The 55,648-nt window shown below is 67.7% G+C and carries 57 protein-coding genes and 3 pseudogenes (1 of these 60 cut by a window edge); 40 read left to right on the top strand and 20 right to left on the bottom strand.

What is annotated here, in order from left to right:
- Both A5732_RS02520 and A5732_RS02515 read right to left on the bottom strand, forming a co-directional pair.
- Positions 1–625, bottom strand: partial view of an acetyl-CoA C-acetyltransferase gene (locus A5732_RS02520; protein WP_065054195.1) — the 5' portion only. It extends 593 nt beyond the left edge of the window; 625 of the gene's 1,218 nt are visible here — the first part of the coding sequence; it begins with the start codon at positions 623–625; its stop codon lies off the left edge, out of view.
- Between the two features lie 93 nt (positions 626–718).
- Complete coding sequence (locus tag A5732_RS02515) at positions 719–1,681, bottom strand: SGNH/GDSL hydrolase family protein (protein ID WP_139334527.1); 963 nt, start codon at positions 1,679–1,681, stop codon at positions 719–721.
- 243 nt (positions 1,682–1,924) lie between these two features.
- On the opposite strand from A5732_RS02515, the gene A5732_RS02510 reads away from it, so the two are divergent.
- The 4 genes from A5732_RS02510 to A5732_RS02495 all read left to right on the top strand — a co-directional run bounded on the left by A5732_RS02510 (position 1,925) and on the right by A5732_RS02495 (position 6,460).
- Entirely contained in the window at positions 1,925–2,992 is a 1,068-nt protein-coding gene (locus tag A5732_RS02510) for an alpha/beta hydrolase (protein ID WP_064953994.1), read from the top strand.
- Between the two features lie 61 nt (positions 2,993–3,053).
- Complete coding sequence (locus A5732_RS02505; RefSeq protein WP_076100439.1) at positions 3,054–4,460, top strand: cystathionine beta-synthase; 1,407 nt, start codon at positions 3,054–3,056, stop codon at positions 4,458–4,460.
- 87 nt (positions 4,461–4,547) lie between these two features.
- Positions 4,548–5,282, top strand: a complete 735-nt coding sequence (locus A5732_RS02500; RefSeq protein WP_065073718.1) for an RDD family protein — start codon at positions 4,548–4,550, stop codon at positions 5,280–5,282.
- 11 nt (positions 5,283–5,293) lie between these two features.
- The gene (locus A5732_RS02495) at positions 5,294–6,460 is read left to right on the top strand and encodes a cystathionine gamma-synthase (protein WP_076100436.1); all 1,167 of its coding nucleotides are present in this window, start codon (positions 5,294–5,296) and stop codon (positions 6,458–6,460) included.
- 5 nt (positions 6,461–6,465) lie between these two features.
- Here A5732_RS02495 and greA read toward each other — a convergent pair whose 3' ends face one another.
- A complete protein-coding gene (gene greA, locus A5732_RS02490; protein WP_064953998.1) occupies positions 6,466–6,960 on the bottom strand; it encodes a transcription elongation factor GreA in 495 nt (164 codons plus the stop codon).
- Positions 6,961–7,181: 221 nt separating this feature from the next.
- A complete protein-coding gene (locus A5732_RS02485) occupies positions 7,182–7,616 on the bottom strand; it encodes a DUF4307 domain-containing protein (protein WP_065054184.1) in 435 nt (144 codons plus the stop codon).
- Between the two features lie 122 nt (positions 7,617–7,738).
- Here A5732_RS02485 and mca point away from each other — a divergent pair, with 122 nt between their 5' ends.
- The 4 genes from mca to A5732_RS02465 all read left to right on the top strand — a co-directional run bounded on the left by mca (position 7,739) and on the right by A5732_RS02465 (position 11,382).
- On the top strand, positions 7,739–8,611 hold the full coding sequence (gene mca / locus A5732_RS02480; protein WP_065054182.1) for a mycothiol conjugate amidase Mca: 873 nt from the start codon (positions 7,739–7,741) through the stop codon (positions 8,609–8,611).
- Positions 8,608–8,919: a hypothetical protein gene (locus A5732_RS02475; protein WP_065054180.1), complete on the top strand. Its 312-nt coding sequence runs from the start codon at positions 8,608–8,610 to the stop codon at positions 8,917–8,919. Before mca ends, A5732_RS02475 begins: the two co-directional genes overlap by 4 nt.
- On the top strand, positions 8,906–10,921 hold the full coding sequence (locus A5732_RS02470) for a thioredoxin domain-containing protein (RefSeq protein WP_076100433.1): 2,016 nt from the start codon (positions 8,906–8,908) through the stop codon (positions 10,919–10,921). Before A5732_RS02475 ends, A5732_RS02470 begins: the two co-directional genes overlap by 14 nt.
- Positions 10,922–10,998: 77 nt before the next feature.
- Positions 10,999–11,382, top strand: coding sequence for a nuclear transport factor 2 family protein (locus tag A5732_RS02465; RefSeq protein WP_064952942.1), 384 nt, complete (start codon positions 10,999–11,001; stop codon positions 11,380–11,382).
- On the opposite strand, the gene trhA is transcribed toward A5732_RS02465, so the two are convergent.
- Positions 11,379–12,152 carry a PAQR family membrane homeostasis protein TrhA gene (gene trhA, locus A5732_RS02460; RefSeq protein WP_076050920.1) on the bottom strand — a complete coding sequence of 258 codons (774 nt, stop codon included), beginning with the start codon at positions 12,150–12,152 and terminating at the stop codon, positions 11,379–11,381. The two genes, A5732_RS02465 and trhA, sit on opposite strands and share 4 nt — an antisense overlap.
- 176 nt (positions 12,153–12,328) lie before the next feature.
- Here trhA and A5732_RS02455 point away from each other — a divergent pair, with 176 nt between their 5' ends.
- From A5732_RS02455 to A5732_RS02445, 3 genes are all read left to right on the top strand, one after another.
- On the top strand, positions 12,329–13,117 hold the full coding sequence (locus A5732_RS02455) for a (2Z,6E)-farnesyl diphosphate synthase (protein WP_064952985.1): 789 nt from the start codon (positions 12,329–12,331) through the stop codon (positions 13,115–13,117).
- 48 nt (positions 13,118–13,165) lie between these two features.
- Positions 13,166–14,536, top strand: coding sequence for a hypothetical protein (locus A5732_RS02450; protein WP_076050919.1), 1,371 nt, complete (start codon positions 13,166–13,168; stop codon positions 14,534–14,536).
- 249 nt (positions 14,537–14,785) lie between these two features.
- On the top strand, positions 14,786–15,208 hold the full coding sequence (locus A5732_RS02445) for a hypothetical protein (RefSeq protein ID WP_065054174.1): 423 nt from the start codon (positions 14,786–14,788) through the stop codon (positions 15,206–15,208).
- A 28-nt stretch (positions 15,209–15,236) separates the two neighbouring features.
- Here the strand turns inward: A5732_RS02445 and coaA are convergent, their stop codons facing one another.
- A complete protein-coding gene (gene coaA, locus A5732_RS02440) occupies positions 15,237–16,175 on the bottom strand; it encodes a type I pantothenate kinase (protein WP_044487112.1) in 939 nt (312 codons plus the stop codon).
- A gap of 114 nt (positions 16,176–16,289) precedes the next feature.
- Between coaA and A5732_RS02435 the strand changes: the two genes are divergently transcribed.
- From A5732_RS02435 to A5732_RS02415, 5 genes are all read left to right on the top strand, one after another.
- Entirely contained in the window at positions 16,290–17,759 is a 1,470-nt protein-coding gene (locus tag A5732_RS02435) for a glycine hydroxymethyltransferase (protein ID WP_076050918.1), read from the top strand.
- A gap of 141 nt (positions 17,760–17,900) precedes the next feature.
- Positions 17,901–18,728 (top strand): acyl-ACP desaturase, encoded by an 828-nt coding sequence (locus A5732_RS02430; RefSeq protein WP_065055752.1) that lies wholly within the window; start codon positions 17,901–17,903, stop codon positions 18,726–18,728.
- Between the two features lie 252 nt (positions 18,729–18,980).
- Positions 18,981–20,282, top strand: coding sequence for a PhoH family protein (locus tag A5732_RS02425; RefSeq protein ID WP_007776610.1), 1,302 nt, complete (start codon positions 18,981–18,983; stop codon positions 20,280–20,282).
- 57 nt (positions 20,283–20,339) lie between these two features.
- Positions 20,340–21,215, top strand: a complete 876-nt coding sequence (locus A5732_RS02420; RefSeq protein WP_075234343.1) for a polysaccharide deacetylase family protein — start codon at positions 20,340–20,342, stop codon at positions 21,213–21,215.
- Positions 21,216–21,368: 153 nt separating this feature from the next.
- Positions 21,369–22,811: an adenylate/guanylate cyclase domain-containing protein gene (locus tag A5732_RS02415; RefSeq protein ID WP_081388707.1), complete on the top strand. Its 1,443-nt coding sequence runs from the start codon at positions 21,369–21,371 to the stop codon at positions 22,809–22,811.
- Between the two features lie 16 nt (positions 22,812–22,827).
- Here A5732_RS02415 and A5732_RS02410 read toward each other — a convergent pair whose 3' ends face one another.
- Genes A5732_RS02410 through glpX form a run of 3 tightly spaced genes read right to left on the bottom strand, consistent with a single transcriptional unit; the run spans position 22,828 to position 26,426 of the window.
- Positions 22,828–23,847, bottom strand: a complete 1,020-nt coding sequence (locus tag A5732_RS02410) for a hypothetical protein (RefSeq protein ID WP_076100430.1) — start codon at positions 23,845–23,847, stop codon at positions 22,828–22,830.
- A 53-nt stretch (positions 23,848–23,900) separates the two neighbouring features.
- Complete coding sequence (locus tag A5732_RS02405) at positions 23,901–25,316, bottom strand: class II fumarate hydratase (RefSeq protein ID WP_076100427.1); 1,416 nt, start codon at positions 25,314–25,316, stop codon at positions 23,901–23,903.
- A gap of 30 nt (positions 25,317–25,346) precedes the next feature.
- A complete protein-coding gene (gene glpX, locus A5732_RS02400; protein WP_142248473.1) occupies positions 25,347–26,426 on the bottom strand; it encodes a class II fructose-bisphosphatase in 1,080 nt (359 codons plus the stop codon).
- Between the two features lie 54 nt (positions 26,427–26,480).
- On the opposite strand from glpX, the gene A5732_RS02395 reads away from it, so the two are divergent.
- The 3 genes from A5732_RS02395 to A5732_RS02385 are packed head-to-tail and all read left to right on the top strand — an operon-like array spanning position 26,481 to position 29,578.
- Positions 26,481–27,179, top strand: a complete 699-nt coding sequence (locus tag A5732_RS02395; RefSeq protein ID WP_076050915.1) for a DUF4245 domain-containing protein — start codon at positions 26,481–26,483, stop codon at positions 27,177–27,179.
- Between the two features lie 31 nt (positions 27,180–27,210).
- Positions 27,211–28,008 (top strand): dienelactone hydrolase family protein, encoded by a 798-nt coding sequence (locus A5732_RS02390; RefSeq protein ID WP_076100424.1) that lies wholly within the window; start codon positions 27,211–27,213, stop codon positions 28,006–28,008.
- A 25-nt stretch (positions 28,009–28,033) separates the two neighbouring features.
- The gene (locus A5732_RS02385; RefSeq protein WP_076100421.1) at positions 28,034–29,578 is read left to right on the top strand and encodes a carboxylesterase/lipase family protein; all 1,545 of its coding nucleotides are present in this window, start codon (positions 28,034–28,036) and stop codon (positions 29,576–29,578) included.
- On the opposite strand, the gene A5732_RS02380 is transcribed toward A5732_RS02385, so the two are convergent.
- The 4 genes from A5732_RS02380 to A5732_RS02365 all read right to left on the bottom strand — a co-directional run bounded on the left by A5732_RS02380 (position 29,575) and on the right by A5732_RS02365 (position 32,836).
- Positions 29,575–30,675, bottom strand: coding sequence for a 3-beta-hydroxysteroid dehydrogenase (locus A5732_RS02380; protein ID WP_076100419.1), 1,101 nt, complete (start codon positions 30,673–30,675; stop codon positions 29,575–29,577). The two genes, A5732_RS02385 and A5732_RS02380, sit on opposite strands and share 4 nt — an antisense overlap.
- A gap of 61 nt (positions 30,676–30,736) precedes the next feature.
- Positions 30,737–31,006, bottom strand: a complete 270-nt coding sequence (locus tag A5732_RS02375) for an exodeoxyribonuclease VII small subunit (protein ID WP_064952956.1) — start codon at positions 31,004–31,006, stop codon at positions 30,737–30,739.
- Positions 30,996–32,240, bottom strand: coding sequence for an exodeoxyribonuclease VII large subunit (xseA, locus tag A5732_RS02370; protein WP_076100416.1), 1,245 nt, complete (start codon positions 32,238–32,240; stop codon positions 30,996–30,998). Before xseA ends, A5732_RS02375 begins: the two co-directional genes overlap by 11 nt.
- Positions 32,237–32,836 (bottom strand): lipid droplet-associated protein, encoded by a 600-nt coding sequence (locus A5732_RS02365; RefSeq protein WP_064952958.1) that lies wholly within the window; start codon positions 32,834–32,836, stop codon positions 32,237–32,239. Before A5732_RS02365 ends, xseA begins: the two co-directional genes overlap by 4 nt.
- Positions 32,837–32,925: 89 nt before the next feature.
- On the opposite strand from A5732_RS02365, the gene A5732_RS02360 reads away from it, so the two are divergent.
- Complete coding sequence (locus tag A5732_RS02360; protein WP_076050909.1) at positions 32,926–33,936, top strand: 4-hydroxy-3-methylbut-2-enyl diphosphate reductase; 1,011 nt, start codon at positions 32,926–32,928, stop codon at positions 33,934–33,936.
- 67 nt (positions 33,937–34,003) lie between these two features.
- Here A5732_RS02360 and A5732_RS02355 read toward each other — a convergent pair whose 3' ends face one another.
- The gene (locus tag A5732_RS02355; RefSeq protein ID WP_216351561.1) at positions 34,004–35,227 is read right to left on the bottom strand and encodes a DUF6542 domain-containing protein; all 1,224 of its coding nucleotides are present in this window, start codon (positions 35,225–35,227) and stop codon (positions 34,004–34,006) included.
- A gap of 142 nt (positions 35,228–35,369) precedes the next feature.
- Here A5732_RS02355 and ychF point away from each other — a divergent pair, with 142 nt between their 5' ends.
- The 12 genes and pseudogenes from ychF to A5732_RS02300 all read left to right on the top strand — a co-directional run bounded on the left by ychF (position 35,370) and on the right by A5732_RS02300 (position 43,225).
- Positions 35,370–36,470, top strand: a complete 1,101-nt coding sequence (gene ychF, locus A5732_RS02350; protein ID WP_076100410.1) for a redox-regulated ATPase YchF — start codon at positions 35,370–35,372, stop codon at positions 36,468–36,470.
- Between the two features lie 312 nt (positions 36,471–36,782).
- A complete protein-coding gene (locus A5732_RS02345) occupies positions 36,783–37,148 on the top strand; it encodes a hypothetical protein (protein WP_076100471.1) in 366 nt (121 codons plus the stop codon).
- A gap of 32 nt (positions 37,149–37,180) precedes the next feature.
- Entirely contained in the window at positions 37,181–37,801 is a 621-nt protein-coding gene (locus tag A5732_RS02340) for a cation transporter (RefSeq protein ID WP_076050906.1), read from the top strand.
- A 221-nt stretch (positions 37,802–38,022) separates the two neighbouring features.
- A complete protein-coding gene (locus A5732_RS02335; protein WP_076100407.1) occupies positions 38,023–38,403 on the top strand; it encodes a WhiB family transcriptional regulator in 381 nt (126 codons plus the stop codon).
- A gap of 101 nt (positions 38,404–38,504) precedes the next feature.
- A pseudogene (locus A5732_RS27495) lies at positions 38,505–38,725 on the top strand (hypothetical protein); the annotation flags it as partial.
- A gap of 278 nt (positions 38,726–39,003) precedes the next feature.
- Positions 39,004–39,591, top strand: a complete 588-nt coding sequence (locus A5732_RS26820; RefSeq protein WP_142256533.1) for a hypothetical protein — start codon at positions 39,004–39,006, stop codon at positions 39,589–39,591.
- A gap of 144 nt (positions 39,592–39,735) precedes the next feature.
- Complete coding sequence (locus A5732_RS02325) at positions 39,736–40,134, top strand: VOC family protein (protein WP_076100405.1); 399 nt, start codon at positions 39,736–39,738, stop codon at positions 40,132–40,134.
- Positions 40,135–40,308: 174 nt separating this feature from the next.
- Positions 40,309–40,872, top strand: coding sequence for a cation transporter (locus tag A5732_RS02320; protein ID WP_253188983.1), 564 nt, complete (start codon positions 40,309–40,311; stop codon positions 40,870–40,872).
- Positions 40,873–40,965: 93 nt separating this feature from the next.
- Complete coding sequence (locus tag A5732_RS02315; protein WP_076050902.1) at positions 40,966–41,346, top strand: hypothetical protein; 381 nt, start codon at positions 40,966–40,968, stop codon at positions 41,344–41,346.
- An 88-nt stretch (positions 41,347–41,434) separates the two neighbouring features.
- Positions 41,435–41,790 (top strand): annotated as a pseudogene (locus A5732_RS02310) (hypothetical protein).
- Between the two features lie 193 nt (positions 41,791–41,983).
- Positions 41,984–42,529 carry a glycoside hydrolase gene (locus tag A5732_RS02305; protein ID WP_076100400.1) on the top strand — a complete coding sequence of 182 codons (546 nt, stop codon included), beginning with the start codon at positions 41,984–41,986 and terminating at the stop codon, positions 42,527–42,529.
- Positions 42,530–42,901: 372 nt separating this feature from the next.
- Positions 42,902–43,225, top strand: coding sequence for a putative quinol monooxygenase (locus tag A5732_RS02300; RefSeq protein WP_065075860.1), 324 nt, complete (start codon positions 42,902–42,904; stop codon positions 43,223–43,225).
- 7 nt (positions 43,226–43,232) lie between these two features.
- On the opposite strand, the gene A5732_RS02295 is transcribed toward A5732_RS02300, so the two are convergent.
- Positions 43,233–43,913, bottom strand: a complete 681-nt coding sequence (locus A5732_RS02295) for a guanylate cyclase (RefSeq protein ID WP_076050925.1) — start codon at positions 43,911–43,913, stop codon at positions 43,233–43,235.
- Positions 43,914–44,068: 155 nt separating this feature from the next.
- Here A5732_RS02295 and A5732_RS02290 point away from each other — a divergent pair, with 155 nt between their 5' ends.
- Positions 44,069–44,278, top strand: coding sequence for a hypothetical protein (locus tag A5732_RS02290; RefSeq protein WP_065055743.1), 210 nt, complete (start codon positions 44,069–44,071; stop codon positions 44,276–44,278).
- Here the strand turns inward: A5732_RS02290 and A5732_RS02285 are convergent.
- A complete protein-coding gene (locus tag A5732_RS02285; protein WP_076050900.1) occupies positions 44,230–45,063 on the bottom strand; it encodes an adenylate/guanylate cyclase domain-containing protein in 834 nt (277 codons plus the stop codon). The two genes, A5732_RS02290 and A5732_RS02285, sit on opposite strands and share 49 nt — an antisense overlap.
- 121 nt (positions 45,064–45,184) lie before the next feature.
- Between A5732_RS02285 and A5732_RS02280 the strand changes: the two genes are divergently transcribed.
- Together A5732_RS02280 and gnd are read left to right on the top strand one after the other, a co-directional pair.
- Positions 45,185–46,594, top strand: a complete 1,410-nt coding sequence (locus A5732_RS02280) for a glucose-6-phosphate dehydrogenase (RefSeq protein ID WP_076050899.1) — start codon at positions 45,185–45,187, stop codon at positions 46,592–46,594.
- 13 nt (positions 46,595–46,607) lie between these two features.
- Entirely contained in the window at positions 46,608–47,630 is a 1,023-nt protein-coding gene (gene gnd / locus A5732_RS02275) for a phosphogluconate dehydrogenase (NAD(+)-dependent, decarboxylating) (protein ID WP_253188980.1), read from the top strand.
- Between the two features lie 17 nt (positions 47,631–47,647).
- On the opposite strand, the gene A5732_RS02270 is transcribed toward gnd, so the two are convergent.
- The gene (locus A5732_RS02270; RefSeq protein ID WP_076050897.1) at positions 47,648–48,511 is read right to left on the bottom strand and encodes an alpha/beta fold hydrolase; all 864 of its coding nucleotides are present in this window, start codon (positions 48,509–48,511) and stop codon (positions 47,648–47,650) included.
- A 122-nt stretch (positions 48,512–48,633) separates the two neighbouring features.
- Here A5732_RS02270 and A5732_RS02265 point away from each other — a divergent pair, with 122 nt between their 5' ends.
- The 3 genes from A5732_RS02265 (at position 48,634) to A5732_RS02255 (ending at position 51,379) form a co-directional block, all read left to right on the top strand.
- On the top strand, positions 48,634–49,110 hold the full coding sequence (locus tag A5732_RS02265; protein ID WP_064952979.1) for a VOC family protein: 477 nt from the start codon (positions 48,634–48,636) through the stop codon (positions 49,108–49,110).
- Between the two features lie 108 nt (positions 49,111–49,218).
- Entirely contained in the window at positions 49,219–50,127 is a 909-nt protein-coding gene (locus A5732_RS02260) for an alpha/beta fold hydrolase (protein ID WP_076100469.1), read from the top strand.
- 25 nt (positions 50,128–50,152) lie between these two features.
- On the top strand, positions 50,153–51,379 hold the full coding sequence (locus tag A5732_RS02255) for a WS/DGAT domain-containing protein (RefSeq protein ID WP_076100394.1): 1,227 nt from the start codon (positions 50,153–50,155) through the stop codon (positions 51,377–51,379).
- On the opposite strand, the gene A5732_RS02250 is transcribed toward A5732_RS02255, so the two are convergent.
- Together A5732_RS02250 and A5732_RS02245 are read right to left on the bottom strand one after the other, a co-directional pair.
- Complete coding sequence (locus A5732_RS02250; protein WP_076100392.1) at positions 51,380–51,994, bottom strand: MarR family transcriptional regulator; 615 nt, start codon at positions 51,992–51,994, stop codon at positions 51,380–51,382.
- Entirely contained in the window at positions 51,991–53,571 is a 1,581-nt protein-coding gene (locus A5732_RS02245; RefSeq protein WP_076100391.1) for a pyruvate, phosphate dikinase, read from the bottom strand. The genes A5732_RS02250 and A5732_RS02245 overlap by 4 nt, the downstream gene beginning before the upstream one ends.
- Before the next feature lie 221 nt (positions 53,572–53,792).
- Here A5732_RS02245 and A5732_RS02240 point away from each other — a divergent pair, with 221 nt between their 5' ends.
- Together A5732_RS02240 and A5732_RS02235 are read left to right on the top strand one after the other, a co-directional pair.
- Positions 53,793–54,314 carry a DoxX family protein gene (locus A5732_RS02240; protein ID WP_076100389.1) on the top strand — a complete coding sequence of 174 codons (522 nt, stop codon included), beginning with the start codon at positions 53,793–53,795 and terminating at the stop codon, positions 54,312–54,314.
- 118 nt (positions 54,315–54,432) lie between these two features.
- Positions 54,433–54,993 (top strand): hypothetical protein, encoded by a 561-nt coding sequence (locus tag A5732_RS02235; RefSeq protein WP_142256532.1) that lies wholly within the window; start codon positions 54,433–54,435, stop codon positions 54,991–54,993.
- A 472-nt stretch (positions 54,994–55,465) separates the two neighbouring features.
- On the opposite strand, the pseudogene A5732_RS02230 reads toward A5732_RS02235, so the two are convergent.
- Positions 55,466–55,648: pseudogene (locus A5732_RS02230) on the bottom strand (HNH endonuclease signature motif containing protein); the annotation flags it as partial.

Genomic DNA, 55,648 nt, shown 5'->3' with positions numbered 1-55,648 from the left:
AGCCGCTCTTGATCGCTTCCTCGGCGCGGTTCTGGCTGCGCACCCCCCAGTGGTCCTGGTCCTCGCGGCTAATGCCGGTCAGCAGCGCCACGTTCTCGGCCGTCTGCCCCATCGCGATGTAGACGTCGGGGATGTTGTCGTCGGCGCGGGGGTCGTGCCACTCCTCGGCGCCCTCGGCCGCGGCGGCCGACCGCTCCTGAGCCTCACCGAACAGCGAGTTCTTGGTGTCCGGCCACGAGTCGGCGCTGCCCTTGGCGAAGCGGGACACCGTCTCCACACCCGCGGAGATGAAGGCGTCGCCCTCACCGGCCTTGATCGCGTGGAAGGCCATCCGCGAGGTCTGCAGCGACGACGAGCAGTACCGGTTGACCGTGGTGCCCGGCAGGAAGTCGAAGCCGAGCTCGACGGCGATGACGCGCGCCAGGTTGTAGCCGGATTCGCCGGCCGGCTGGCCGCAGCCCAGGATCAGGTCGTCGATCTGGTGCGGGTTCAGGGCGGGCACCTTGTCGAGGGCGGCGCGCACGATCTGGACGGTCAGGTCGTCGGGGCGCATGTTGACCAGCGACCCCTTCATCGCGCGGCCGATCGGCGAGCGAGCAGTTGAGACAATGACGGCTTCAGGCATGGTGGTTCCCTTCAGATCCCTGCAGATCCCACAGATGGGGCTGGCTCGCTTCACCTTCGGGCGGTAGGTCCACCTCGACGGGCGAGAACAAATCTAGTCGCTGCCGACCTCGGGGCACGAAGACGGGGCAGGTCCGGGCGCCGGACGCCGCCACAGCCGCGACATCACGCTGGTGCGGGTGTGCCGCTGGCCGAGCACCGGCGTCGCCGCCGGCACCGGCGAACTCACCGGCGGGCGCTCCACCTCCTCGCCCAGCGCGTCGCAGAGCGCGAGCAGCAGCGCGTCGGCCGCGAGCGCATAGGCCGGTGCCGAGGGGTGGAAGCCGTCGGCGGAGAACATGGCATCCGGGGTGGCGCGGAATTGCGGCGCCATCAGCTGCGCCAGCGGCACCGGCACGCCGCCGGCCGACCGGACCGCCGCGGTCTGGGCCCGTGCAAGCTGCAGGCAACGCTCGTGCGCCAGCGACCGCAGCGGCTGCGGAATGGCGCTGATGAACCCGAGATCGGGGCAGGTGCCGACGATCACCACGGCGCCGCGGGCACGCAACTTGCGGACGCTCAACCCCAGCCGCTGCGCCGACTGGCTGATGCCGTTCAGCGCGGTCACGTCGTTGGCGCCGACCATGATCACCGCGATGTCCGGTGGCGGGCCGGCCACGAACATCGCGTCGACCTGACCGCACACGCCCTTGGAGGTGGCGCCCACGATCGACTTGGTACTCAACCGGATTCGTTTGCCGGTCTGCTCGGCGAGGCCGCGGGCGATCCGTACCCCGGGCACTTCGTCGGCGCTCATGCAGCCGTATCCGGCGGCGGTCGAGTCACCGAAGATCATCAGATGCTGGTCGACCGCCATGCCGCGGTGCCACCGCTCCACCGGGCCGCCGCCGCGCACGTACACGCCGTCCGCGCGGGGCGGGATGTCCCAGGACTTGGGGATGATCGTGCGCGCGTGGGTGGCCTGGCCGACCAACAGACTGCGTGCCCCCAGGTAGGCGGTTCCTGTTGAGGCCAGCGCGCCCGCTGTGGCCAGGGCGATCGCCGAACGACGTGGCACCCGCATGGTCACGCCATCAAGTTTAGAGCCGCTGCGAGTTTCGCGCGGGTGGCTGGAAAACGAACTGATTACGGTGCGAAGCAAAACTGGTATCGAATCAGCTATTTCATACGTTGTACTAAGCAACGCCTGTCAAGCTGGCATCAAGGGGTTGGCTGAGCGCTTTGGCAAACGGCTGAACCAGACGCTCGGTCGCCTCGTCACATGCTGTATCGCACTACAACGGCGTAGGAAGTGTTGAGCATGACTGCACCTAGTAAGGAATCGGGGTCTTCGGCAACTACCGTTCGGCCCCATGACGTTCTGAGAGCGCGTCGAGCCCAGGCACGCAAATTCGCCATCAGCGACGGCGCACCCGTCGAGGTCCTGGAATCCGGGCCGAGCGTCGCCGCGCGACTGGCGAACCTCACCTCACGCCTGACCATCCGACCGATCCTGTCCGTCGGCAGTCATGTCCCCAACCTGCCCTGGCCCTGGGGTCTGATCGACCTCACCGCCCGGGTGCTGATCCCGGCGTCGGCCACGGTCCGCGAGACCGTGAAGCTGCCCCACGCGTCGGCACAGCTGGTCCGCGCGCCCGGGGTGCTGCCGGCCGACGGCAGCCGCCGCGTGATCGTCTACCTGCACGGCGGCGCCTTCCTCACCTGTGGGGCGAACTCGCACGGCCGGCTCGTCGAAGCCCTGTCCAAGTTCGCCGACTCGCCCATCCTGGTGGTCAATTACCGTCTGCTGCCCAAGAATTCGGTCGGGATGGCGCTCGACGACTGTCACGACGCGTACCGGTGGCTGCGGCAGCGCGGGTACGAACCCGACCAGATCGTGCTGGCCGGTGACTCCGCCGGCGGCTACCTGGCGCTCACGCTGGCCCAGCGCCTGCAGGAGGAGGGCGAGGATCCCGCTGCGCTGGTGGCGATCTCGCCGCTGCTGCAGCTGGCCAAGGAACCCAAGCAGGCCCACCCCAACATCGAGACGGATGCGATGTTCACGGCCGGGGCGTTCGATGCGCTCTCCGAGCTGGTGGCCGGCGCGGCCCGGAAGAACATCGTCGACGGGAAGCCCGAAGAGATCTACGAGCCGCTGGAGCACATCAAGCCGGGCCTGCCGCGCACGCTGATCCACGTGTCGGGCTCCGAGGTGCTGTTGCACGACGCGCGGCTGGCGGCGAGCAGGCTGGCCGCGGTGGGCGTGCCGGCCGAGGTGCGGGTGTGGCCCGGACAGATCCACGACTTCCAGCTGGCCGCGCCGATGGTGCCCGAGGCTGTGCGCTCGCTGCGGCAGATCGGCGACTACATCCGCGAGGCCACCGGCTAGCCGCGCATAGCGCGCGGAGAGTAGTTGTGCGCCGCGCGAAACCGCCTGAGACGATGAACGCATGCGGATCGCGCAGCACATCAGTGACCTCATCGGCGGCACGCCGCTGGTGCGTCTGAATTCGGTCGTCCCCGACGGTGCCGGCATCGTGGCGGCCAAGGTCGAATACCTCAATCCCGGTGGCAGCTCGAAGGACCGGATCGCGGTGAAGATGATCGACGCGGCCGAGGCCAGCGGACAGCTGCGGCCCGGCGGCACCATCGTCGAACCCACCTCGGGCAACACCGGCGTGGGGCTGGCCCTCGTCGCCCAGCACCGCGGCTACAAGTGCGTGTTCGTCTGCCCCGATAAGGTCAGCGAGGACAAGCGCAACGTGCTGATGGCCTACGGCGCCGAGGTCGTCGTGTGCCCGACCGCCGTGCCGCCCGAGCACCCGGACAGCTACTACAGCGTCTCCGACCGGCTGGTCACCGAGATCGACGGCGCGTGGAAGCCCGATCAGTACGCCAACCCGGAGGGCCCGGCCAGCCACTACGCCACCACCGGCCCGGAGATCTGGGCCGACACCGACGGCAAGGTCACCCACTTCGTCGCCGGCATCGGCACCGGCGGAACGATCACCGGCGCGGGCCGCTACCTCAAAGAGGTGTCCAACGGCGCGGTGCGCATCATCGGCGCCGACCCCGAGGGGTCGGTGTATTCCGGCGGCACCGGCCGGCCCTATCTGGTGGAGGGCGTCGGTGAGGACTTCTGGCCGCAGGCCTACGACCGGACGGTGCCCGACGAGATCATCGCCGTCTCCGACTCCGACTCGTTCGACATGACCCGGCGGCTGGCCCGCGAGGAAGCGATGCTGGTCGGCGGGTCGTGCGGGATGGCGGTAGTGGCCGCGCTCAAGGTCGCCGAGCAGGCCGGCGCCGACTCGATCGTGGTGGTGCTGCTGCCCGACGGCGGACGCGGCTACATGTCGAAGATCTTCAACGACGCCTGGATGTCGTCGTACGGGTTCCTGCGCAGCCGCCTCGACGGCTCCACCGAACAGTCCAGGGTCGGCGACGTGCTGCGCCGCAAGTCCGGGGAGCTACCCGACCTGGTGCACACTCACCCGTCCGAGACCGTGCGCGACGCGATCGGCATCCTGCGCGAGTACGGGGTGTCGCAGATGCCGGTGGTCGGCGCCGAGCCGCCGGTGATGGCGGGGGAGGTGGCGGGCAGCGTCTCGGAGCGCGAACTGCTGTCGGCCGTCTTCGAGGGCCGGGCGAAATTGGCCGACGCGGTCGCGCTGCACATGAGCCCGCCGCTGCCGATGATCGGCGCCGGCGAGTTGGTCAGCGCGGCCGGCAAGGCGCTGCGCGATTGGGACGCGCTGATGGTGGTCGAGGAAGGCAAACCGGTCGGGGTGATCACCCGCTATGACTTGCTGGGGTTCCTCTCCGACGGGCCTCGGGGACTGTCCGGCCGCCGGTAATTCGCGGCGCCGCGCGTCTCGCCGGGGCGCGATGGGCTCGGGTACTGTTTCGGCCTAGTTCGGCTGGACCCGAGTGGAAGGTTGCCCATGACCGATCAACCGCCGCCCGGCGGCGCTTACCCGCCACCTCCCTCGTCGCCCGGGCCGTCGGGTGGTCAGCAGCCGCCTTCGGGTGGCCAGCAGATGCCGCCGCCTCCGCAGTCGCCCGCCGGGTCGTATCCGCCGCCCCCGCCACCGCCGCCCGGCGGGTCGTACCCGCCGCCCCCGCCGTCGGCCGGCGGATACGCGCCGCCGCCACCCGGGCCGGCGATCCGCACGCTGCCGACGCAGGACTACACGCCGTGGCTCACCCGCGCGCTGGCGTTCGTCATCGACATCCTCCCGTACGTCGTGGTGCACGGGATCGGCACCGCGATCCTGGTCGCCACCCAGCAGACCGCCTGCATCACCGACGTCACGCAGTACGCCGTCAACCAGTACTGCGCCACCCAGAACTCGACCGTCGGCATGGTGGCGCAGTGGCTGGCGTCGATAATCGGGCTGTTCTATCTGATCTGGAATTACGGCTACCGGCAGGGCACCACCGGGTCGAGCGTCGGCAAGTCGGTGCTGAAGTGCAAGGTGGTCAGCGAGATCACCGGCCAACCCATCGGCTTCGGGATGTCGGTGGTGCGCTCGCTGGCGCACTTCGTCGACGCGATCATCTGCTTCATCGGTTTCCTTTTCCCGCTGTGGGATTCGAAGCGTCAGACGCTGGCGGACAAGATCATGACGACGGTGTGCTTGCCGATCGACGGCGCCGAGAGGCCGGCCGTCACCTAGGCTGATCGTCGATGAGCGACGACCGCAACGGACACCCCGAATTCACCGGACTGGCCACCAAAGCGATTCACGCCGGCTACCGGCCGGACCCGGCGACCGGCGCGGTGAACGCCCCGATCTACGCCAGCAGCACCTTCGCCCAGGACGGTGTGGGCGCCCTGCGCGGCGGGTTCGAATACGCGCGCACCGGCAACCCGACCCGCGCCGCGCTGGAAGCCGCGCTGGCCGCCGTCGAAGACGGCGCCTACGGCCGGGCCTTCGGTTCGGGCATGGCCGCCACCGACTGCGCCCTGCGCGCGCTGCTGCGTCCCGGCGACCATGTGGTCATCCCGAACGACGCCTACGGCGGCACCTTCCGGCTGATCGACAAGGTGTTCACCCAGTGGAACGTCGAGTACACACCGGTGGCGCTGCACGAGCTGGACGCCGTCGCCGCCGCGATCACGCCGCGGACCCGGCTGATCTGGGCCGAAACCCCGACCAATCCGCTGCTGTCCATCGCCGACATCGCCGCGCTGGCCGAACTGGGCCAGCGCAGCTCGGCAAAGGTGTTGGTGGACAACACTTTTGCCTCGCCCGCGCTGCAGCGGCCGTTGACGTTGGGCGCCGACATCGTGCTGCACTCGACCACCAAATACATCGGTGGGCACTCCGACGTGGTCGGCGGTGCGCTGGTCACCAACGATCAGGAGCTGGACGAGGCCTTCGCCTTCCTGCAGAACGGGGCCGGCGCGGTGCCCGGCCCGTTCGACGCCTACCTGACGATGCGCGGCCTGAAGACGCTGGTGCTGCGCATGCAGCGGCACAGCGAAAACGCTTCGGCCGTAGCGGAATTCCTCTCCGGGCACCCCGCGGTGAGCGCCGTGCTGTATCCCGGCCTGCCCTCACACCCCGGCCATGAGGTCGCCGCACGGCAGATGAGTGCCTTCGGCGGCATGGTCTCGGTCCGGATGCGCGGCGGCCGCGACGCCGCCCGCGATCTGTGCGCCAAGACCAAAGTGTTCATCCTGGCCGAATCGCTGGGTGGCGTCGAGTCGCTGATCGAGCATCCCAGCGCGATGACGCACGCGTCGACGGCCGGGTCGCAATTGGAGGTCCCCGACGATCTGGTGCGCCTGTCGGTCGGCATCGAAGACATCGCCGACCTGCTGGCCGATCTTGATCAGGCCTTGGGCTAGAAGCCTCAGGAGTGGTAGGGCTCCGCGCTGACCAGCGTGACCTCGACGGTGTTGCCGTTGGGCACCACGTAGGTGCGGGTCTCGCCTTCCTTGGCGTCGATCAGGGCGCCGCCCAGCGGTGAGTTGGGCGAGTACACCTCGAGCTTGCCGTCGTTGACGCCCTCCTGGCGGGTGGCGATCAGGAAGGTCTCCGTGTCGGACTTGTCGCCGTTGTAGTAGACCTTCACCACCGAGCCGGGCAGCGCGACGCCGGACTGCTTGGGAGCCTCGCCGACCTTGGCGTTGTTGAGCAGGTCCTGCAGCTGACGGATCCGGGCCTCCTGCTGGCCCTGCTCTTCGCGGGCGGCGTGGTAGCCGCCGTTCTCGCGCAGGTCGCCCTCCTCGCGGCGGTCGTTGATCTCCGCGGCGATGACCGGACGATTCGCGATCAAGTGATCGAGCTCGGCCTTGAGTCGATCGTGTGACTCCTGGGTCAGCCAGGTCACGGAAGTGTCCGTCATCTCGTCGTGCTCCTCGTATGTTGTTTCGCGAGTTCGCGTTAAGTCCTGTTAGCTCCGCCGCCCCGGAGCCTGCGGGTGCCTCCCCGTGTGCTGCCGCTCCGTTTTGCTCACGGTCGCTAATGCAGCAACACGGCCCCAACCGGAACCGTGCATTCATCCATGTTACCACTGCGCAAACAGTTGATGACCCCATATTCGCAGTTCGCCGTGGATCTCCGAGGTCACGCGGGGCGCAGGTAGGCGGGCACATCGGTGCCGCAGCCATAGATGTCGGCCACCACCGGCGGTTCGAAGGATTTCACCGTCGTGGTCACCTGCACAGTCGCCGCGTCCGACGGCGGGACCAGCAGCTCGCGCCGGCCCGTCTCGCTGCCGTCCTGCGCGCGGACCCGCACGATGCAGTCCACCGGCCGTGAGGGATCCGATCGCGTCACGCTGATCGTTACCGACGCCGTCTGGTTGTCGATCACCCGATAGCCGGCCAACGTTCCCTTGACGTCGCTGGTGCCGAAGCGGTGATAACCGATGACGGCGATGACGAGCCCGGCCACGATCACCAGCGCGCCCAGCGCGGCGATCACCCACCGCCGGGGGATACGCGACAGCCGGGAGCGTCCGTAGCGAGCCTCCGGACGAGAAATCGGGGTTTCGGTCATACCTGGTTACGCCTGTTTTGCCTGGTTGTCGGCGGCCGGGCCCAAGCCGACGGCACGCAACGAAGTCGGAACTGGAATTATAGGGTCAGACCGGGCGACCACCAGAGGTGACAAGGGAGCACGTGAGCGAATTGCGGTTGATGGCGGTGCACGCCCATCCCGATGACGAGTCCAGCAAGGGCGCGGCGACGCTGGCCCGCTACGCCGACGAGGGCCACCGAGTGCTGGTGGTGACGTTGACCGGCGGCGAGCGCGGCGACATTCTCAACCCGGCGATGGATCTGCCCGAGGTGCATGGACACATCGCCGAGATCCGCCGTGACGAGATGGCCAAGGCCGTCGAGATACTCGGCGTGGAGCACACCTGGCTGGGTTTCGTCGATTCCGGGCTGCCCCAGGGTGACCCGCCGCCGCCATTGCCCGAGGGCTGTTTCGCGCTGGTGCCGCTGGAGGAGTCGGTCGAGGCGCTGGTCCGCGTGGTCCGCGAGTTCCGCCCGCACGTGATGACCACGTACGACGAGAACGGCGGCTATCCCCACCCCGATCACATTCGCTGCCACCAGGTTTCGGTCGGCGCGTTCGAGGCGGCCGGTGATTACCGGCTCTTCCCGGACGCCGGTGAGCCGTGGACGGTGTCCAAGCTCTACTACAACCACGGGTTCCTGCGCGCCCGGATGCAGTTGCTGCACGACGAAGCCATCAAGCACGGTCAAGAACCCCCGTTCAAGAAGTGGCTCGAACACTGGGACGCCAAGCACGACCCGTTCGAGTCCCGGGTCACCACGCGGGTCGAGTGCTCGGCGTACTTCAGCCAGCGCGACGACGCGCTGCGCGCGCACACCACCCAGATCGACCCCGACCACGACTTCTTCGCCGCTCCCATCGCGTGGCAGCAACGGCTCTGGCCCACTGAGGAATTCGAGTTGGCGCGCTCGCGCGTCCCGGCCCGGCTGCCCGAGGACGACCTGTTCGCCGGAATCGAGAGCGACGAGTGAACCACCTCTATCTGGTCGTGACCGCCGCCGGCTGGCAGGCCGACGGCCCGCCCCGCCACACCGGCCCCGATTTCGGCAAGGCCAGCCCGGTCGGGCTGCTGATCGTCGTGTTGTTGTTGATCAGCACGCTGTTTCTGCTGCGGTCGATGAACCGCCAGCTGAAGAAGGTGCCGGAATCGTTTGATCCCAAGCACCCCGAACCGGACCAGGCCGCCGACGAAGGCACCGACGCGGTCGACGGGGGCGGCGCCCCCGACCAGGCGGACGGCTCGCCGCGAGCGCCGGGGCCCGGCGATGAGCCCGGCTGACCCCGCTTCGACGAATACCCTTGGGCTGGCGACCAGCCCGTATCTGCGCCAGCACGCCGACAATCCGGTGCATTGGCAGCAGTGGACCCCCGAGGCGCTGGCCGACGCCGCCGCCCGCGACGTGCCGATCCTGCTCTCGGTCGGCTACGCGGCCTGCCACTGGTGCCACGTCATGGCCCACGAATCGTTCGAGGACGACGAAGTGGCCGCCGCGATGAACGCGGGGTTCGTCTGCGTCAAGGTCGACCGCGAGGAACGCCCGGACATCGACGCGGTGTACATGAACGCCACGGTCGCGCTCACCGGGCACGGCGGCTGGCCGATGACGTGTTTCCTCACGCCGGACGGGCGCCCCTTCTTCTGCGGCACGTACTATCCGAAACAGGGCTTCCTGCAACTTCTTTCGGCCGTGTCCGCCACCTGGCGGGAGCGTCGCGGTGAGGTGGAGGAGGCCTCCGACAATATCGCCGATGAGCTACGCAAGATGGCTTCGGGGATCCCGGGTGCCGGTCCGGCCGTGGCGCCCGAGCTGTGCGACCACGCCGTCGCCACGCTGCTCAAGGAACGCGACGCGGTGCACGGCGGGTTCGGCGGTGCGCCCAAATTCCCGCCGTCGGCGCTGCTCGAGGCGCTGCTGCGGCACTTCGAGCGCACGGGCTCACCGGCGGCGCTCGCGGCGGTTGCGCACACCGGCAACGCGATGGCGCGCGGCGGCATCTACGACCAGCTCGGCGGCGGATTCGCCCGCTACAGCGTCGACAATGCTTGGGTGGTCCCGCATTTCGAGAAGATGCTGTACGACAACGCGCTGCTGGTGCGCGCCTACGCGCACTGGGCCAGGCGCACCGGTGATCCGCTGGCGCGCCGGGTCACCGCCCAGACCGCCCGGTTCCTGCTCGACGATCTGGCCGACGGCGCCATGTTCACCTCGTCGCTCGACGCCGACGCCGACGGCCGCGAGGGGTCGACCTACGTCTGGACACCGGCGCAACTGAACGAGGTGCTCGGGCCCGACGACGGCCCCTGGGCGGCAGGCGTTTTCGCGGTCACCCCGGCCGGCACGTTCGAACACGGCACCTCGGTGCTGCAGCTGCACGCCGATCCCGAGGATCCGCAACGGCTGGACCGCGTGCGCTCCGCGCTGCTGGCCGCCCGGCACACCCGAATCCAGCCCGGGCGCGACGACAAGGTCGTCACGTCGTGGAACGGGCTGGCGATCACCGCGCTGGCCGAGGCCGGAGTGGCGCTCGACGAGCCCGAATTGATCGACGCCGCAAGGCGTTGCGCGCGGACGCTGCTGGAATTGCATGTCGTCGACGGCCGGTTGCGACGCGCCAGCCTGGGCGGTGTGGTCGGCGACAGCGTTGCCATACTCGAGGACCACGCGATGCTGGCCACCGGGCTGCTTGCGCTCTATCAGCTCAGCGCCGATGCGGCCTGGCTGACCGCGGCCACCGACCTGCTCGACACCGCGCTGGCGCACTTCGCGGATCGGGCGCAACCCGGCCGCTGGTTCGACACCGCCGACGATGCCGAGCAGTTGGTGCTCCGGCCGGCCGACCCGCTGGACGGCGCGACCCCGTCGGGAGCGTCGTCGATCACCGAGGCGCTGCTGACCGCCGCGCACCTGGTCGACGGCGACCGCGCCGAGCGGTATCTGCGGGCGGCGGCCGAATCGCTCGGCGCGCACTCGGTGCTGCTGGACCGCGCGCCGCGGTCGGCCGGCCATTGGCTGGCCGTCGCCGAAGCGGCGGTGCGCGGACCGCTGCAGATCGCGGTCGCCTGCGACCCCTCGGGCTCGGCGCTGCTGGCCCGCGCCCGCGCGCTGGCGCCCGGCGGGGCGATCGTCGTGGGCGGAGAGGTGGATTCGTCGGCGCTGCTGGCCGGCCGGCCGCGGGTGGGCGGCGCCGACGCCGCCTACGTATGCCGCGGGCAGGTCTGCGACCTGCCGGTGACCAACACGGCCGAACTGGCCGCCGCCCTGGGTGTTTCCAGCGACTGAACCCGACGGTGGTGACCCGCTGCGCCCGGCCGCGCCGCGCTGGCGATCACCACTAGCCCGGGGTTACCCTGCCTCCCATGCCGAATGCCGCCAAGACCGAAGCGATCAGAAGCACGGTCAACCGCTACATCGAACTGGTCGCCAAGGGCAGCGCCGATGACTTGGTCGAGTTGTACGCCGACGACGCCACCGTCGAGGATCCGGTCGGCGGCGAGGTGCACATCGGCCGGCAGGCCATCCACGGCTTCTACTCCGCGGTCAACGAGCTGCAGCGCGAGTGCAAGCTGCTGACGCTGCGCGTCGGCGGCAACGAGGCGGCCTTCCAATTCCGGCTGACCGTGACCGCGGGCGAGCACCGGATGGTGATCGAGCCGATCGACGTCATGGTCTTCGACGCCGAAGGCAAGATCGCCTCGATGAAGGCCTACTGGTCGCCGGAGGACGACGTCGCCCCGGCCTAGCCGCCCAATAACCAGGCGTGGTCGCTGGTGTAGAAGACGGCGAACCACATGGCGATGTAGTGCAGGATCGCCGCGATCGCGGTGAAGGCGTGGAAGAACTCGTGGTAGCCGAACGTCTTCGGCCACGGGTCGGGCCAGCGCAGGCCGTAGAAGATGCCGCCCACGCTGTAGAACACGCCGCCCACCGCCAGCAGCACCATCGCGGCCACGCCCGCCTGGTGCAGGATCGTCGGGGCGAACCAGACGGCCACCCACCCCAACAGCAGATAAAGCGGCACGCCGACCCAGCGCGGCGCCGTCGGCCAGCACATCTTCAACGCGATGCCGGCCGCCGCGCCGCCCCAGACGATGCACTGCACCAGCACGCCCGTGTTCTGCGGCATGACCAGCCGTGCGAACGGCGTGTAGCTGCCGGCGATGAAGACGAAGATCATCGAGTGGTCGAGCCGCTTCATCCGGCTGCGCGCGACGTCCGACTTCCACTGCACCCGGTGATAGGTGGCGCTGACCGCGAACATCGCCACCGTCGCCGCGGCGTAGACCAGCGTGGAGTGGCCGGCGCGGGGGGACTCGACCGCCCAGGACACCGACACCAGCGTGGCGCCGGTGATGATGGCCAGCCACGCCGAGACGAAATGGATCCAGCCGCGCATCCGGGGCTTGCCCAAGACCTGGGCGGCACCCTCGACGAACTGCTCGACGGTGTTGCCCGGAACGATCGACTCGGGCTCGGGATCCGGGTTGGGGACGGTGCTGGTCTGGCTGCTCATGTCTCCTGTGTCTTGTTCTCGCAACGTGGGATACCGGTGGGAAGGTCGCCCGGGGTGCTCACGATCCACAGTAGCCAGGGATGGTTACGGCGCAGTCTCGACTTCTCAGGTTTCTCAGGCACCGGGCCGAAATGGGACCGGTGAATAAATCACCGCTGGCAGTAGGGTGGATGCTCGTGGAAATTATCCCGCCGCGCCTCAAAGAGCCGCTGTATCGCGTCTACGAGCTGCGGCTGCGGCAGGGCCTGGCCGCCTCGAAGTCCCAGCTACCGCGGCACATCGCCGTGTTGTGCGACGGGAACCGGCGATGGGCCCGCGACGCGGGATACGAGGACGTCAGCTACGGCTACCGGATGGGCGCGGCCAAGATCGCCGAGATGCTGCGCTGGTGTCAGGAAGCCGGGGTCGAAATGACCACGGTTTACCTGCTGTCCACCGAAAACCTGCAACGCGATCCCGACGAGTTGGCCGGGCTGATCGAAATCATCACCGATGTCGTGGAGGAGATCTGCGCACCGGCCAACCGCTGGAGCGTGCGCACGGTGGGGGACCTGGAACTGCTCGGCGACGAGCCGGCCCGCCGGTTGCGCGATGCTGTCGAGTCCACGCCCAGCGTCGCGCCGTTTCACGTCAACGTGGCGGTCGGCTACGGCGGCCGGCAGGAGATCGTCGGCGCGGTGCGTGCGTTGTTGAACAAAAAGCTCGCCAACGGCGCGACCGCGGAGGAGCTCGTCGACGCGGTGACCGTCGACGCCATCTCCGAGAACCTCTACACGTCCGGCCAACCCGACCCCGACCTGGTGATCCGCACCTCGGGCGAGCAGCGGCTGTCCGGATTCCTGCTGTGGCAGAGCGCGTATTCGGAGATGTGGTTCTGCGAAACGCACTGGCCGGCGTTCCGGCACGTCGACTTCTTGCGCGCGCTGCGTGACTACAGCCGGCGGGATCGCCGGCACGGCAAGTAGCCCCCAAAGGCCTTCAGCGCCCGCTCGCGCGCGTGCCACACTAAGGACATGGCTGCGCTGTCGGCGGTGGTATTCACGCTGAGCGCGTGGCTGGGCCTGTATCTGGCCGCCCGCGATCTGCGTAAACCCGTCCTCGCGCTTGCGGCGATCGGGCTGTGCGGATTCGCGCTCGTCGTGGGCCTGGATGCGGTTCGGACCGCCAGCCCAGGGCAAGCCCAGCTGCTGAGCCGGGTCGAGATCTACCTGACGGCCGTCCCCGGCGTGGCGTGGTTCGCGGTGCTCGTCGAGCTGTCCCGGCCCACTGACGGCTGGCGCTCGCGCACCCGCGAGGTGCTACTCGTGGCCGGGGTCGCCGCGCTGACCCTGTTCGGTGCGGCGCTGGCCGGCAGCGTCGACGGGCCGCTGCGGCCAGGCCACTGGCTGATGTTCGCGGCGATCTCGGTGTCGACGCTCGGCGCGATGGCCGTCGCCTTGCGCCGCCCGCGGCGACCGAGGCGCGCCGTCGGACTCGCCATCACCGCCACCCTGTTCTTCGCGCTGAGCAACGCGATCCTGATCATTCCGCTGGGCCTGGTGCCCAGCTGGGTCGCGCTGGCGTCGACGAGTTGCGACGTCCTCGGGCTCGGGGTCGCCGTCGCCCTGTGGGACGCGTTCGACGAGGGCCACGCGCTGCGCGCCGACATGCTGCGCTCGTTTGCCGGTTCGGTGGCGGTTGCGGTGCTGTTCGGCGGCCAGGCGCTGATCGGGTTGGCGGTCACCCGCGACGACCCCGGCGCGCAGACCGCGCTGACCGTGCTGCTGTTCACCAGCCTCGCGATCGCGATCACCGTGCAGGTGCTCGCCGATCCGCTGGCCGGGGTGCTCGACCGCCTTGCGTTCTCGAAATCCCCTGCGCTGCGGGCGGATCGGGCCACGCTGCGCCATACTGGGGCGGCGCTGCCGCTGCGCCAGGAGCATCCGCTGGCCGGCGTCGACGAGGTCACCTTCGCCAGGCTCACCCGTCGCGCACTGGGCCACTACGGCGACCTGACCAAGCTGGTCGCCAGCCCGCTGACCGCGCTTCCGGTGATCGACGAGCGGCTGGCCGCCCGAGGAGCCCCCGACCAACCGATCGAGCGGGCCAACGAACTCAAGGCCGTGCTGGCCGACGGCATAGCGCGGCTCAAGCCCCGCGACGGCGGCGACTTCGGAACCACCGAAGAGTGGCGGTACTACAACTCGCTGTATTTCCCTTATGTCGTCGGGGTGCGCGCATACGCGCAGAACGCCACCGCCTCGGGTCTGGATCCGACCGCGCGGCAGGCCTGGCAGTGGTTCGTCACCGAGGTTCCCCAGCGCTCGCTGCACAACTGGCAGAACGCCGCCGCCCGGCTGATCGCCGCCGATCTTCGCGGCCGGGTCCCGGTTCCCACCGACTAGAACGGGTACAGGACTCACCGCGGTCGCCGAGGCGCGGTGCTGTGCCCCTATACCTGTGACTCGTGGGGCCGCTGAGCTCCAGGGACTGGCGCGTGTCAAATATTTACCCGGCGACGGGAATAGATCGGGTGAACCACCTCGTCGTTGTATCCGTGGCAGTAGTTGGCAGCGCCACGAGTCGATATGGCAGTGCACTGGCGGCACGCTGAAAGCTGTTCGACCCAACCCGCCATCGCGAGGAGTAAGCACATGAGCTCGATCACCGGTGTTTCAAGCATCCCGACCCGGCCCCTGTACGACTCGACGGACTCGCTGTTGCGTTTTGCCGTGCGTGCCGACGCGACCCTGACGGGGTTGTGCGGGTTGGCCATCGCCTTTCTCGCCGACCCGATCTCGTCGCTGACCGGGCTGACGTCCTTCCAGGAATACACAGTGGGCGTGGTTTTCGTGATCGCCGGCCTGCTGGTGTTCAGCCTCGGGGCGCTGCCGGAACTGCGGCGTGTCGGTATCAGCGTCGTGGTGGTCAACGTCGCGTTCACGCTGGCCGCGATCGTGGCCGCCGAAGCGCTGCCGCTGACCGGCACCGGCGTCGCGTTGACCCTGGCCGGCGGCGCCTACACGGCGGCGTTCGCGGGTCTGCAATACCTGGGACTGCGTCGCCTCGAGGCCTGATCCGCGCCCGGCCGGCTGCGGTTAAGCGCTAAAGCTTGCGCAGCCGCAGCCGGTTGATGGAGTGGTCGGCATCCTTGCGCAACACCAGGGTGGCGCGCGGCCGGGTCGGAAGGATGTTCTCGACCAGGTTGGGGCGGTTGATCGACCGCCAGATCTCGCGAGCGGCGGCCACCGCCTTCGTGTCGTTGAGGGCCGAGTAGTGGTGGAAGTGCGATTCGGGATCCGCGAAGGCCGTGCTGCGCATGGCCAGGAATCGCGACACGTACCACTGTTCGATGTCTTCGATTCGGGCGTCGACGTACACGCCGAAGTCGAACAGGTCCGACACCATCAGGGTCGGACCGGTCTGCAGAACGTTGAGGCCCTCCAGGATCAAGATGTCGGGGTGACGGACCACGTGCTTGGCCCCGGGGATGATGTCGTATTTCAGGTGCGAATACACCGGCGCGCACGCATAGTCCGAACCGGATTTGACCGACGTCACGAACCGCATCAGCGCGCGACGGTTGTAGCTCTCCGGAAACCCCTTGCGGTGCATCAGGTTCCGCCGGTCCAGCTCGGCGTTCGGGTAGAGGAAGCCGTCGGTGGTGACCAGGTCGACGCGCGGGTGGTGATCCCACCGCGCCAACAGGGCCTGCAGCACACGGGCGGTGGTCGACTTGCCGACCGCCACGCTGCCGGCCACCCCGATGATGAACGGCACCGGCCGGTCCGGGTTCTGCTGGGGTTCGCCGAGGAATTCGGCGGTGGCGGCGAACAATCGCTGCCGCGCCGCGACCTGCAGGTGAATGAGCCGGGCCAGCGGCAGGTAGACCTCTTCGACTTCGAGCAAGTCGATTTGTTCACCCAAACCGCGCAGGCCGACGAGCTCTTCCTCGGTGAGGGCCAGCGGCGTCGACATACGAAGCGCACGCCATTGCTTTCGGTCGAACTCCACATATGGGCTCGGCTCGCTAAGCCGCGGCATAGTGCAAGTGTTGCAGGGGCGCCGAATAGCCCGACGGCTGGGCTGGCTAAACGTGCCGCTGGATAGCGCCAGCGGCCTCGCTGCGGGGTTAGCCGGCCGACTAGTCTTGTTCTCATGTCAGCCGACTTGACCCGCACCGCCATCTCGACCACGTCACCGGGCAGCGAATACGCCGACACCGCGACCGCTGCCTACCGAGCCGCACTGCAGGTGGTCGAGTCCGTCGAACCACGCATCGCCGCGGCGACGCGCAAAGAGCTCGCTGACCAACGTGATTCGCTCAAGCTGATCGCCAGCGAGAACTACGCGTCGCCTGCGGTCTTGCTGACGATGGGCACCTGGCTGTCAGACAAATATGCCGAGGGCACCATCGGACATCGGTTCTACGCCGGATGCCAGAACGTCGACACCGTCGAAAGCGTTGCCGTCGAGCACGCCCGAGAGCTGTTCGGCGCCCCGCATGCGTACGCGCAGCCCCATTCGGGCATCGACGCCAACCTCGTTGCCTACTGGGCGATCCTGGCGACCCGGGTCGAGGCGCCGGGTCTGGCCAAGGCGGGAGTCAAGCACGTCAATGATTTGTCCGAGGCCGACTGGGAGAAGCTGCGCACCGAACTGGGCAACCAGCGGTTGTTGGGCATGTCGTTGGATGCCGGCGGCCACCTCACCCATGGCTTCCGGCCCAACATCTCCGGCAAGATGTTTCACCAGCGCAGCTACGGCACCGATCCGGACACCGGATTCGTCGACTACGGCGCAGTCGCGGCCGCCGCGCGCGAATTCAAGCCGCTGATCATCGTCGCGGGCTACTCCGCTTACCCGCGCCGGATCAACTTCGCGACGATGCGTGAAATCGCCGACGAGGTGGGCGCCACCCTGATGGTGGACATGGCGCATTTCGCGGGCCTGGTGGCGGGCAAGGTGTTCACCGGCGACGAGGACCCGGTGCCGCACGCCCACGTCACGACGACGACGACGCACAAGTCGCTGCGGGGTCCGCGTGGCGGCCTCATCCTGTGCCAACCCGAATACGCCGACGCCGTCGACAAGGGCTGCCCGATGGTGCTCGGCGGGCCGCTGTCACACGTAATGGCGGCCAAGGCCGTCGCGCTCGCCGAGGCGAGGCAACCCGCGTTCCGGGACTACGCGGCGCGGGTCGCCGACAACGCCCAGGCCCTGGCCGACGGCTTCCTTAAGCGCGACGCCCGGCTGGTTACCGGGGGCACCGACAACCACATCGTGCTGCTCGACGTCACCTCGTTTGGCTTGACTGGACGTCAAGCGGAGTCGGCGTTGCTGGACGCCGGCGTCGTCACCAACCGCAACGCCATCCCCGCCGACCCCAACGGCGCCTGGTATACCAGCGGCATCCGGCTCGGTAGCCCCGCGCTGACCACCCGCGGCTTCGGTGCCGACGACTTCGACCGAGTGGCCGAGTTGATGATCGACGTGCTGACCAACACGGAACCCGAGGGCTCCTCCAAGGCCAAGTATTCACTGGCCGACGGCACCGCCGAACGGGTCAAGGCGGCCGCGGCCGAACTATTGGCCGCCAACCCGCTTTACCCGGGCCTGACTCTCTAGGCTCGCTGTACCAAGGGCTCCAGGAGTGGAGCCAGGTCGGCTGGTAGCCGGGGCGCAGCGGCTCTGAGGACCAAAGTCACCAGTTGCGCGACACGACCCGGGCGATTTCATGAACCTGTGTACGCGGGTTACAGTTATCTCATGGCCGAAAGACCTGTTGCTAACGCGCTGACCCTGGAACTCGAGCCGGTCGTCGAAGCAAACATCGACCGCCACCTGTCCACCGAAGAACTCTGGTTCGCCCACGACTACGTGCCGTTCGACCGGGGCGAGAACTTCGCCTTCCTCGGTGGGCGCGACTGGGACCCGTCATCGATGACGCTGCCGAGGCCGCTGACGGACGCCTGCGAGATCATGCTGCTGCTCAAGGACAACCTGGCCGCGCACCACCGCGAGCTGGTCGAGCACTTCATCCTGGAGGACTACTGGGGCCGCTGGCTGGGCCGGTGGACCGCCGAGGAGCACCTGCACGCCATCGCGCTGCGCGAGTACCTGGTGGTGACCCGCGAGGTCGACCCGACCGCCAACGAAGAGGCCCGCGTCCAGTACGTCATGAAGGGCTACCGCGCCGACACCTACTCGCAGGTGGAAACGCTGGTGCACATGGCGTTCGTCGAACGCACCCACGCCGTGTTCTGTGAAAACCTGGCCGCCAAGCTCGAGGAGCCCATCCTGGCCGGCCTCGTCGACCGGATCGCCCGCGACGAGCGGCGCCACGAGGTCTTCTTCTCCAACCTCGTCGCGCACTGCCTCGAGTACACCCGCGACGAGACCATCGCGGCGATCGCCGCCCGCGCGGCCGACCTGGAGGTGCCCGGCGCCGACATCGACGCGTACGCGGACAAGGTGCAGAACGTCGAAAAGGCAGGCATTTTCGATCCGGAGCAGCTGCGTCAGGCGATCTCCGACCGCATCACCGCATGGGGGCTCGCGGACGAGCCTCAACTGCGGCAATTGATCGTCGGCTAAGCCGGCCTGCACACGCCCCTCAACGTCGACCGCCAGCCGAAGGCGGTCGCGGCTCCTCACGTCGGCGCGCCTGCACAGCGCGCATGCGGCCACGGGAGTAGCGTCGATCCCGATGGTCAGCGTCATGCTCTGCTGCCAGGGCGGCACCTCCCGTCACCACAACGGAAGGACCGGCCCCGGTCCTGGTGCTGCGGTTCCCGTCGACATGCCTGTGCGGGTCCGCGCGGGCTCATCCCGCTCGAGGAGCGCTACGTGACCGAAATCCGGACCTACGTGATCGACACTTCCGTGCTGCTGTCCGACCCCTGGGCGTGCAGCCGGTTCGCCGAACACGAGGTGGTTGTTCCGTTGGTGGTGATCAGCGAGCTGGAGGCCAAACGCCACCACCACGAGCTGGGATGGTTCGCCCGCCAGTCCTTGCGGCTGTTCGACGATCTCCGGCTGTTGCACGGACGACTGGATCAACCCATTCCCGTTGGGACGCAGGGCGGTTCGTTGCACGTTGAGCTCAACCACACGGACCCGTCGGTGTTGCCGGCGGGCTTCCGCAGCGATAGCAACGACTCCCGGATCCTGAGCTGCGCCGCCAACCTCGCCGCCGAAGGCAAGCGAGTTACGTTGGTCAGCAAGGACATTCCGCTTCGCGTCAAGGCCGCCGCGGTGGGTCTGGCGGCTGACGAGTACCACGCCCAGGACGTGGTGGCCTCCGGGTGGTCGGGGATGCGCGAGATCGAGACCGCCACCGAGGACATCGACGCGCTGTTCACCGACGGCGAGATCGATCTGGTGGAAGCGCGAGACCTGCCCTGCCACACCGGTGTTCGGCTGCTCGGCGGAAGCTCTCACGCGCTGGGCCGGGTCAACGCGGACAAACGCGTCCAGCTGGTGCGCGGCGACCGCGAGGTGTTCGGGCTGCGCGGGCGGTCCGCCGAACAGCGCGTGGCGCTGGACCTGCTGCTCGACGAGTCGGTGGGCATCGTGTCGCTGGGCGGCAAGGCGGGCACGGGCAAATCGGCGCTCGCGTTGTGCGCCGGCCTGGAGGCGGTGCTCGAGCGGCGGACCCAGCGCAAGGTGGTGGTCTTCCGGCCGCTCTACGCCGTCGGCGGTCAGGAGCTCGGATACCTGCCCGGCAGCGAGAGCGAAAAGATGGGGCCGTGGGCGCAGGCCGTCTTCGACACCCTCGAGGGTCTGGCCAGCCCGGCGGTGCTCGAGGAAGTGCTGTCCCGCGGCATGCTCGAGGTGCTGCCACTGACCCACATCCGGGGCCGGTCGCTGCACGACTCGTTCGTGATCGTCGACGAGGCGCAGTCGCTGGAACGCAACGTCCTTTTGACCGTGCTGTCCAGGCTGGGCACCGGATCGCGGGTGGTGTTGACGCACGACATCGCGCAGCGCGACAACCTGCGGGTGGGTCGCCACGACGGGGTCGCGGCGGTGATCGAGAAGCTCAAGGGCCATCCGCTGTTCGCCCACATCACGCTGTTGCGCAGCGAGCGGTCCCCGATTGCCGCCCTGGTCACCGAGATGCTCGAGGAGATCGCCGGACCGCAGTGAGGGCGCCTGACCAGCGCGCTCGACCCCGGGTAGGCCTCCCTTCGATAAACTTCCACGGTGGCGAAACGACCCGACACTCAAGCCTGGCGCTACTGGCGCACGGTTGTCGGTGTGGCGGCGGCGGTCGCGGTGCTGGTGATCGGCGGGCTCACGGGTCACGTGACGCGCGCCGACGATCTCAGCTGTTCGGTCATCAAGTGCGTCGCGTTGACGTTCGACGACGGGCCGGGGCCGTTCGACGAGCGGCTGCTGCAAATCCTGAAGGAAAACGACGCCAAGGCCACCTTCTTCCTGATCGGCAACAAGGTGGCCGCCAACCCGGCCGGGGCCAAGCGCATTGCCGACGCGGGGATGGAGATCGGCAGCCACACCTGGGAACACCCCAACATGACCACGATCCCGCGCGAGGACATCGCCGCCCAGTTCTCCAAGGCCAACGACGCGATCACCGCCGCGACCGGCCGCACCCCGAACCTGTATCGCCCCGCGGGCGGCTTGTCCGACCCGGTGGTGCGCCAGGCCGCCGGCCAATTCGGTCTGGCCGAAATCCTTTGGGATGTAATCCCTTTCGATTGGGCGAACGACTCGAACACGGCGGCGACGCGCTACATGCTGATGACCTACATCAAGCCCGGGTCGGTGGTCCTGCTGCACAGCACCTACTCGAGCACCGTCGACCTGGTGTATCAGTTCATCCCGGTGCTCAAGGCCAACGGCTACCGGTTGGTGACGGTCAGCGACCTGCTGGGATCGCGTTCTCCCGGCAGCAGTTACGGCAGCCGGGAGAACGGCCCGCCCGTCAACGGCCTGCACGACATCCCGCCCGGCGACATCCCCACGCTGCCCAACACGCCCTCACCGAAACCGATGCCGAATTTCCCGATCACCGACATCCCAGGGCAGAACTCAGGCGGGCCGAACAACGGTGCGTAGGGCAAATTTCGGACCAGACGCGGCTACCTTCATAGGGTGATCACCGTGGGCTGGCTTCGGGATCGGCTTCCGCCATCGTGGCGTGGGGCACGGCAGCCCGCCACGGGGCAACGAAAGTCCTTTCGACGGTGGTTGTTTCAATACGGGTTCGATATGAGCCTGTCCTACGTGCTGGCCGTCGTCGAGGCGGCGGCCATCCTTATTCCGTTGCGGGGCCACACTTCCGTCGGCGCCAACGCGGACTTCGCGCGGCAGAACACCGCGCCTGTGGTGCTGCTCATCGCGCTGGGCATCGTCAGCGTCGCGGTGGCCGGCGCCGTCAGCCTGGCGCCCACCGTGCGCTGGTACGTCGCGGGTAAGGAACCCACCCCGCAACAACGCGAAGCCGTGATGAAGCTGGCCGGACGCCAGTCGGCGATCCTGGTGACATCCTGGGCGATGACCGGCGGAATCTTCATCCTGCTGAATCGAACCGGAGGGCCGCGACTTCTGCTGCCCATCGTGCTCGGCGTGCTGCTCGGCGGATCGGCGGCCGCCGGCACCGGGATGCTTCTCGCGCAACGCACCCTGCGGCCCATCATGCGAGCGGCCACGCTGGGCGCCGAGCCGCGGCTGGCGGTGCCGAGCGTGTACGCGCGGCTGGTTCTGCTGTGGTTCTTGTGCAGCGCCTTTCCCATCGCCGTCATCGCGACGCTGGTGGTTCTGCGCTCGTATGGCTGGCTGATCGAGAAGTCGGCCTCGCTGGACGTGCCGATTCTGGTGGTGTCGCTGGCGGCGCTGGTGCTCGGGCTGCCCACGATGATCCTGACCTCGCGGTCCATTTCGGATCCGGTCGGCGAGGTCGTCGACGCGATGGCCGAGGTCGAGCATGGGCGCATGGAAACGTATGTCGGCGCCTACGAACGCTCCCAAATCGGGCGGCTGCAAACGGGATTCAACCGAATGGTGGCGGGCCTCGCCGAGCGTGACCGGCTGCGTGACCTGTTCGGCCGCCATGTCGGCGCCGACGTCGCGCAACGCGCCCTCACCGAGGGCGCCACGCTGTCGGGCGACGTGGTCGAAGCGGCGGTGCTTTTCATCGACCTGGTGGGGTCCACCCAGCTTGCCGAAAGCCGCCCCCCGCAAGAGGTCGCGGAGGTGCTCAACGACTTCTTCCGGATCGTCGTGCACGCCGTGGACGAACACCACGGACTGATCAACAAGTTCGCCGGCGATGCCGCACTGGCCGTCTTCGGGGTGCCGTTGCCGATCAGCGAGCCCGCATCGTCGGCGTTGGCGACCGCCCGCACGCTCGGCTCCCAACTGCGGGCGCTGCCGGTCGATTTCGGCATCGGTGTGTCGGCGGGTCGGGTGTTCGCCGGCAACGTCGGCGCCGAAAACCGGTACGAATACACCGTGATCGGTGACGCAGTCAACGAAGCCGCGCGGCTGGCCGACCTCGCCAAAACCTCGGACCGACGGATTCTGTGCTCGGCAGGCGCCATCGAGGCCGCGGGTGAGGCCGAGTGCGCGCAGTGGGCCGAATGCTATTCCACCGTGCTGCGCGGGCGATCCGAGGCCACCCACGTCTCGGCGCCGACCGGTTCGGCCGGCTAGCCGGGCATACCCCGCGTCAGGACTTCGAGACCTTCAGCGCGGCAATAATGTTGCCGACGAGGCCCGCCGAGGCGGCGTCACCGATGGGTGTGCTGCCGATGAAGACCGTGACCGGCTTGGTGTCGACGGCGATGATGGTGACGGAGTCGCCCTTGACGTTGCGACTGGGATCGGCGATCGTGACGTCGGCGTCGACCCGGGCGGCCTTGGTGCCGTCGACGGTGATCGACGACGACTTCGTCGGTCCGAGCGTGGGCTGGGCGTTCGCGTAGCCGGGGCCCGCGACGATGCATTGCATCAACTTCGTGGCTTGCGCCGTAAGGTCCATGCTGGAAACGAAATTGGTGACGCCGACCTCGGCCGTCATCATCCACTGATTGGCTCCGGGCACGTCCTGGGCGACCCCCAGCCCGCCGATCAGGTTCGGCCCCTGGTCGTCGGAGAACACCGTCCAGCCGCCCGGTGCCGCACTGGCGGGGAACGAAAGCTTGCCGGCGGAGATCGAGTCGCTCCGCGGCATCTCACCGCCGGACACGTTCGGGGTGCAGTCGGTCGCGTTCTGCGCGGAGTTCTTCGGCTGCGAGACCGAGGTGCTCGTTGCCGAGGGCGCGGTGCCCGGCTTGTTGTCATGGCCGCCCCGCATCACCAGCAGCGTCGCCACCAGCGCGATGATCGCCAGCACAACCAGACCGGCGACGATCAGCCACGGCAGCTTCGAGCCGGACCCACCCGGCGGCGGCCCCGGAGGATAGGGCCCGCCCGGGCCACCCGGCGGAAACGGTTGTCCGGGTTGGGGATACTGCTGATACGGGTACTGCCCACCCGGCGGCGGGTAGCCGTACGGACCGCCCTGCGGGTACGGTCCGGGACCGCCCTGTGGGTAAGGACCGGGACCACCTGGCGGATAGGGGCCAGGACCACCTGGCGGGTAGGGACCGGGACCGCCCTGCGGCTGGCCGCCCCAATTCGGGTCCTGCCCATACGGATTGCTTCCGTAGGGCCCCTGACCGTAGGGACCACCGGGAGGAGCCGTCATGGAAAACCACCCTTACTCTCGTCGACCACCGCCGTTACCCCCGGACGGGCGGCTCAGTCTTCGGGCTTGACCTTGGCCATCGCCAGCACGTCGAGCCGCCGGTCGAGTTCCTCGATCGACAACTTGTCGCCGATCAGGCCGCGATCGATCACGGTCTGACGAATCGTCTTGCGCTCCTTGAGCGCTTGCTTGGCCACCGCGGCGGCCTCCTCGTAGCCGATCGCCGAGTTCAGCGGCGTCACGATGGACGGCGACGACTCGGCCAGCTCGCGCAGGTGCTCCACATTGGCGGCCAGTCCGGTGATGCAACGCTCCGCGAACAGCTTCGACACGTTGGTCAGCAGCTTGAAGGACTCGAGGATGTTGCGGGCCATCATCGGGATGTAGACGTTGAGTTCGAACGCGCCGTTTCCACCGCCCCACGCGACGGCGGCATCGTTGCCGATCACCTGCGCGGCGACCTGCGTGACCGCCTCGGGCAGAACGGGATTGACCTTGCCCGGCATGATCGAGCTACCCGGCTGCAGGTCGGGCAGCTGGATCTCGGCCAGGCCGGTCAGCGGGCCCGACCCCATCCAGCGCACGTCGTTGGCGATCTTGGTCAGCGACACCGCGATGGTGCGCAGCGCGCCGGAAGCCTCGACAAGGCCGTCACGCGCCGCCTGCGCCTCGAATGAATTTGCCGCCGTGCGCAATTCGCTCAGACCGGTGGAGGCGACCAACGTTTCGACCACCTTGGCGCCGAAGCCGTCGGGAGCGTTCAGGCCGGTGCCGACCGCGGTGCCGCCGATGGCCAGCTCGCCGAGCCGGGGCAGCGTCGCGCGCACCCGCTCGATGCCCGCCTCGATCTGCCGGGCGTATCCGCTGAATTCCTGACCGAGCGTCACCGGGACGGCGTCCATCAGGTGGGTGCGACCCGACTTGACCACGGTGTGCCACTCGCGGGCCTTGCCCGCCAGCGCGGCGTGCAGCACCTCGAGGGCGGGGATGAGATGACGCACGGCGGCCTCGGTGGCCGCGATGTGCGTCGCGGTGGGGAAAGTGTCATTCGACGACTGCGACATGTTGACGTCGTCGTTGGGGTGCACCGTCACACCGTTGGCGGCCGCGATGCTGGCGATCACCTCGTTGGTGTTCATGTTGGAGCTGGTGCCCGAACCGGTCTGGAAGACGTCGATGGGGAACTGGTCGTCGTGCTGGCCGTCGGCGATCTCGGCAGCCGCGGCGATGATCGCGTCGGCCTTCTCCGGCGCCAGCAACCCGAGGTCCTTGTTGACCTGCGCGCAGGCGCCCTTCAGCAAGCCCAACGCGCGGATCTGGGTGCGTTCCAGGCCGCGGCCCGAGATCGGGAAGTTCTCGACCGCCCGCTGGGTTTGCGCGCGCCACAACGCTTTTGCGGGTACGCGCACCTCACCCATGGTGTCGTGCTCGATGCGGTGCTCGGTGTCTTCGACGTTTTCAGCGCCCATAAAGCGGCTTCCTCGTTCTTCGGTCGGTGGTCAGGGCAGGGGATAGGCGGCGGAGGTATCGCCGGTGAAGTCGATGGCGGAGTACTCGTTGAGTTTCGAAAGGCGGTGGTAGGCCTCGATCATCCGGACCGTTCCCGACTTCGACCGCATCACGATCGACTGCGTGGTGCAGCCGCCGGGGTAGTACTGCACTCCCTTGAGCAGGTCGCCGTTGGTGACCCCGGTGGCGCAGAAGAACACGTTCTCACCGGAGACCAAGTCCTCGGTGGTCAGCACGCGGTCGAGGTCGTAGCCGGCGTCGATGGCCTTCTGGCGTTCCTCGTCGTCCGTCGGTGCCAGCTGCGCCTGGATGGCACCGCCCATGCAGCGGATCGCGGCCGCGGCGATGATGCCCTCCGGCGTGCCGCCGATCCCAGCCAGCATGTCGGTGCCCGAGTGCGGCCGGCAGGCCGAGATGGCTCCGGCAACGTCACCGTCGGTGATCAGCCGGATGCGGGCTCCGGTCGCCCGGACCTCGTGGATCAGCTGGGCATGCCTCGGCCGGTCCAAGATGCAGACGGTCATGTCTCGCACCGACAGCGCCTTGACCTTGGCGACGGCCTTGATGTTCTCGGCGATCGGGGCGGTGATGTCGAGCACGTGCCCGGCCTCGGGCCCGACGGCGATCTTGTTCATGTAGAACACCGCGGACGGGTCGAACATCGCGCCGCGGTCGGCCACCGCCAGCACGGAGATGGCGTTGGGCATGCCCTTGCTCATCAGCGTGGTGCCGTCGATCGGGTCGACGGCGAAGTCGCACTCCGCGCCGTCGCCGTTGCCGACCTCCTCGCCGTTGTAGAGCATCGGCGCGTGGTCCTTCTCACCCTCGCCGATGACGACGACCCCGCGCATCGAGACCGTGTTGACCAGCTCACGCATCGCGTCGACGGCCGCCCCGTCGCCGCCCTCTTTGTCGCCGCGGCCAACCCAGCGACCTGCGGCCATGGCACCGGCCTCGGTGACCCGCACCAGCTCCAACGCCAGGTTGCGGTCCGGGGCCTCACCGCGCGGTCGCCCCTGCGCTGGGGCCCGGCCGGCGGTGGCGGTCGAGTGGTTGCCCTCAACTGTCATGGTTGGGATTGTCCCAGAAGCGGATCGCTCCGCTGGAACTGGGATACTTGGGGGATGACGGAGGAGCCACCGCTGAATGCCCAGCTTGATGGGAACGTGGCCGGCGCGCCGTCCCCCCAACCAGGACCGGCGCCCAGGCCGGCGAAGCCCCGGCTGTTGCAGGACGGCCGGGACATGTTCTGGTCCCTGATTCCGCTGGTCATCGGGTGCGTCGTGCTGGCCGGAATGCTGGGCATGTGCTCGTTTCAGCTGGGCCACCACGAGGGCCCCATCCCGTCTTATGACGCGGGCGCGTCCCTGCGCGCCGACGCTTCCGCGCTCGGCTTTCCCATCCGCCAACCCCGGCTGCCCGCCGGCTGGCAGGCCAACTCCGGCCACCGCGGTGGCATCCAGGGCGGGCGGACCGACCCCGCCACCGGCCAGCGAGTGAACGCGCCCATCTCGGTCGTCGGCTACATCAGTCCGACCGGCATGTATCTGAGCCTGACCCAGAGCGACGCCGACGAGGACAAGCTCATCAACTCGATTCATCCGTCGGCCTTCCCGACCGGGGCGGTCGACGTCGCCGGAACCAGCTGGGTGGTCTATCAGGGTTCCGGCCAGGACGGCGCGGATGCCGAGCCGGTATGGACGACCCGGCTCAGCGGCCCGGGCGGTGTCACCCAAATTGCGATAACCGGCGCCGGAAACACCGATCAATTCCGTACGCTGGCCTCGGCGACGCAATCGCAACCGCCTTTGCCAAGCCGCTAGCTCACCCGCGCAAGCAAGGGGTCCTGTCGACGTGACTGCACCAGAGGCTGATCTGTCCGGATGGTCGGCGGCACCGTTCAGCGGTGGCGGGTACACCCACGACGTCTACCGCAAGGGCAGCGGCCCGGGCGTGGTGCTGATACCCGAGATCCCCGGAATCCATCCCGGCGTGCTCGCCCTGGGTAATCACCTGGTGGACAACGGCTTCACCGTCGCGATGCCGTCACTGTTCGGCGAGCCGGGCAAGGCCAAGACGGCCGGTTACATCGCTGGTTCCCTCGGGCGAGTATGCGTGGCAAGGGAATTCGCCGCACTCGCGCTGAACAAGCAGCGGCCGGTGTCGCTGTTCCTGCGTGCCCTGGCCCGCGATCTCAACGCATCGACGCCGGGCAAGGGTGTCGGCGTGATCGGCCAGTGCTTCACCGGCGGGTTCGCGCTGGCCGCCGCGGTCGACGACAGCGTGCTGGCGCCGGTGCTTTCGCAGCCGTCGGTCCCGTTCCCGCTGGGTGCCGCCCGGCGCCGGGACCCCGGCCTGAGCAAATCCGAACTTGCCACCGTGGCCGACCGGTGCGCCAACGACGGCCTGTGCGCCATGGGCCTGCGGTTCAGCGAGGACAAGACGGCGCCCGCCGAGCGGTTCGTGACGCTCAAGCAGCGCCTCGGCGACGCCTTCGAGGTGATCGACATCGACTCGGGCCCAAACAATCAGCACGGCTTCGGCAAGATGGCGCACTCGGTGCTCACCGACGAGGTCCGCGAGGTCGACGGCCACCCCGCCTACGAGGCCCGTAAGCGAGTGGTCGAGTTCCTCACGCAACGCCTGTTCTAGGTCCTTCAGGAGATTTCGCACGCGCATGGCAATCGACGACCTGGTGGTCGAAACCAACTACGGCCCGGTCCGGGGCATCGAAGAGGACAACGTCAAGGCGTGGAAGGGCATTCGGTACGCGGCGGCCCCCATCGGCGAGTTGCGTTTCCGGGCGCCCCAGCCGCCCCCGCGGAGTACGGCGGTCGCCGACGCCACCGCGTTCGGGCCGGCCTGCCCGCAACCCGTATTTCCCAACATGCCACTGGATCTGGGCGCGCCACAGGGTGACGATTGCTTGCGGCTCAACGTCTGGGCGTCCGCTGACACCCGGCCCGGCGACGCCAAGCCGGTGATGGTCTGGCTACACGGCGGCGCCTACGTCCTGGGGTCGAGCAGCCAGACGCTGTATGACGGCCGCAGGCTGGTCAGCCACGGCGACGTCGTCGTGGTGACCGTCAACTATCGGCTCGGGGTGCTCGGCTTTCTCGACCTGTCGTCGTTCGACAGCGCGGGGCGGAATTTCGACTCCAACGTCGGCTTGCGCGACGTGTTGGCGGCGCTGGAGTGGGTGCGCGACAATATCGCGGCCTTCGGCGGCGATCCGCGGCGGGTCACCCTGTTCGGCGAGTCCGCAGGGGCCGGGATCGTCACGACGCTGCTGGCCAGCCCCGCGGCCGAGGGGCTGTTCGGTGCGGCGATCGCGCAAAGTTCGCCGGCCACTTCGGTTTACGACCGCGAGCGGGCCGCCCTGGTGGCCCAGGCCTTCCTCGACCAGCTGGGAATCGGCCCGTCGGAATCGCAGAAGCTGCTCGAAATTCCCATGGCGGCGATCCTGGCCGCGTCGCAACAGGTGTTCGACGAAGTGCCGGTGCGCAACCCGGGAAGGCTGGCGTTCGTCCCGATCGTCGACGGCGACGTGCTGGCCGACTACCCGGTCAAGCTGGCGCAGGAGGGCCGCTCACATCCGGTCCCGCTGATCATCGGCACCAACAAGCATGAGGCGGCGCTGTTTCGGTTGATGCGCTCGCCGCTGATGCCGATCACACCGAGCGCAATCACGTCGATGTTCAACCAGATCGCCGCCGAACAACCCGATCTGCAGTTGCCCACCGAAGAAGTGATCGGCTCGGCGTATTCGCGAATGCGGCGCAAGGCAAGGAGTTTGAGCATCGCGACCGACGTCGGCTTCCGGATGCCGTCGGTGTGGCTCGCCGAGGGCCACAGCCGGGTGGCGCCGGTCTATCTGTACCGGTTCGATTACGCCACCCCGTTGCTGAAGCTGCTGATGGTCAACGCCGCGCATGCCACCGAATTGCCTTACGTGTGGGGCACTCTCGGTGCGCCCAAGGATCCCACCTTGAAGCTCGGCGGTACCAAAGCCGCCAAGGCGGTATCCAAGAGGGTGCGCGCCCGGTGGATCAACTTCGCCGCGCACGGCACGCCCGCGGGTCCCGCCGGTGAGCCGGAGTGGACGCAGTACGCCCAGGACGACCGTTCCTGCCTGATCATCGGCCGCACCGACGCCCTCGCACACGACGTCGATGCCGAGATCCGCGCGGCCTGGGGCAGCGAGATGGTGAGCTTCCGCTAGGCGGATGCCTTGCCCGCCAGGACTTGTCGCTTCATCTCGTGGAACATCTCGACGTAGTACGACAGGCATTCCGAGAGCGCCTGCTCGGTGTTGAACAGGGGCTGATATCCGAGATCGCGCGACGCCTTGGCGATGGAGAAGAAGTTGTCCAGATACAGCCGCTCGACGGCGAGCGGCTCGAGCAGCGGCGCCGGTATCCCGAACCGGAAATGCAGCCGCTGCCAACCCGTCATCGCCGCGCGCACGATGGGGCCGTTCACCCGGACCCGCGGCCACTTCTCCCCGCAGGCTTCGACGACCGGCCTGGCGAACTCGAACATGTTGATCGGCTCGGCGTCGTTGATGAAGTACGCCTGGCCGGGCGCGGTGCCGCCCGGCGTCAGGTGCTCGGCCGCCAGGATGAAACCGTGAATCAGGTTGTGCACATAGGAGTTATCCAGCCGGGCCGATTTGCGCCCGATCAGCACCTTGACGTGGCCGGCGATCACGCTCTCGAACAGCTTGCGGAACATCGTCTGGTCGCCACGGCCCCAGATGCCGCTGGGCCGGATCGCGCACGTCAACAGTCCGTCAACCCCGTTCTGGCCTAAGACGAATCGCTCGGCGATCACCTTGGTCTCGGTGTACAGGTCGTTGAACCGGTTGGTGTAGGGCAGCGTCTCGTCGCCGCCGGCGATGTTCTGGCCACCCATGACGACACTATTGGACGACGTGTAGACGAAGCGCTGCACCCCAGCCGCCTGTCCGGCGCGGACCAGGTTCTCGGTGCCCCCGACGTTGACCCCGAAGCTGCGCTGCCGATACTCATCGGTCACCGACGCGCCGCCCATCAGATCGATGATCGCCGCGGTGTGGAAGACGGTGTCGATGCCGTCGACCGCCCGCGCGCACACAGCTGTGTCGGTGATGTCGCCCTGCAGCACCTCCAGCCGCGGGTGTGGCGGCAGCGGTGAGGGCGCACGGTCGAAGGAGCGGACCTGATGCCCGCGGTCGAGCAAGGTGGTTACCAGGTTGGCGCCGACGAATCCGGACCCCCCGGTGACCAGGACACGGCCGAGTTCGGCCGTCAGTGATGCATCACCCATGGTTGAGAGCATAACTGAAACGTGTTCCAGTTTCGAAAAAAATGTTCAACAAAGTCCCCCGATATCCTCGAATTCACGCGTCCTCAGCGTCGCCCGCCGCGAGCGCATCTTCGATTCTCTTCCGAGCGCCAGCTAAGTGTTCTTCGCAGCGTTTAGCGAGCTGTTCGCCTCTTTCCCACAGTTTCAGCGACTCATCCAGGTCCAATCCGCCCTGCTCCAGCGCTCGGACGACCTCGATCAATTCGTCCCGGCACGCTTCATAGGCCAGGTGACTAATAGGTGTAATGGATTCGCCCTCTTCCGGGGTCGCGGCCTCGTCTCCGCCGTCGTTTTTACGCGCCATCGGTCCGTCCCTCGCTCACGGCGGCCACGGCGCCGTCGGCCACCCGCACCCGCAGCCGGGTGCCCGCCGGCGCGTCGTCGACCGAGCGGAGCACCCGGTTCGTCGGCCCGATGGATTGCACGACGGCGTAGCCGCGGGCCAGCGTGGCCGCCGGCCCCAGCGTCGCCAACCGCGCGCTCAGGTGGCCGACGCGCTCGCTCTCGGTGGCGGCCAGCCGGGTGATGTCGCGGCGAATCGCCGACCGGGCGCGGTGCACCTCCTCGGCGCGCGCGGTGAGCGCCGCCAGCGGCTCGGCCAGCACCGGGCGGCTGCGGATCTGGGCCAGCGCCCGCTGCTCGCGGGACACCCAGTTGCGCAGCGCCTGCGCGCTGCGCCGGCGCAGGTCGTCGATCAGCCGCTGCTCGGCGGCGGTATCGGGCACCACCTTCTTCGCCGCGTCGGTGGGAGTGGCCGCACGAAGGTCGGCGACCAGATCGCACAGCGGATTGTCGGGCTCGTGGCCGACCGCACTGATCACCGGCGTGCGGCACGCCGCGATGGCGCGGCACAGCGTCTCGTCGGAGAACGGCAGCAGGTCCTCCACGCTGCCGCCGCCGCGGGCCAGCACGATGACGTCCACCTCGGCGTCGCGATCGAGTTCGCCCAGCGCCTCGACGATCTGGGCGACCGCGTTGGGCCCCTGGACCGCAGTGTTGCGCACCGCGAAGCGCACCCCGGGCCAGCGTGCGGCCGCCACGGTTGTCACGTCGCGTTCGGCGGCGCTGGCCCGGCCGGTGATCAAGCCGATCAGGTTGGGCAGGAAGGGGATTGGTCGTTTGAGCCGAGGATCGAATAGCCCCTCGGCGTCCAGCAGCCGGCGCAGCCGCTCGATGCGGGCCAGCAGCTCGCCCACCCCGACCGCGCGAATCTCGGTGAGCCGCAACGAGAATGTGCCCCGCCCCGTGTAGAAGGACGGCTTGCCGCGCACCACCACCTGCGTGCCTTCGGCCAGCTTGACCGGCGCGCCCAGCACCAGGTCGCGCGGGCACGTCACGCTCAGGGACATGTCGGCGGCCGGGTCACGCAGCACCATGAACACGGTTTTGGAATCCTGCCGCATCGAAATCTGGGCGAGCTGGCCCTCCACCCAGACTGTGCCCAGCTTGTCGATCCAGCCGGCGACCCGGATGGCCACCGCGCGCACCGGAAACGGGTTCTCGGCGGAATTCGGTTCGGAGGTAACGGCCGGTGTCACTTCGCGTTCGCGCGGGTGATCCTGTTGGCGAGCAGCGTCTGGAACGGTGCGCGGCCCTTGGTGGCCTGCTCGAAGGCCAGCAGGGCTTCGAGTTCGTCCACGCTCAGCGATTGCAGGCGGGCCCGCAGCTGCGCCAGCGTCAGCGCCGCGTAGTCCAGCTCGGTGACCACCGCCGGTTGCGGAACCGAGGCGTTGGCGGCCGGCTTCTTCGATTGCCGGGCGGGCTTGGTCAGGGCGCTGGCGTCTTCGTGCGCGTCGGCCACCGAGTACAGCGCGAACCGGCCCTCGGCCCGGCGCTCGCCCTCACCGCCGTCCTGCACCGGGCTGAAGCCGCCGTCGATCGCGTCGTTCAGGTCCTCGTCGAAGGTGGCCCACTCCGGCTTCTCATCCCGGGGCGGGAAGATCGATTCGAGGGTGCTGTCGCCCTTGATCGCCAGCTCGGCGAGGTTCTGCTGAAAGCGCATCACGATGTGTGCAGCCTGGCTGGCCAGCGTCATCGGGTACATCAGGATGGTTTTCGGCAGCCTGATGGTCTCTTCGACAGCGACTGTTGCCGCGCCGACCAGCAGCCGAACGCCATACGGTGCAGTGCCCATGGGTCCCAGATTGCCCTAAGCGGCGGATAACTCCAAGCCCACCGGCGCGAGCTGGCAAGCCCGTGTCGGCAGTAAGTACCCTGGACGACATGCCGCCGACTATCGACATGGGGATTCCCGGCCGGGTGGGAGGACCAGCGCGATCGGTAGCCAGCGACCCAGCCCGTAAGCGAGTGCTCCTGGCCGAACCGCGCGGGTATTGCGCGGGCGTGGACAGGGCCGTGGAGACCGTGGAACGCGCACTGGAAAAGCACGGCCCACCGGTCTACGTGCGTCACGAGATCGTGCACAACCGGCACGTCGTCACCACTCTGGAAAAGGCCGGCGCGGTGTTCGTCGAGGAGACCGACGAGGTTCCCGAAGGCGCCATCGTGGTGTTCTCCGCCCACGGCGTCGCGCCCACGGTGCACGCCGCGGCCGCCGACCGGAACCTGCACACCATCGACGCCACGTGCCCTTTGGTGACCAAGGTGCACAACGAGGCCAGGCGATTCGCCCGCAACGACTACGACATCTTGCTCATCGGCCACGAGGGCCACGAGGAGGTCGTCGGGACCGCCGGGGAGGCGCCCGACCACGTGCAGTTGGTCGATGGGGTCGCCGCCGTGGACAACGTGACGGTGCGCGACGAGAACAAGGTGGTGTGGCTCTCGCAGACCACGCTGTCGGTCGACGAGACGATGGAGATCGTCGAGCGGCTGCGGCAGCGGTTCCCGAAGCTGCAGGATCCGCCCAGCGACGACATCTGCTACGCGACCCAGAACCGCCAGGTCGCGGTCAAGGCGATGGCCCCGGAGTGCGATCTGGTGATCGTCGTCGGGTCCCGCAACTCGTCGAATTCGGTGCGGCTGGTCGAGGTGGCGCTGGGCGGCGGGGCGTCCGCCGCGCACTTGGTCGACTGGGCCGACGACATCGACCCGGCGTGGCTGGAAGGCGTCACCACGGTGGGCGTCACCTCAGGCGCATCGGTGCCCGAAGTCCTGGTCGAAGGCGTGCTGGCGCGGCTGGCCGAGTGCGGCTACGACGTGGTGCAGCCGGTCACAACCGCGCAGGAGACCCTGGTGTTCGCGCTGCCGCGCGAGATCCGGTCAGGTCGCTGAGCCGCGCTGCGCCTCATCCCGATGGTGCGACCCGCCGCGCCCGGCTACGCCGCGCTTGCGATCGCCACTAGACGTCGTACTCCCACGATTCCGCCGGCGACCGCCCGTGCGAGCGCCCCGGCGTCCGCGAGCGGCTGCGGCGCTCGGTGTGTGGCTCGCGCGGCGGGTCTTGTGAACCGGCGCCGCGGTAGCGCACCTGCGAGATGGGGTGATGCGTCCCGGTGGACCCGTTCGACGGGGGCCGCCGGCGCCGCGGTTCATAGGACGGCTCGTAGGGCTCGCGGCTCTCGTAGCGGCTCTCATACCGGCTCGCGGAAGTGGGGCCACTCGGCGGGTCATAGCGGTCGCCGTAGGACTCGAAGCTGTCGAAACGGCTGCTCCGCGGGGTGGGCCGCTCATAGGGGTTGCGGCGGGTGCGTGGTTCGCGACGGGCTTCCCGGGGCGATTGGCCGCGCGGATCGGCATCGGCGTCCGGTCGCGGCCGACGGCGTGACCGGCGGGCCGGGTCGGCGGCGTCATAGTCGCGAGCCGAGGCTGCGCTGCGGCGCGTGCTGCTGCGCCTCGGGCGCTCTGGCCGTTCGACCGGTTCGGACCCGTCGCCCAGCGGCTCGCGGGAGTGGCGGGACCGGGTGCGTGCCGACCGGGTGGAGGAGCGGGTGTTGCGCGTCGTGCTGCGGGTCCTCGACGACGAGCCCGACCTGCGCGTGCGACGCGAATCGGTGGTGTCGTCGGCCTCGTCCGCGTCCGCATCGGACTGCAGTACCGACTGCGCTTTGGCGACGATGCCGTTGAAGAATGACTTGACGTCGACGCTCGCGGCCCCGGCAGCGTCCTCGGAGGCGTTCGCCGTCGCGCTCGTCTTGTAAGTGTTTCCGAAATACCAGCGGGCCAGCCCGATCGCCAGCACGCCGCCGGCGGTGCCCAGCATCAGCGGGAACCGCTCGATCAGCGGGTAGCCGCAGTTGATCAGCAGATCCTTGAGGCGGCCGACCTTGGCGTCGTGGAACAGCCAATAGGCGCCGGGGACCGCGCCGAACAGGATCAGGGGCGGCTGGATGATCGTGGTGAAGATGCCGTCCTGGCGTACCGCCAGCACCGCCGCTACGCAGCCCGCTATATAGAAGCCGGCGAAGACGTGGGTCAGTTCCTTGTGACCAGCGTCGATTCCGTAGCCGATAGCAGTCGCTGTGACGGCGATAAGCAGGGCCGCGTACCAGGGGACACCTGGGATATTTGGGTGGATCGAACGATGAGCACCCTCCACCGTCGAACTTGCCCGCTGTGCTGACACATGTAGACCGTACCGGGAATGGGACGAAAGGCCCGTAAATACCTCGTTGCGATCCTGTGCGCGCCATGCTCGCGTGCAGTATCGGCGGTGATCAACGGTCCCCGGCGCCCGTCACCGCCCACACCCCTAGACTTGATTCCCCGTGAGCCTGAGCCTGGGAATAGTTGGTTTGCCCAACGTCGGCAAGTCGACCTTGTTCAACGCGTTGACCCGGAACAACGTGGTGGCGGCCAACTATCCGTTCGCGACGATCGAGCCCAACGAGGGCGTCGTCCCGCTGCCCGATCCGCGGCTGGACAAGCTGGCCGAAATGTTTGATTCCGAGAGGATCGTGCCGGCGCCGGTGACGTTCGTCGACATTGCCGGGATCGTGAAGGGCGCGTCCGAGGGCGCCGGGCTGGGCAACAAGTTCCTGGCCAACATCCGCGAGTGTGACGCGATCTGCCAGGTGGTGCGGGTGTTCGCCGACGACGACGTCGTGCACGTCGACGGCAAAGTCGATCCGGCCTCCGACATCGAGGTGATCGAGACCGAGCTGATCCTCGCCGACATGCAGACGCTGGAGAAGGCCGTCCCGCGGCTGGAGAAGGAAGCCCGCAATAACAAGGACCGCAAGCCGGTGCACGAGGCGGCCGTGGCCGCGGAAGCTGTGCTGAACTCGGGCAAGACGCTGTTTGCTTCCGGTGCCGACACCTCACTGCTGCGCGAGCTGAACCTGATGACCACCAAGCCGTTTCTGTACGTGTTCAACGCCGACGAGTCCGTGCTGACCGACGACGCCCGCAAGGCCGAGCTGTGCGCGATGGTCGCACCCGCCGACGCGGTATTCCTCGACGCGAAGATCGAGGCCGAACTGCAAGAGCTGGACGACGAGTCGGCGGCCGAGCTGCTCGAGTCCATCGGACAAACCGAGCGTGGGTTAGATGCGTTGGCGCGGGCGGGTTTTCACACTCTGAAGTTGCAGACCTATCTGACGGCGGGCCCAAAAGAGGCGCGCGCGTGGGTAATTCATCAGGGCGACACCGCGCCGAAGGCCGCCGGGGTGATCCACACCGACTTCGAGAAGGGCTTCATCAAGGCCGAAATCGTCTCCTACGACGACCTGATCGCCGCGGGGTCGATGGCGGCGGCCAAGGCGGCCGGCAAGGTTCGCATGGAGGGCAAGGACTACGTCATGGCCGACGGCGATGTGGTCGAGTTCCGGTTCCAAACAACGTCAGGTGGTAAAGCCGCCGCGCGTTGATTTGACCTTGGCAACGGCCGAGTCGAGGTCGCATCTGAGTAGTCGGCGAAGTGAATGACGAATCCGCATATCAGCTCGACCTAGCGTCTCGTTTGCCGATTCGATCAGCTCGCGCGATTTTTGGCATCGTTCGCGCACGGTGGCTTGGAGGACGCTGGAGCGCGCCCTGGCGTCATCGACGGCATTCTCGAGGAAGTGGCTGCCCATCTGGCTCCCCAATCTGCATAAACGCGTTAATTGGGATTACCCTTAATCGTCGAGTTTCAGTGCTCCATGGAGCGCGTCTCGGTTAAGCAGCAGCCGAGGAGGGTCATGGTTGTTGAGTCTGTCGGCGGCGTGCCGGACGACCTCGAACAGCGGACCGCCGTGCTGGACGCGCGCGAGGCTGAACTAGAGCATCGCGCTGCTCAACTGAAACTACGCGAGCATCTGGCTGACGAGCGTGATCGACTTGCTGACGAGCGAGAACGGATCGCCGACGAGCGAGAACAGATCGCCGATACGCGCGAGCGGCTCTCAGATGAACGCGAGGGCACGTCTGCGGAGCGCGAACGCGAACGACTGCGCCGCGAAAGCGATCGCCTAGATCGAGCGGCGGCCGGTGAGCGCCGTGAGGAGGCGGACGTCGCCCGTGAGATGGCCGCGACCGAAAGAAGAAGTGATCACGACGAGCGGTGACGTGGTGGAGTTCCGGTTCAACGTGTAGGCCGGTGAGTCAACGCAGGCGGCTGGGAATCGTCCTCGGCCTCAACGTTTCCCTGATAACCGCGCTGGTTGTCGTCGGCCTGGCCGCACATTCGGTTGGCGTCATCGCGGCAGCCGGTGACACGTCGGCGGATTCCGTCGCACTGGTTCTCGGCCTGATCGCCGTAACTGTCCGGGACCGCACGGCCTATGCCTGGCGTTCGCTGGCGATACCTGTGGTCGCCCTGATCAACGGCGGTGCGCTGTTGGTCGTGGCAGCGTTGATAGCGGCGGAGTCGATAAGCCGGCTGGCTCGCGGAGTTCCCGAGGTACACGGCCTGCCGATGTTGATTGTCAGCGCGGTGACGATGGCAGTCCTGCTGGCGGGTGCGTGGGTGCTGGGCGCCTCGGCCGCGAACGAGGACCTTCACATGCGTTCCGTACTGCTGGACACGCTCGCCGACGCAGCCGCGGCCGCGGCGGTTGCCGCCGCTGGTGCGGTGATCGCGCTGACCGGACGCTTCTTCTGGCTCGACTCGGTTCTCGCACTTGCAATAGCGGCTGTAGTCGCAGCTCCCGCCGGCGCGCTGTGCCTCAAGGCCGTTGCAGCCATACGCGGCAAGGCAGTCGATTTCACCGATGACTAGGGCCGGCGATGTGGTGGAGGTCCGATTCGACGACTAGGACGGCCATGGCACCAAAAAAAGGTACGTCCGTGCCAGAAAATGCTTGCGCAATGGGTACCGGTTCGCATAGCTTGGGCACCAGGGGTCAAGTCACACGTGCGGGCCGATGTGGCACACATCCCAGCATCAGGTATCACGCGGTCGCACAGTTTGCGGCCGCGCCTGGACGAAGGAATAGCTCGTTGTCAGGAGAGAGTCGGGCCGCGCGGCCCACAAATCTTGCGCTCGTAAAAAACACGCCGGGCGCCACAGCCGAGAACGATCGCGCTTGGGTTTCGAAGGCGCTGTGTCGGGGAACAGATCCGGACGCACTTTTTGTGCGCGGTGCCAAACAACGTGAGGCTACGGTCATCTGCCGTCGCTGCCCTGTGATGAGAGAGTGCGGAGCGGAGGCGCTCGACAATAGGGTCGAGTTCGGTGTCTGGGGCGGCATGACCGAGCGCCAGCGCAGGGCTCTGCTTAAGAAAAATCCCGAGATCGCCTCGTGGACGGAGTTTTTCGACAAGCGCAACGCCGCCTCCGTCGGACAGCGGCTAGGGGCGCCGCTGAAGGCACGAGGCTAAGTTTTTACGGCTCAACTCACGGCGTCAATGCCGGCAATCTGCCGGTACCGGATTCGTTGTGAGAGTCGGACATAGATTTAGGCCCGTAGTTGGAGCGCTCCTACGCGGTGTTCTTGTATGACCCGATCAATGAGATTCATTGGGAGCTGGCGTGGATGCCGAAAGTTCCTACGCCTCGCCAACTTTGGTCGCACTATCGATCAATTCGTGCTTTCGCCAAGGGTTGCCGGACCTGCCGAAAACGGTTCCTGGCGTCGCATGGCAGGTGACGACCTGCCCCGCCGCTGACTGCCCGACCGTGATGGCGTCGGCGATCTCGTAGCCATCGGAGAACAAGCCCCACGGTTGCTCAAACGGGCGATCGATGCGCCGCAGACGCCGAGTACGCGTACGGCCAACAAACGAAGCTCACGTCCATACAACGACTGCTCGAACGTGGTGTTGTGGTCTGATGGCGTACTTTAAGCGTGGCGGCGGGCTGTCAGGGGGTTCTGCGGAGCTCCGCCGCCCAGATGAGGAAGTAGTCGCTTGAGCTACAGGCATGCCCGCCCATCCGTATGTCCGATGCGTACCGGGGTGTAGCAACTCGAGGGAAGGGCAGTGGCTGATCGCACCGACACCTGGCACCAGGCCACGGCTCGACGCGATGAACTGCTCAACGTGCTCGAGGTCGAGTGCATCGTTTCCGGCCTACTCAGAACGACCGCCCAAGACGTATCTTTCGCCGCGATCCAGTCATGCCTTCGAGCAAAATTGCTGCTAGCCGAATTGGGGGACCATGCGGAGAGCACGCCTGGAGGCCGCCGTCCCGATGCGTCAGCGCTCGCGCTGGACGACCAGGCGAACCAGACACCATCAGACGGTCTAGTCGATGCTCCGCCGCCCCCACCTGCTAGCGGCGATGCCCATCCATCCGCCGACAGCCCGGAAAACCGCCCTCATGCGCGCCACCGCAATACGGTCCGTGCGCAGCTATTTGCCGCCGATGCTCATAAGCGCGCCGCCAGGATTCACGAGCGAGCGGCAAGCCTGGGACTGGGCGATGCGGGAGCACATTGGCAAGCAGCCGACAGGCATCGCGCCGCTCAAGCCCACGCCATCCTCCGCGACTGGACCTATCCGCTGGCAGCCGAGCAAGAAGCCGGTGGCGACTTTGCGCAGACGCCGTCTACCGACGACACGGCGTAACGGGCGTCGGACCAGTTTCGCCGCAACTGCGACTTGGCGGCGACCAGCGTATGTCCAGGTCTCGATAGGACCTTGCCGGTGCGCCCGAGTTGTCGGAGGCGGCGCCTAGCATTCGGTGCTCAGACATTGAGAGGGACCGACTGCATGAAGTTCATTTCGACCCGAATCATCACGGCCGACGTCAAGCGGCTCGTCGATTTTTACGAGACGGTCACCGGGGTCACGGCGATCTGGGGCAACGAGTTGTTCGCCGAGATCCCGACACCGATCGGCACGCTGGCCATCGGCAGCGACAAAACCGTCCCGCTGTTTGGAGACGGGTCCGCCGAGCCCGCGGCCAACCGCAGCGCCATCCTGGAGTTCATCGTCGAGGACGTGGACGCCGAGTACGAGCGGCTTCGCGAGCACATCGCAGATGTGGTGACGACGCCGACAACGATGCCCTGGGGAAACCGCGCGTTGTTGTTCCGGGATCCGGACGGAAACCTGGTCAACCTGTTCACTCCGGTGACCGACGATGCGCGGGCCAAGTTCGGAGTGTGACTGTAGGGCGACGGTCGAGGTTTCGCTCCAACGTCTGGGCTGCGGCACGGCGTCCCGCCTATCCTTGCCGTTGTGAGCGAAGCGTGCGCTCCGGGTTGTGAGTGCTGCGGCACCCGTGGCGTTGCATCCACTCGCGACACCGGATGGGTACGGGCTGCCCGCGCGGCCCGCTGGCTGGCCTGGGCCAGTCTGCTGTGGATGTGCGCTGAGGGTGCGCTTGGCCTCTGGCAGGGATTCGCAACGGGCTCAATCTCTTTGATCGGCTGGGCGCTCGGCAGTGCAGTCGAGGGACTGGCAAGTCTGATCGTGGTGTGGCGGTTCACCGGTTCGCGCACCTTGTCGGAGACGGCCGAGCGGCAAGCGCAACGCGGTATCGCGGTTTCGTTTTGGCTCATCGCTCCCTACATCGCTGCGGAATCGGTGCACAATCTGCTCACCGGAGCGCGCCCTGAGACTTCGGTCATCGGCATCGCCCTGACCGCTCTGGCATTGGTGGTCATGCCGCTTTTGGGTTGGGCCAAACAACAATTGGGCGCACGGCTGGACTCACAAGCGACTGCCGGCGAGGGCACGCAGAACTACCTGTGCGCGGCGCAGGCCGCCGCGGTGCTGTGCACCCTTGCCGTCCTCGCCGTCTGGCCCGGCGGGTGGTGGCTGGATCCGGTGGTCGGACTGGGCATCGCCGGCCTTGCCTTCTCGGAAGGGATCGAGGCCTGGCGCGGCCGCGACTGCTGCTGACGCCCGCCTGCATCCGCCGACGAGGCCCGCGCACTTCCCGACCGATTCGAATTGCCACTTGCCCGGATCCCCGCCGAGGGAAATTCTTAGGAGATGGCGACGGTGAAGAGCGCGGTGTGGCGATCTGCGAGCGTGGTGTTGGGCGGCGCGTTGGCGGTGTCGGCTCTGACTCTTGGCGGCACCGTCGCTCAGGCGGCTCCGCTCCCGGCGCCCATCGGCCATTGGTGCCCGGGCGATCCGTGGGATCCCACTTGGGGCAACGTGGCGGACTGGGACTGGCGTCAGTGCCACGACTGGCAACGGCCTGGCGGCCCGACCGCCCCGGCGGGCTGGGGGCCCTGGGGACCTCCGCCGGCGTGGGCTCCGCCGCAGCCACCCCAACCGGCCTGGGCGCCAGGGGCTCAAATGATGTGGAACCCCACCGGCGCCGGTAACTGGGGAATCTGGAACAACGGGATTTGGACGCCCCTGTGACCAACGATCGCCGATTGCCAGGAACTGGCCGGCGATGAGCGGCGCCACCTGGGTCGAATGGTAGGGCGCTCAGCATTAGGGGTGAACTGTGGCCGCCGAGGATCGTGTCGAGCCGCCCGCGGAGCCGGAACGGCGGGCTCATGCGCTCGACGAGCGCGAAGAGGCCCTCGCCCGGCGTGAGGCTGCCGTCAAGCGACGCGAATTCCAGGCGGGGCGAAGAGACCGGGTCGCCGGCCAGCGTGAGCGGATAGCGGATGACCGCGAGCGGGTGGCAGACGAACGGGAGCGCGCGGACGAACGCGAGGGCACGGCCGCGGAGCACGAGCGCGAACGACTGCTGCGGAAAGACGACAGGGTAAGCCTGTGCGAGCGCGCGCAAAGCGGGAGCAAGCCGGCATCGACCGCGAGACGGCGGAAAGCGAACGCGGCCGCGGTAGCGCCTAATCGGTAACCCCTGGGAAGCGTCGTCAGGAAACCGGAGAAGCGGCCCGCCGGTAGCGCATGCATTTTGCTGCTGAAAATATACCGATGTGTAATTAGTTTGCTCCGCGTGCGGCGTACGTCATGGTCTGTATAGCGAATGACCTGCGCCACAAATTTTGGCTAGCGATAATTATTGTTGCTAGCCTCCCTGCCCATGGTCGTTATTGCAACATTGATGTCGTTGATCGGGCAGGTCTCCGGCACGCCATATATTCCGGGTGGCGATTCTCCCGCGGGAACGGATTGTTCGGGACTTGCTTCGTGGATTGCGAATGCAGCAACTGACAGGCCCGTTTTCGGCGATCGATTCAACACCGGAAACGAAGAGGGTGCATTGTTGGCGCGCGGCTTCCAGTACGGAACCGCCCCCAACGCCTTGGTCATCGGATGGAACGGTGGCCACACCGCGGTGACGTTGCCGGACGGAACGTCCGTGTCCAGCGGTGAGCGTGGCGGCGTGAATTTGGGCGGTCCAGGCGCCTACCAGGCCGGATTCACCCACCACATGTTCCTCCCGATGCCGCCGGAAGACGGTGGCGCGCCGCCGCCGCTGTTCGCGCCGCCTCCGCCGCCGGACGCTCCGCCGCCGCCGCCGGACGCTCCGCCGCCGCCGGACGCCCCGCCGCCGCCGCCGGACGCCCCGCCGCCGGCCGTCCTAATCGACGCTCCGGCGCCCGTTCCGCCTCCGCCGGGTCCCTGATTGTCTTTATTCCGGCCCAGCCGGAATTGCGAATCAAAAACAAATAGAACGCCGATTGCCGGACATAGAAGATTTATTTTTCGGTCATGCGGGCGTGTGCGGTTTGCCGTGGCGCGGAATAGTGAAATGTCCCTGTGAGCGGCTGATTTGTGATCTACACCACTGACGCCGATTGGGTAGTCTGCGGCAAAAGTGTGCTCATGCGTCAGGTGTGACGCATGAGCACACTTTGCTCTAACCATTACCCAAGCAAACTACGTCGGGCGTTCGGCCGCGGATGCCGCCGTAGCGCCACCCATGGGCGGATAGGCTGGCGCTGCCCGCGGAGACCGGGCGGGCGTAACCGGAACAGCGAACCGAGGCGGGGCCGCAATGATCTTCATCGTCGTCAAGTTCGAGACCAAGCCCGAGTGGACCGACCGCTGGCCCGAATTCGTGGCGTCGTTCACCGCGGCGACGAGGGCCGAAGAAGGCAACCTCTGGTTCGACTGGTCGCGCAGCCTGGACAACCCTGCGGAGTACGTCTTGGTAGAGGCGTTCCGCGACGATGAGGCGGGCGGGGCCCACGTCAACAGCGACCACTTCAAGCGATTCATCCAAGAGGTTCCGCAGGCGCTGACGTCGACGCCCAAGATCATCAACCAGACCATCGACGCCACGGGCTGGTCGGAGATGGGCGAGATGGCGGTCGAGTAGCCCTCGACTAGCCGACCGCGATCTCGATCTCGTCGCCCAGGGCGTAGCCCGGTGACAGCGGAAGCCTGTCACCGCTCCAGAACGAGCCCGGGTCGAAGTAGTTGGAGTACTTCTCCGTGGTGAGCAACCCCATTTCCTCGTAGGTGATCGCCACCGTTTCCGCGCAGTAGGCCACCTCCAGGCCGAGCTTCTGGCGCTCCTTTCGTCGCTGCGTCGATTCGCGAATTTTCTTGTCCACGAACGGGATTCCGCGTGTCCAGTCGTAGGCGTTCGGCAGCCGACCTCGCAGCCACCGGCCGGTAAGGCGCATGGTGGTGGGAAATGCGGTGCCGTCCATCCGGGCGATCACGCGCAGCAGGGTGTTCTCTTGCTCCCGGTTGGCCGGCGGGGTCAGCTGGCGTAGCCAGCACCGCTGGTGGTAGCGCTGCGACCACTGCAACACCGACTGCGCAAGGTCGTTGAGTTGCACGCCTCGGTGATTCGTTCCCGTCCACACGTCGACGAGCTTGTCGCCGAGTTCGGCGTGCCAGATCAACGGCGGCAGGTCGTCGATGGCCACCGTCATCCCGACGTGGTTCACCGGGCTGTTTGTCAGCGTCTGGATGGCGCGGTCGGGTCCCGAACCGCCGCGAAACAACCAGAGGTCGCCGGTGCGGGTCTGTTCGAGCGCTTGGTTCAAAGTGAGCATCTTCGTGTAAGCCCGTTCGCCGCCGCAACTTTCGTTGCTGTCGTCGCCAATATGAGCCCGCCGGTACGTCACGCGCGATGCGTTGCCGAATGTTGCGGGCACACAAGTCAATCACAAGCGGGCCATAACGACCCGGCTGCGCATAGCCTGGTGTCATGCGCAATGTGTGGAAGTGGCTGGGATTGGCCGGCGCCGCCGGTGTCGTCGCGGGGGGCGCGCTGGTCGTGCGCGACCAACGCAAGCGACGCGCATACACCGCCGACGAGGTCCGCGACCGTCTGCATCAGCGGCTGGCCGAATACAACGGGGACGGCGTTCAGTCCGGCTCGGAATCGGACGGAGACTCGACGGCGAACAAGCGGTAGGTGCCCGAAAAGCCCTTCAGCTCCACATTGCGACCATCGTCGAACCGGATGCCGTCAGAATCGGAAAGCGCGTCTCGCACCGGCTGACTCACCAGAATCTCGCCGCCGACCGCTTGTGCGGCAACCCGTGCCGCCATTGCGACGTTGCGGCCGAACAGATCATCGCCACGACGCACCGAGCGCCCCATGTGGATGCCGATCCGCACGCGAATCTCCTCACGCCGCTTGCGATTAGCGTCCTTTCGCAACGCGTTCTGCAGGTCGAGACCGCACAGGACCGCCTGCTCGGCGCGAGCGAACGCGATCATGAAGCCGTCACCCTGGCTCTTCACCACATGACCGGACCGTCGTCGCACCAGGTCCGAGACCAGCTTGTCGTGCGAGCTGATCAGCTTGACCCACGCGCGGTCGCCGATCCGCTCGTTGAGCTTGGTGGACTCCTCGATGTCGGAGAACAAGATGACCACCCGGCCGTCCGGGGTGACGCGGGCGAGGTCGGGTCGCTCGACTTCGGCCCAGTCCGCCAGGTCCTCGATGCTGCTGCGGACGGCCGCGCCGAAGCCCTCCTTGCGCATCAGGTTCGCGGTGTTCCACACCCTCTTGACGGCCTCGCGACCCCCCGACAGCAGCTGATTGCGGGTGTCGGTCCTCTGCTGCAACTCCTTGAGCTCCTGCTGACTGCGCACCAGCAACCGCCACAGCACGATCAACGCGACACCCTCGATCGCGGCGATCCCGGCCAGGATGTAGACCGTGAGGTGTAGCGGATCGGGCATGCCGACCATCCTTTCAAGGCCGCGGTGCACTCAGGTTGTCGGCTCTATCGGCTGTGTCTAGTGTTGACTCCGCCAGCCGCGGGTAGTGATCTCAAAGGGGCCGATCGGGTGACTTTCGGGAGGAGCGGTTTTGGCCGAGGACGACAGTAACCCATCTGACCTGCTGGTGGTCTTCGGAATCACCGGAGATCTGGCGCGCAAGATGACATTCCGGGCGTTGTATCGGCTCGAGCGCCGCGACATGCTGAACCATCCGATCGTGGGTGTGGCCAGCGACGACATCACCATCGAGCAGTTGCAGGATCGGGCGCGCGACGCCATCAAGGCATCGGGGGAGACGTTCGACGACGCCGTGTTCGACCGGCTGGCGCAGCGGCTGTCCTACCTGCACGGCGACGTCACCGACGCCAACCTCTACACGCAGCTCGCCAAGAAGATCCCCTCGGACTCCCATCCGCTCTACTACCTCGAAATGCCGCCGTCCCTGTTCGCGCCGATCGTGGAGAACCTTGCGAAGGCCGACCTGCTGGAGCGGGCCAGGGTGGCGGTGGAAAAGCCGTTCGGCCACGACCTGGACTCGGCGCGTGACCTCAACGACCGGCTGCGCGCGGTGCTCGACGAAGACCAAATCCTGCGCGTGGACCACTTTTTGGGCAAACAGCCGGTCGAAGAACTGCAGTACCTGCGGTTCGCGAACCAGGGCCTGGCCAAGCTGTGGGACCGCGACAGCATCTCCGAGATCCACATCACCATGGCCGAGGACTTCGGCATCGAGGACCGTGGCAAGTTCTACGACGTGGTGGGCGCCCTTCGCGATGTCGTGCAAAATCACCTGCTGCAGGTGCTCGCCCTCGTCGCGATGGAACCCCCGGTCGGGGCGGGCGCTGACGACCTGAACGACAAGAAGGCCGAGGTTTTCCGGGCGATGCCGGCGCTGGATCCGGAGCGTTGCGTCCGCGGCCAGTATCGCGGCTACACCGACGTCGCCGGTGTCGCAAAGGATTCCACCACCGAGACCTACATCGCGCTGCGCACCGAGATCGACAACTGGCGCTGGGCCGGGGTGCCGATCTTCCTGCGTGCTGGAAAAGCGTTGCCGGAGAAGGTGACCGAGGTCCGGATGTTCCTGCACCACGTTCCGGGGTTCTCGTTCCTGCCCAACCGCCGGCCGCCCGAGTGCAACCAGATCGTGTTGCGCATCGACCCCGATCCCGGGATGCGGCTGCAGTTGTCCGCCCAGGCCGGCGATTCGTGGCACGACGTTCACCTGGACTCGTCATTCGCCGAGGATCTCGGCGAACCGGTGCGGCCCTACGAGCGGTTGCTCTACGCCGCGTTCAACGGAGATCGACAGTTGTTCGCCCGCGAAGATGCCATCGAAGAGACGTGGCGGATTGTGCAGCCCGTGCTGGACAAGCCTGGCCGCATTCATCATTACGACGAGGGTTCGTGGGGACCCGAGGCCGCACAGTCGCTGCTGCGGGGCCACCACAGCTGGCATGAGCCGTGGCTGCCGCGTAGCAAGCCCACCCAACAGTAAGGAGACACCCACGATGCAGCTTGGGATGATCGGCCTCGGCCGGATGGGCGCGAACATCGTCCGTCGCGTCGCCAAGGGCGGACACGAATGCGTGGTCTACGACCACAACCCCGACGCGGTCAAGGCGATGGCAGGGGAGGAGAGGACCACTGGAGTGGGCTCGCTGCAGGAGCTCGCCGAGATGCTGACGGCGCCGCGGGTCGTCTGGGTCATGGTGCCGGCCGGCACGATCACAACGGGTGTCATCGACGAACTGGCCAAGACGCTCGAGCCGGGTGACATCGTCATCGACGGTGGCAACTCCTACTACCGCGACGATATTCGCCACGCGAAAACGCTGTCGGAGAAAGGCATTCACCTACTCGACTGCGGCACCAGCGGCGGCGTGTGGGGCCGGGAACGCGGCTACTGCCTGATGATCGGCGGCGACGACGAGGCTTTCCTGCACGCCGAGCCGATCTTCTCCACCGTCGCACCGGGCGTCGACGCCGCGGCCCGCACGCCGGGTCGCGAGGGCGAGGTCGCGCGGTCGGAGCAGGGCTATCTCCACTGCGGACCGGCCGGTGCCGGGCACTTCGTGAAGATGGTGCACAACGGAATCGAGTACGGAATGATGGCCTCGCTCGCAGAGGGGTTGAACATTCTGCGCAATGCCGACATCGGCAAACACGTGCAGGAGGGTGACGCCGAAACCGCGCCGCTGGAGCACCCCGAGTTCTACCAGTACGACTTCGACATTCCGGAGGTCGCCGAGGTGTGGCGGCGCGGCAGCGTCATCGGCTCCTGGTTGCTGGACCTGACGGCGATTGCGCTGCACGACTCGCCCGACCTCAAGGAGTTCTCCGGACGGGTCTCCGACTCCGGGGAGGGCCGGTGGACCGCCATCGCGGCGATCGACGAGGGCGTTCCGTCGCCGGTGCTCACGACCGCGCTGCAGTCCCGCTTCGCCTCGCGTTCACTGGACGACTTCGCCAACAAGGCGCTCTCGGCGATGCGCAAGCAATTCGGCGGGCACGCCGAGAAGCCGGCGAACTAGCGGGTCGCCGCCATCGATCAACGGCGGTTGACGAACGCCACCACCGCGTCGCTGAACGCGTCGTTGTCGTCGCCGGCCGCGGTGTGCCCGGCGTTGGACAGCTCGACGAACTCGGCGCGCGGCACGGTGGCCAGGAAGTGCCGAACGCCCTCGGGGCTCACCACATCGGACAGCTTGCCGCGGATCAGCAAGACGGGAATTGTCAGGTTCTTGGCGGCCTGCTCGAAGCTCTCGGTGCGCAGTTCGGGATCGTCGCCGGGCTTGGTCATGAAGGCGGGGTCCCAGTGCCAATACCAGCGGCCGTCGCGCAGGCGCAGGTTCTTTTTCAGCCCCTCGGGGCTGCGCGGCTTGCTCCGGTAGGGCAGGTAGGCGGCGACGGCGTCGGCGGCCTGCTCCAGCGAGTCGAAGCCGTCGAGGCCACTGAACATGAAGTCGCGGATGCGGGCGCTGCCGCCCTTTTCGAATCGGGGGACCACGTCGACGAGCACCAATCGGGTCACCTTCGCCGGACCTGCCCGGTGAGCGGCAAGGATGCCGGTCAGCCCGCCCATGCTTGCGCCGATGATCGTGACCGGGCGACCGATCGCGTGCAGCACCCGCATGACGTCGCCGGTGAGCGTCTCGATCTCGTAGTCGGCGTCAGGGGAGCGTGCGCTGTCTCCGTGTCCGCGGGAATCCAGCGCCACCACGTGCAGCCCCTCATCGGCCAGCGTCTGGCCGGTGTTTTTCCAGGAAAACCGGTTCTGGCCGCCACCGTGCAACATCAGGATGCTCGGTCGCCCGGCACCGTCGGAGCCGCGATTCCATTCGTCGGCGACCAGGGAGATCCCGTCGACGCCGGCAAACTCCACCGTCTCGGGACTGCTGCTGACGGTATTCATGCGACCTGACGTTACATAGGCCGGTTAAGCACTGTTGCGCGGGTGGACGACGCGGTGAGTTTTCGTCGCCGACGGGGTCTATCAATGGCAGAGACCAACGAGCCATCAAGGAGGCCCCGGACATGCCATCGATCACCCCGTCGTTGTGGTTCGACGACAACCTCGAGGAGGCCGCCCGGTTCTACACCTCGGTGTTCCCCAACTCCCACATCGAGGGCTTCAACCAGACCACCGACGCCGGACCGGGGGAGCCGGGCAGGGTCCTGTCCGGCAGCTTCGTGCTGGACGGCACCCGGTTCATCGGGATCAACGGCGGTCCGCACTTCCACTTCACCGAGGCGGTCTCGTTCACGATCCACTGCAAAGACCAGGACGAGGTGGACTACTACTGGGACCGGCTGACCGACGGGGGCGAGGAATCGCAATGCGGCTGGCTCAAAGACCGCTTCGGGATGAGCTGGCAAATCGTCCCGGACCGGCTCTACGAACTGATCGGCGACCCCGACCGCACGCGGGCGGCGGCCGCCACCAACGCGATGTACGGCATGCGCAAGATCGTCATCGCCGAGCTGGAGCGGGCCGCCGCGCTGCAGCGGTGAAAAGTCCTGGTACAGAGACGGTTTGACCCTCTGTCGACCAGGGTCGGTGCGTCGCGAGGCCGCACAGGTTAGGTTGATCCCTGCGGAGACGTCGAGCAGGGAGTGAACATGGCTGAACCAGGCTGGATCGACGTGACCGGTCCCGCGGGGGACCTCAAGGCCCTCACCTGGGGGCCAGCAGACGGTCCCATCGCGCTGTGCCTGCACGGCTTCCCCGACACCCCCTACGGCTGGCGCAAGGTCGCCCCCCGGCTCGCCGAGGCGGGATGGCGGGTGATCGCGCCCTTCATGCGCGGATACGCGCCGTCGTCGATCCCGATCGACGGCAGCTATCAGGTGGGCGCGCTGATGGACGACGCCCTGCGGGTGCGCTCGGCCGCGGGCGGTACCGAGAACGACGTGGTCATCGGCCACGACTGGGGCGCGATCGCCGGCACCGGCCTGGCCGCCATGCCCGACAGCCCGTTCACGAAGGCGGTGATCATGTCAGTGCCGCCGTCGGCGGCGTTCCGGCGGCGCGGCGGTGGCGCGGGCGAGCGGGGCCGGCACGCCGCCCATCTCGCGCGCCAGGTTTTCCGCAGCTGGTACATCATGTACTTCCAATTGCCTTGGCTGCCCGAGCGTTCCGCGTCCTGGGTGTTGCCGCTGCTGTGGCGGCGGTGGTCGCCCGGTTATCGCGCCGACGAGGACTTGCGTCACGTCGATGCCGCGATCGGGGCGCCGGATAGCTGGCGCGCGGCGCTGGGACCGTACCGCGCCACCATCCGCAACACCCGGCCGACGGCGCGGTATGCCGCATTGAACCAGTTGTGGACCGAAGAACCCGTGCTGCCGTGCCTCTACCTGCACGGTCGCGACGACGGTTGCATGACACCGGCTTTCGCGCGCTGGGCCGAAAAGGTGCTGCCCGCGGGCAGCGAGGTCGGCATCGTCGAACATGCCGGCCATTTCCTGCAGCTCGAGCAGCCCGACAAGGTCGCCGACCTGGTGCTCGGGTTCATCGGCTCACCCGGCTGACACCGTGGCTCGGGCGGGGCACCGGATGGCTGCCGTCGACGCGCAGTTCTACTGGATGTCGGCCAAGATTCCCAGCGACGAGTTCCTGCTCTACGCGTTCGACGGTGCGCCCGCCGACTATGCGCGTGCCGTCGAGCAACTCTGCTCGCGGGCCAACGCCGAGCCGGCGCTGACGATGCGGCTGCGGGACCGAGGCCGGTGGCGCTTCCCGCAGTGGGTGCCGGCGGCCGTCACGGCCGAGCAGGCTGTTCGTCACGACCTCGCCGAGCAGAGCTGGGATGGCGTGCTGGCGGCCGTCGCCGGCTTCGCCGATGACCAGCTGGACGTCCGGCGAATGGCCTGGCGCCTGCACGTCTTCACCCCGGTGGGTGGCATTCCCGGTGTCACCGGGTCGGGTGCCGTCGCGGTGTTGCAGGTCGCCCACGCGCTGGCCGACGGCGCCCGCTCCGCGGCGATGGCGGCGTGGCTGTTCGGCCGACCGGGGCCGGTGCCCGAGGTGCCCAAACCACGGCCGGGCTTTCTGCCCTGGCGAGCCGTGCAGGCGGCGCGCACCCATCGCCGGCTGGAGCGCGACATCCGCGCGGGGCTGGTGGCCCCCGGCGCCGGGTCGCGTCCGCTGCTGCCGACGAATGCGCGTCCCGAGGGCGCCCGCGCGGTGCGGACGTTGGTACGACACCGTTCGCAGCTGCCCGGCCCCACCATCACGGTCGGCGTGCTGAGCGCGGTGGCGCAGGCCCTGTCCGATCTGCTTGACGGGCAATGCGATTCGCTGGGCGCCGAGGTTCCGATGGCTAAACCCGGTGCGGCGCGGGCGCACAACCACTTCGGCAACATCGTGGTGGGGCTGTACCCGCAGCTGGGGCCGGACGCGCGCGCCGAGCGGATCGCGGCCGACCTGGCCAACGGCCGGCGCCGCTTCGAGCACCCGGCCACCCGGGCCGCCGACCGCGCGTTCGCGGCGGTGCCGGCCGGGTTGCTGCGTTGGGGCATCGAACAATTCGATGTCGAGGCGCGCGCGACGCAAGTGTCGGGCAACACCGTGCTGTCCAGCGTCAACCGCGGGGCGGCCGATCTGAGTTTTGGCGGCGCCCGGGTGGTGCTGACGTCGGGATACCCGGCGCTGTCGCCGATGATGGGGCTGACGCACGGTGTGCACGGCATCGGCGACACCATCGCGATCAGCGTGCACGCGGCGGCCTCGGCCGTGCCCGACGTCGACGCCTACCTGGCGCTGCTCGATGCGGCGCTCTAGCTACTGCGCGTCGCCGGATCTAGCCGCCTCTTCGCGGGTCAGGCCGGCGGCGACGATCAGCTCTTCGTGCAGCTCGAACCACACCGTGTGGTAGGAGTCGATCAACGGCCGGGTCAGCCAGGTGGTCTCCCCGGCCTTGATTTTGTCCAGTGCCGCAACCAGTTTGGCCGCGTAGGCGCTCAGCCGCGGCAGTTGAGCCGCGGCGGCCTCGATGATTGGCATCGTGCGGGCGTGCACGTCGTCGAGGCGGGCCAGCACCGCGGTGTCGTAGGCGGTGTCGTCGTGGGCATTGGGAACGCCGTCCGGTCCGCCCTTGAGCTGCCAATCCGTCACCAACCGCTTGAAGTCGGCGTTCACGGCGCGGAAGTCGTCGTAGGCGGTGGCCATCGCGTTTGTGTCGATGCCCTTGCGTTCCTCGGCGAGCAGCGCCGCCAGCCGGTCGGTCCCGCTGAGGGTGATCCGCAACGTAGGGCCTTCGGTCAGCAGTCCCGCGGCAGTCAGCCGCTCGACAACCGGGGCGATGTCGGCAAGGTCGGCACCGAGCGTCGCGGCCAGGTCGGCGGGAGTCACCCGTCCTTTGAGCCGAACCCCTTGCAGCACAGCCAATTCGGTCACGATGCGGATCCCGGTGTCAGGCGCAGCGCGGTCAGCATCACGATCAACGGCGTCGCCGACACCACGTCCGCCTGCCCGCTGTTCAGTGCGGCGCGCACCGCGGCCTCGGAGCTGTCGTCCAGTCGCATGTGGTCGCCCGCGGCGTGGGCACGCAGCGGGCTGATCCGCCGTGCGATGTCGGCCAGTTCGCGCAGTTCGGGCGTGTCGTCTTCCGACCACGCGGACAGGCTCAGATTGCCCTCGCGCACTTCGCCTTCGGCGCCGTCGACGGTGATGTGCTTGCCGGCCAGCGCTGCCGCGACCCCCTGGCCGCAACCCACCACCGCCACCCGGCCCAGTTCGCGGCTGACCACCGCCGCATGGCTGGAGGCGCCGCCGACCTCGGTGACGATGCCCTGCGCGGCCAGCATGCCCGATACGTCTTCGGGCCGGGTGTGATCGCGCACCAGGATCACGCGCTCGCCGCGATCGGCGGCGCGCAGCGCTTCGTCGACATCGGTGTACGCCGTGCCGGACGCCACGCCCGGGCACGCCGGTAATCCCTTGGCCAATAGCGGTGCCGCCAAACGTATTTCGGGCTGCAACGCCGGTTGCAGCAGGGCTTGGACGTGCGCCGGGGTCACGCGCCGCAATGTCTCCGCGTCATCGATGAGTCCCTCGTGCCGCAGCTGCAGCGCCGTGCGCACCGCCGCCTGTGCCGAGCGTTCCGCCGCTCGCGTCTGCAACAGCCACAGCATGCCGTCCTCGACGGTGAACTCGATCTCCTGGATGTCGGAGTCGAGCCGTTCCAAGGCACGGGCGGCACCGATCAGGTCGTCGTAGACGGCCGGCTGTTCGTCACGCAGCGCGGCGATCGGTTCGACATCGACCGACCCCGACACCACGTCGTCGCCCTGGCCGCCGGGCAGCCATTCGCCGAACGGTTCGTTGTCGCCGGTGATCGGATTGCGGGAAAAGAACGCCCCTGCACCGGAATTGGGACCATGGTTGCCGAACACCATCGCCTGCACGACCACGGCGGTGCCGTGCTGATCGTCCATTCCGTAGTGGGCGCGATAGGCGACCGCACGGGGTGAATTCCACGAGGCGAATACCGCCTCGATGGCGGCGCGCAACTGCGCGTACGGGTCCGACGGCACCGATTCGTGCTCGGCGACGCCGACGATGCGCCGATACATGTTTGCGAACCGCCGGTGAGTGTCGCGGGCGAACGCTTGGTCACCGGTGGCCGCCAGCGCCTGCTCGACGTCATCGTTGATGCCGAGGTCCAGGATGGTGTCCATCATGCCCGGCATGGACTGGGTGGCTCCGGAGCGCACGCTGACCAACAGGGGATGCGGGCCCCGGCCGAACGTGCGTGCGGTCTGCGCCTCCAGCCAGCGCATCCGGTCGAGCACGTCGTCCCAGACGGCGTCCATGGTCGCCGCGGGATCGGCGAGATACCGCAGGCCCACCGCGGTGGTGATGCAGAACGCCGGCGGCACCGGCAGGTTGTGCCGGCGCATCGCCTCGATGCCGTGGCCCTTGTTGCCCAGCAGCTCCCGCGGGTGGCTCGATGCGCCGTCCAGCAACACCACGGAGTGCTCGGTAGGCGCAGACCCACGGCCGCGTGACGCATTGCGGTGGGCGCCGCTGCCTGGTGCGGTGCCAGCCGTGGTGCACCCCCTTGGTGGTGTGGCTACTGATCGGGCCGACGTCGGAACGCCCGCTATGTTCCCACACGGACCAGCGGATTAAGCGACGTAGCTGCTCGGCGGCTCTTGTGGTGCCGCCCGGCCCATGATCTAGGTTTACAGTTATGACTTCATATGACACGTTCCATGACGTCGGAGTGCTGATCCTGCGGCTGGTGTTGGGCGTGACGCTGGCCGCGCATGGCTACAACAAGTTCTTCGGCGGTGGCCGCATCCCGGGCACCGCGCGCTGGTTCGAGAGCATCGGCATGAAGCCCGGCAAGTTCCACGCCACCGTGGCGGCGACCACGGAAATGACCGCCGGATTGGGCCTGGCCGCCGGATTTCTGACCCCGATCCCAGCGGCGGGCTTCGTCTCGCTCATGATCGTCGCGGCCTGGACGGTGCACCGCGCCAACGGCTTCTTCATCGTCAAGGAGGGCTGGGAGTACAACCTGGTGCTGGCGCTCAGCGCGGTGGGCGTGGCCACGCTGGGCGCGGGCAAGTACAGCCTGGACTACCTGGTCTTCGGGAAGAGCTGGATGGACGGCTGGCAGGGCCTGGTGATCTCGGCGGGGTTGGGCCTGGCCGGCGCCATCGGCCAGTTGGCGATCTTCTACCGCCCGCCGGCTAAGCAAGCCAGTTGATCTCGCCGCTGCCGTCGATAGCCGTGGCGACGCGCTGCACTGCTTTCTCGACGCGCGGCGCGCGCGACAAGGAGTTAAACTCACCGCCGTAGCTCTTTGCCCAGCAAAGGAGACACCCATGGCCCGCCTGCGTTCCCGACTGGCCCGCGCGGGCGTGGTTACCGCCTTGACCGGTCTGACCGCCACTGGGTTAGCCACGACGGCTGCGGCAGATTCCGCCACTCCCGCCAATAATCCGGTGGACGTGCAAACGCTGATGAGCCACCTCTCGGGCGGCTACACCCCCGCCGACTGCCACCCCGCCGGCGCGCACTCCGCCCTGGCGGTGGCCGCGGTCAACTGCGACAACTACAGTCACGATCCCGGTGGCCCCTGGAACGCGGATTACCTGCTGTACGCCAACACCGACGATTTGAATGCCGACTTCCAGCGGGGCCTCGCGGAGGACCCGCAGACTCCGGCGCAACCGTTCCCGGATGGCACGAAGGGGCCTACCCAATGGGATCGCGGCGGGCACAACGGGTCGGTGGTGTTCCTCAGCGCTGGCCAAGATGATGGCGTCTATCTGGTCTGGACAGACATCCCGGCACGGATGCTAGTAGTCGCCGAGCAGGGCATCGCCCCGGAGAGCACCCAAGCCGCCCTGTACGACTGGTGGCAGGCCGAGGGCGTTCGCTGATCGAGTTCGCGGGACTGTGGAGGGTGGTCGAATGTCGGGCCGGATAGAGCTACTCAGAGTGCGCCACCGCGGCATAACGCCGCGCTCTGGCTCTGTACATTCAGCAGGAAAAATTAGGAACGGTGCCATGGCGAATCGAACTGGCAGAGCCGCGGCGTGCGTTGGTGCTGCCGTACTTGCACTGGCGCTCGGCGGTGTCGGTGGTGCAGGTATGCCGCGCACCAACGCCGCCCCTGCGCCGATTGCCGCCCCTGCGCCGATTGCGGCCCCGACGCCCGCATCGCCGGACGGCGTTTGCTGTGCCGATGCCGCCCAACCCCAAGCAAGCGGCTCGGACTGCATAATCGGCCTGAACTGCGGCCAAATTCGGCCTCGTCCTCGCCGGACGGCGCCGGCGCCCCCTCCTCCGCCTCCTCCTCCGCAGCAATAATCGCGGTGGGCCCTGCCCGCGCCACGTTTGACCGTGCGAGCTTTACGTCGCGTCGTCGCCATCCTCGACCAGCAAGTTTTCCGGGTGATGGAAGGTGTTGGTGCGGGGTTGGCCGCGGTCGAGATGGGGCGGCGGTATCCATTCGGTATCGCCGTTGGCGCGTTTTCGGGTCGTCCAGCCCTTCTCGAGAAGCCGGTGGTGGGGTCCGCAGGCCAGGGTGAGTTG

Origin of the sequence: Mycobacterium colombiense (assembly GCF_001953985.1) — a bacterium.
In the GTDB taxonomy this organism is placed as follows: Bacteria; Actinomycetota; Actinomycetes; order Mycobacteriales; family Mycobacteriaceae; genus Mycobacterium; species Mycobacterium colombiense_B.
Note: the sequence above shows the minus strand (reverse complement) of the source record. Positions and strands in the feature narration are given on the sequence as shown.

Bases quoted from the DNA above. Each gene is read 5' to 3' on its own strand.
- A5732_RS02510 (WP_064953994.1), top strand. From the start codon at position 1,925: ATGACTGCACCTAGTAAGGAATCGGGGTCTTCGGCAACTACCGTTCGG.
- A5732_RS02505 (WP_076100439.1), top strand. From the start codon at position 3,054: ATGCGGATCGCGCAGCACATCAGTGACCTCATCGGCGGCACGCCGCTG.
- A5732_RS02500 (WP_065073718.1), top strand. From the start codon at position 4,548: ATGACCGATCAACCGCCGCCCGGCGGCGCTTACCCGCCACCTCCCTCG.
- A5732_RS02495 (WP_076100436.1), top strand. From the start codon at position 5,294: ATGAGCGACGACCGCAACGGACACCCCGAATTCACCGGACTGGCCACC.
- greA (WP_064953998.1), bottom strand. From the start codon at position 6,960: ATGACGGACACTTCCGTGACCTGGCTGACCCAGGAGTCACACGATCGA.
- A5732_RS02485 (WP_065054184.1), bottom strand. From the start codon at position 7,616: ATGACCGAAACCCCGATTTCTCGTCCGGAGGCTCGCTACGGACGCTCC.
- A5732_RS02470 (WP_076100433.1), top strand. From the start codon at position 8,906: ATGAGCCCGGCTGACCCCGCTTCGACGAATACCCTTGGGCTGGCGACC.
- A5732_RS02465 (WP_064952942.1), top strand. From the start codon at position 10,999: ATGCCGAATGCCGCCAAGACCGAAGCGATCAGAAGCACGGTCAACCGC.
- trhA (WP_076050920.1), bottom strand. From the start codon at position 12,152: ATGAGCAGCCAGACCAGCACCGTCCCCAACCCGGATCCCGAGCCCGAG.
- A5732_RS02450 (WP_076050919.1), top strand. From the start codon at position 13,166: ATGGCTGCGCTGTCGGCGGTGGTATTCACGCTGAGCGCGTGGCTGGGC.
- A5732_RS02445 (WP_065054174.1), top strand. From the start codon at position 14,786: ATGAGCTCGATCACCGGTGTTTCAAGCATCCCGACCCGGCCCCTGTAC.
- coaA (WP_044487112.1), bottom strand. From the start codon at position 16,175: ATGCCGCGGCTTAGCGAGCCGAGCCCATATGTGGAGTTCGACCGAAAG.
- A5732_RS02435 (WP_076050918.1), top strand. From the start codon at position 16,290: ATGTCAGCCGACTTGACCCGCACCGCCATCTCGACCACGTCACCGGGC.
- A5732_RS02430 (WP_065055752.1), top strand. From the start codon at position 17,901: ATGGCCGAAAGACCTGTTGCTAACGCGCTGACCCTGGAACTCGAGCCG.
- A5732_RS02415 (WP_081388707.1), top strand. From the start codon at position 21,369: ATGAGCCTGTCCTACGTGCTGGCCGTCGTCGAGGCGGCGGCCATCCTT.
- A5732_RS02410 (WP_076100430.1), bottom strand. From the start codon at position 23,847: ATGACGGCTCCTCCCGGTGGTCCCTACGGTCAGGGGCCCTACGGAAGC.
- A5732_RS02405 (WP_076100427.1), bottom strand. From the start codon at position 25,316: ATGGGCGCTGAAAACGTCGAAGACACCGAGCACCGCATCGAGCACGAC.
- glpX (WP_142248473.1), bottom strand. From the start codon at position 26,426: ATGACAGTTGAGGGCAACCACTCGACCGCCACCGCCGGCCGGGCCCCA.
- A5732_RS02395 (WP_076050915.1), top strand. From the start codon at position 26,481: ATGACGGAGGAGCCACCGCTGAATGCCCAGCTTGATGGGAACGTGGCC.
- A5732_RS02385 (WP_076100421.1), top strand. From the start codon at position 28,034: ATGGCAATCGACGACCTGGTGGTCGAAACCAACTACGGCCCGGTCCGG.
- A5732_RS02380 (WP_076100419.1), bottom strand. From the start codon at position 30,675: ATGCTCTCAACCATGGGTGATGCATCACTGACGGCCGAACTCGGCCGT.
- A5732_RS02375 (WP_064952956.1), bottom strand. From the start codon at position 31,006: ATGGCGCGTAAAAACGACGGCGGAGACGAGGCCGCGACCCCGGAAGAG.
- A5732_RS02365 (WP_064952958.1), bottom strand. From the start codon at position 32,836: ATGGGCACTGCACCGTATGGCGTTCGGCTGCTGGTCGGCGCGGCAACA.
- A5732_RS02360 (WP_076050909.1), top strand. From the start codon at position 32,926: ATGCCGCCGACTATCGACATGGGGATTCCCGGCCGGGTGGGAGGACCA.
- A5732_RS02345 (WP_076100471.1), top strand. From the start codon at position 36,783: ATGGTTGTTGAGTCTGTCGGCGGCGTGCCGGACGACCTCGAACAGCGG.
- A5732_RS02325 (WP_076100405.1), top strand. From the start codon at position 39,736: ATGAAGTTCATTTCGACCCGAATCATCACGGCCGACGTCAAGCGGCTC.
- A5732_RS02315 (WP_076050902.1), top strand. From the start codon at position 40,966: ATGGCGACGGTGAAGAGCGCGGTGTGGCGATCTGCGAGCGTGGTGTTG.
- A5732_RS02305 (WP_076100400.1), top strand. From the start codon at position 41,984: ATGGTCGTTATTGCAACATTGATGTCGTTGATCGGGCAGGTCTCCGGC.
- A5732_RS02300 (WP_065075860.1), top strand. From the start codon at position 42,902: ATGATCTTCATCGTCGTCAAGTTCGAGACCAAGCCCGAGTGGACCGAC.
- A5732_RS02295 (WP_076050925.1), bottom strand. From the start codon at position 43,913: ATGCTCACTTTGAACCAAGCGCTCGAACAGACCCGCACCGGCGACCTC.
- A5732_RS02290 (WP_065055743.1), top strand. From the start codon at position 44,069: ATGCGCAATGTGTGGAAGTGGCTGGGATTGGCCGGCGCCGCCGGTGTC.
- A5732_RS02285 (WP_076050900.1), bottom strand. From the start codon at position 45,063: ATGGTCGGCATGCCCGATCCGCTACACCTCACGGTCTACATCCTGGCC.
- gnd (WP_253188980.1), top strand. From the start codon at position 46,608: ATGCAGCTTGGGATGATCGGCCTCGGCCGGATGGGCGCGAACATCGTC.
- A5732_RS02270 (WP_076050897.1), bottom strand. From the start codon at position 48,511: ATGAATACCGTCAGCAGCAGTCCCGAGACGGTGGAGTTTGCCGGCGTC.
- A5732_RS02265 (WP_064952979.1), top strand. From the start codon at position 48,634: ATGCCATCGATCACCCCGTCGTTGTGGTTCGACGACAACCTCGAGGAG.
- A5732_RS02260 (WP_076100469.1), top strand. From the start codon at position 49,219: ATGGCTGAACCAGGCTGGATCGACGTGACCGGTCCCGCGGGGGACCTC.
- A5732_RS02255 (WP_076100394.1), top strand. From the start codon at position 50,153: ATGGCTGCCGTCGACGCGCAGTTCTACTGGATGTCGGCCAAGATTCCC.
- A5732_RS02240 (WP_076100389.1), top strand. From the start codon at position 53,793: ATGACTTCATATGACACGTTCCATGACGTCGGAGTGCTGATCCTGCGG.
- A5732_RS02235 (WP_142256532.1), top strand. From the start codon at position 54,433: ATGGCCCGCCTGCGTTCCCGACTGGCCCGCGCGGGCGTGGTTACCGCC.